Here is a 57,671-nt window from a genome sequence, read left to right as displayed (position 1 = left end):
ATTTCTCGGAGCGACAAGCTCTTTTTTCACTTCATTATCATCAAAATTGTGCAATAGAGATTTGTAATCCAATTGCTTAAGCATTTTTCGATTTAACTTCCCATTATCGGTAATTGGTAAATCAGAAAGTTGTATGAAGAAGCTTGGACGCGCTTGGACTGGGAGCTGATTGTTAACGCGAGATCTGAGTATCGATTTCGGGACATTGTCACCTGTATAATAAGCTATCAAAGTATCCCCTTGAAGCGTATCCTGAATCAGGACTACCGCACAGTTGTGAACAGTTGGCTCATCACAAATTAGAGATTCAATCTCACCCAGCTCGATTCTCACACCGTTGACTTTGACTTGATCATCCACTCGACCCAGATACTCAATTTGGCCTTGTACATTAACCTTCGCTAAATCACCTGTTTTATACATTTTCCCTCCACATGATGTGAATGGATCTGGCAGGAATAATGTCGAGGTAAGTTCGGGTTTATTCCAATAGCCCGAGGCTAGATTAGCACCGGAGATGTATAATTCCCCCATCACTCCCATTGGTACAGGTTTTAATTGCTCATCTAAAATGTAAATTTGTGTGTTATCAATTGGTATCCCTATCGGAACACTTTCGGCATGCTCAGAAAGTATATTGCAATCAAACATCGTGACATCGATGGCCGCTTCTGTAGGTCCGTATAAATTCTCTAGCTGAGTATTTGGGCAAAAAACTTTAAACTGATTGACTAAGCTGATTGGTAGCGACTCTCCACTACATACAACCCTTTTAACCCCATTTAAACCTTGCGGCTGGATCTGCAAAAACACGTTTAGCATTGAAGGGACAAAGTGCAACAATGTAACCGCTTGTTCTTTAATAGTCTGAACTAACTTTGCTGGTTCTTTGTGAAGTCCATGTGGTGTGATAATCATTGACGCTCCCGTCATTAACGGAAGAAATATTTCCCACACAGAGACATCGAAGCCGATCGGTGTTTTAAACAAGATTCGGTCTTTCTCAGACACATCATATTGCTCTTGCATCCAACGCAAACGGTTCAATAGAGCCCCATGGTTATTCACAACGCCCTTGGGACGGCCCGTAGATCCGGAGGTGTAGATAATATAAGCCGAGTCATGATGTTCTAGACAGAGGTTCACAGGCCTGTGAGGCTGTTTATCAAGTAATGTGCGAAGATGCTGATTAGATACAAATGTCGAGTCAAACTCTTTGAGTATACTCATATCATCACACACGACCAGTTTAAGCTGGGCATCTGAAACGGTATACGATAAACGTTCTTGTGGATAGTCAGGTTCAAGTGGAACATAAATTGCTCCAGCCTTCAATATGCCCAAAATATAAACTATCATCTCAATACTTCTATTTTGGAAGATACCGACTCTATCGCCTTTATCAATACCGCTTTCGATTAGCCAATGTGCAAACTGATTACTGCGCTTTTCTAGCTCACCCCGAGTGATAATTGCCCCCTCAAAATATAAAGCGGGTTTATGAGGTTCTTCGAGAAGTTTTTCGCAGATCAACGTAACAATGTTGCTCTCTACAGGGAGGTCCTTCTTTGGCCCCCTCAGAATACTGCCCAGAGCATCTGCACTTTCATCTTTAATGAGTAAGGCTTCAGAAACTGGAGATTCGGGCTCTTTTGACAAGCTCGACATCAAGCTTAAGAAATTATTCGCTAACGCACTGATTGTAGATTCATTATATAGAGACGTATTAAATTCTATTTGACCGCTCAGCACATTATCTTTTTCTTCGATAAACATCGTTAAATCAAACTTAGACGCACCATTAGACAATGTTTGCATTTGATATTCTAGACCGTCACCATGACGATTTGGCGTAGGATAATTCTGCAGAACCAACATAGTCTGAAAGAATGGTAAGGCACTGTTACTACCGAGTTTCTCAACTATTATATCAAATGGAAGATCTTGATGAGCATAGGCTTGGGAAGCACAGTGTCGAACGCTCGACAGTAAAGACAAAAAGCCATTTGAAGGGGAAATTTGCGTTCTTAGTGGTAATGTATTCACATACAGACCCACTGAATTATCAAGCTCGTTACTATGATGACGGTTCGAAATTGGACAACCAACGATCACATCGAGCTGCCCACTATACCGTGACAGCAACAGTTTAAACCCTGCAAGCAACACCATATATAAGGTAGCGTCTGATCGTTGCGCCAATGATTTGAGTGATGAAGTGAGTTTTTCATCGATCTCAAAGCGAATAAAGTCACCGTTAAACACGCCTTTATTTTGACGCTTAAAATCTGATGGTATGGTTGAAGTTGAAGGGCTGTCGGCTAGATTTTCTAACCAATACGGAAGTTGAGATGTAGCCCATTGGTTTTCAACTTGTGCTTGCTGCCAAATTGTAAAATCAGCATATTGTACAATCTGATGCCTAGGCTCTATTGAAACAGATTTACAATCGGCCAGCAGCTGTGAATACACTTCCAGCAGTTCACTTTGTACTATTTTCGCTGACCAAGCATCAAATATCATATGATGAAAGACCAGTATTCCATGGCACAGTTCAGAAGATAGACGAACTAAATGAAACCTAAGCAAAGGCGCTAAATCTAAAGAGAAACGTTTAGTCGCCAACAGTGACTCTATCTCCGAAAGTTTCTTTTTGGCTTCAAATTCAGATAGATGACTAAGATCACTCACCGGCACATCGATATCCAGAGACGATAAAATTATCTGTTCTGGCATACCATTGCGCGTCACAAATTGCGTCCTCAAGATTTCATGACGCTGGACTACTATATTTAACGCAGCCGTTAATTTATCTGTATCTAAATGGCCAGAAAATTGTATTGAGACAGGCATATTAAACAATGCATTGTCTGCGACTTGTTCCTGAATCCACATCCTGTTTTGAGAATATGACAGGGGTAGGGTGGTGGGGCGATGGCATAAAAATTCAGACTCTGGTCTACCCAAGTCTTTAGAAGCAACAAGCTCAGATGCAAGTTCATTCAATTTGGTGAGTGCAAAAACCTTAGAAATAGGTACAGTAATACCGTATTCACTTTTAAGCTGCGAAATAACTTGCGAGGCTAGCACAGAGTCCCCGCCTAGTGTGAAGAAATCATCGAAACGGCTAATTTGCGTAACACCTAACAGATTACGCCATACATCCGCTAAGATCTTTTCATGCTGACTATCTGGCGCATCGAACTCTTTAACTGCGTCTCTCTTGAATCGAGGTTTGTGCATTGGAGCCTGAGTCACATTATGCTGAGATTTGGCTAATTGGACTCTTGCATGCCATGGCCTAGTTGAAACTACAATTTGGTTTAAGTGCCTGTTTTCAAGCACCCTGCTCAACACATCAACCCCTTCTTCATCAGTAATACCAAGCGAAAGTTCATGTGCTTTTTGGGCCTGAAACTTAGGGTCAATATTCGTATTTGCAGCCATACCTGACTGTTGCCAAGTATCCCAATTAATGGTCACCACATTTTCAAAATGTGCACGCATTTGCTCTGCATAAGACTCCATAAACCTATTTGCCGCGGAATAATCAGCTTGGCCGACTCGACCAACAAATGATGCAATGGAAGAGTAAAGAAAAACGAATTCCATTTTTTCAGGGTTGAGTAATTTAAATAAATTCACCGTACCTTGGATTTTCGATTCCACAACGTCGCGGATATCTTGTTCTGACTTTGCGATCAGGCGTGTCATACTTGCCATGCCTGCTGCATGAATCACACCATTAACCTCCTGATGTTCAAAAATAATCTGAGCAAAAGCTTGCTGTAAACTATTAAAATCAGAAACGTCAGCACTGAGCACTGTTAGATTGTTAACGCGCTGCTCTAGTTCCAACAAACACGCTATTTTATTTCGCAATTCGGGGGAGGTTTCTGGTTGGTCCATTATCGATTTCCAAGTACTCCTGCTTGGCGCACCAGAGCGACTTATGAGAACTAGGTTAATATCTTGACTACTGGCCAGCCACTTAGCCGTTACAAGCCCTATACCGCCCAGACCACCGATAACGACATAGGTCCCGCCTGCTGTTAAATTGGGGATCGACTCAGATACTGGCAATAAATTGATTTGATGGAGGTCTCTTTTCCATACAGCCTCTTTTTCGTACTTAAGTTGGCCGGTCTGGTATTGCTTAAATAGGCAATGCAATACCTTTTTAGCATCTTCTTCTATCTTATCAATTGGCGCTATCGATACAGCACAGCTTTGCAAATTACCGATCTCATTTTCAATACTCGCAAGCAATGGCGCCACCAGTGCATTTTCAGGCGATAATTGTGACTGAGCATGGTGCTCTGTATGATTACTAATTACTGTCAACTTGAAGGGCAAGTGCTGTGCTGTATCTTGTAGCGCTTGGGCAAGGTAAATGAGGCCAAACAGGTTTCGATATAACGTCGTTGCGTCATATGCTTTTTCCAGCGGTGCATTTAGGTCCCACGCAACTACAATATGACACTGACGGTATTGGCTTAGCAATTGCTCTAGAGAAGAAAAGAGCATTGTATACTGACTCTTTTCATCAAATCGCATTTCGTAGCCGTTATTTACCTTAGCAAAGTGCTCGCCCTGACCAATAAAAATCACTTCATCAGATGATGGCACCAAACCAAAAAGCATATCACTGAGTAGTTCTTTTTCTCCAAACACGAGTTTTAATTCAGACGGTATAGGTTGATTCGCAGCAAAAGCGGACTCAGGCACAAGGTGCCAGCTCGGCAAATAAAACCATTCATCCAACCTCGATTTTTGTAATCTTTGCGTTTTATTTGCCGGAGGGGATATCCAATGATATTGTTTTTCAAATGGATATGTTGGCATGTGAACTTTTCTAGGTGCTATCTCACTATTTAACTGAGACCAATCCAATGCAACACCGTAACACCAAACTTGACCAGCCATTTGCGTGAAAAACTCAAGTGCACCTTGTTCTTGAGAGGGGTGTGGCAACGAGCTGCAAATTGCAGGCTCGTCATCAATAATTTTCCGCGTGATTTGTGCCAGCGCATTTCCAGGGCCAACCTCAAGAAAGACTTGTTGATTGCCTAACTCTCGGAGCGTGTTGACGCCACGCTCAAATTGAACGGGCTCCCTTAACTGACGGACCCAATAGTCTACTGATGTGGCTTCGTGGGCTTTAATTAATTTCCCTGTAACACTCGAGACATACGGCCTATCAGGTGCAGCTAAGTTAACATCTTGAAACTCAACTCGAAACTCATCTAGAACTTCATCCATCATTGGACTGTGAAATGCGTGCGACGTTTTTAGCAGCTGGCTTTTTACATACTCACTCGATAGCTTTGATTGTAATTCAGAAATCTCTTCACTTGGTCCAGCAACAACACATAGATGGGGGGCATTGTACGCAGCGATCACACTATTTTCACCAAGCTTGTTAACCAGCTCACTTGCTGCCAGCTTAACTGATAACATGCTCCCTGGCGTCGCCTTATGCATAATCCGGCCACGTGCAGACACTATTTTTATTGTATCTTCCAAGCTCATTACATTAGTCAAACATGCTAATGTGTATTCACCTATACTGTGCCCTAGCCCTTGCGCCATATCGACACCAAGGGACTGCCATAATTTCGCTAAGCTATACTCTATCGCAAATATAGCAGGCTGACTTAACCATGTTTGATTAAGCACCTCTAAGCCCTTGTCATCCAAGGCAGAGACGTAAAGCACACTTTTTAGATCACAGCCAATAAGTGGCGTAAATTCATCACTTATTTTGTCCAACCAATAACTAAACGTTTCATTCTTTTCGTAGAGTTCTTTTGCCATTTCAAAATACTGACTACCTTGACCTGAGAATAACATCGTAACTTTAGGGTTTTTGTATGCTTTTATCGACAATGTGTCTTTTGAAAGTAAGTTTGCGGCTTCAGATTTGTTCTGCACACCTATGGCATAGCGATACTCAAAGTGTTCTCTGCCTGTTTGTAAGGTATAACAACAATCTGCGAGCCGGTGTTGCGTTGATTCAATGAATGTAGCAAATAAAGATCTCTGACTGTCTAACGCAGTTGGCGTTTTTGCAGATAGCACCATCAAAGAAGATGCATTTGATTCAGGTAATGCGTTTCTGTTCGGCGCTTCTTCTAACACAATGTGTGCATTACTTCCCCCGATACCAAAAGAACTAACAGAAGCTCTCCGTGGGTTTTTACCTTCTTTCCAATCGCACAAACTCGTGTTAGTGAAAAAGGGGCTATTTTCAAAATCAATGCTTGGATTATGATGTTCACAATGAAGAGTAGGGGGGAGTTGTTTGCTTTCTAGCGCTTTTACTACTTTTATAAACCCAGCGACACCCGCCGCAGAAACTAAATGGCCGATATTTGATTTAACACTGCCTAGCGCACAAAACTGTTTTTCATTTGTCGAAAAGGCATCCTTTAATGCCGCGATCTCAATAGGGTCACCTGTTTCAGTGCCTGTACCATGCGCCTCGATATACCCAATAGTCTCAGCGTCAATATCCGCCATCGCGATGGCTTCCGAAATAACCTTGCTTTGTCCATTTAAACTTGGAGCGGTAAAGCCAACCTTATCAGAGCCATCATTATTAGTTGCAAACCCTCTAATAACAGCCATTATGGTATCACCGTCTTCTAAGGCTTCATCCAAACGCTTTAATAAAACGACGCCAGCCCCATTGCCAAAAACAGTTCCATCAGCATTTTCACCAAATGCATGGCATTGGCCTTGCTTAGAGAATATGCCGCCTTCTTTATACAGATACCCCTGTTCTTGCGGCGTATCTATACGAACCCCACCAGCAAGCGCGACATCACATTCGTATGTGAGTAGGCTCTTACACGCTTCAACTATAGCAACTAAAGAAGAGGAGCACGCTGTATTCACAGAAATACTAGGACCAGTGAGATTCAGCTTATATGAAACTGATGTTGCCAGGTAGTCCTTATCATTGCCGTAAGCTACCGCAGCTTCACCAATAGAAGAGAAGACCTCATCATTTTTCCATAGATTATTCAATAAGTAGCTACTAATGGCTGTGCTACCAAATACGCCTACAGACTTAGTTGAATCTAAGCCCCTGTATCCACCGAGCTCTAACGCTTCATAACAACATTCTAAAAATATCCGCTGCTGTGGGTCTGTGACATCAGCTTCTCTGGGGGTAAACTGGAAAAAATCAGCATCAAAAAATTCTACATCCTTAACAAAACTTCCTACTTGAATGTAGTCATCTTGTTTTAAGATAGCATCAGGTATGGATGATTTAGCTTCGGCGCTTAATTCGTTAATTGATTCCACACCGCTGGCAATATTTTCCCAATATTTAGACGCCGTAATGGCATCTGGAAAACGGCAGGTAGTCGCTATAACAGCAATTCCGTTTTCTGGTAAGTCCTTATTATCAATCGACATCTGAATATATTTCTTTGTTATTCTTAGTTTATTTTGGAGAGTTTTGCTCCAACGGAGTGTAACATTTCTAAATCATATAACAACAAGTTTATAATATTAATAACAACACATATCAGAAAGGTAATAGTGATGTTTATAAATTGATAAGCTCAGGAATATTAAAGAATTACTAACGGGGCTGCGAAAGTAGTTTCTCACATAGAAGAGTGACTAGGCATTTATAAAAAGAATATAACACTACCCAATTTACATGGTGTATATTACATAAAACACTATATCTATTGGGGTCTAAGTCTATATACGGTAGGAGCATACGTTCTCACTCACCTAAAATTCCTTTCCTGGCAAGAAGATATTTTATCTGTCTGGCGCTCGACAGTTTATTTTATCAAATCTTTCATTTCCTCTTCATTTACTGATTTAAGCTCAATGGCCTTTGCTTGTTTGTTTAAGCCGATAACTTCCTCAGTAAAGCGTTGACTAGGATAGATGGTGTATTTGTAGTCAACAATAACATCATGCTCATCCTTTCTATTTTCAACATCATAGTCATGGATAATATCAGCCTCGATAAAATCTCTCATCGTCTGCGTCATATCACGCCTAATTGCGACTAAACGGCCACTCTCAATATTATTGCTTTCAATGGCACCAAATCTAACCATTTGGTCAACCAGCATGAAATGATAACTTTTCCCAGTCGCCGCATAACGGAACATAGTATAAAGCCTTACAGCCAGCCACCGGGATAGTGAACGGCTAAAACTTTGTGTACGTTCAAATAAATACCCTCTGTACTCTACATTTTCAATTTTTGAAGCAACAATACTGTTAAGCACTGCAATGCATTTAACACTTGTTCTACCTCGTTCGCCACTAAAATGAACTGCATCTAAGTAGTTTGTAGTTGTATCATAATGCTCCACATCACCAGTCGCAGGATCAACCACATCTAAAACCAAGCGTAAACTCGCTAACTTTAATATCTGTAAAGATTCTTTTAGATCAGGTAAATTCAAGGTCTGATTTACAGATTTCATTTCGTTTTGTAGCTCTTTCAATGAAAACGCAACAGCATAGCGCTCGCCCATTTTTCCATTAATCGCTATGATATTTCCTTTGGATGCTAAACGTATCAGAGCGCGCTCAACTTTTTCCTCTCGATCGGATGGGTAGGCAATGTAATCAATATCTTTTTTGCTGATTATTGCGGGGGTTATCTCTATTCGGCCCTGATATTCTTTTCCTTGTATTTTGTCTGATACTTTCCTTTTTGTGACCGCTTTATCTGCCTCAGAGAGTAGGGAGGGACGCCTTTTTTCTCTCACAAAGCGAGACCAAAGATCATAGTTCTGAAATGTATTAGAAACGACGAGCCCTGATTTTTCACCCATCACCCCAGTATCAACAAAGCGCGATAATTGAAAAACCTCGTCCGCATTTTGAATATCTCTCACCTGCTCGCGAAAGCTTTCTGGTAAGTTACCAACTTTTACTGTTTTATGGTTCATGACAATATTTACCTCCAGCTCTGAGAACAGGGCCGCTTATCTATTCAGTTAGATTTGAGAAGACATTATGAAATATCAACTCAACTCTCTTTTTAGTAAGTCTGCAACTTTTGTAATGGTATCCTCAGGGATACTCTCTGAGAAAGTAATGTTCAAACGCCCTTTAGCATCTAGCTTTGTTGAAATTTGTTTAAAATCGAACTTAGCTTCCCATGGATTTTTTGGCTTAACTTGCTTTGGCCTTAGTTTTGCCAATAACATTTGCTCTATTTTTTTTGATAATACAGCGTAATCTCTTTCATTATCTTGTTGTTTATAGGCATCAATATCACTCTCAAACTTGAATTTGACGTATTGCACCGCTGACTCTAATTTTTCTTCTGATATATTTAATCCGGTTAGCTCTTTTACAAATCTAAATGTAATATGTTGATATGCAGGAAAAAGCTCCCAAAGAGATTTAGGTAGCTTTGAGATTCTTTGTGCCATATTTGCAGTATCTTTGCTCACTTTGAAGATATCTCCAAGTACACGTGAACTAAGCTTTGAAAACTCCTCATTTATAGAAATTGTCAGCCCTATATCGACAAAAGAAGGAGCTACATAGACATCTGAAAACTGAGCAAGATACCTTTCATCTACCTCTTCGAGATGTGCAGCTCTATACCCAATTAACACAGCATTTTCAGTTTGCTTTACCGCAAAAACCCGACGTAAACCAACAACTACTTTATAATTATCTTTCGAACCAACGGTATAAATATGATATGTATTACGTTTGGCGTCTTGAATTGAGGGTAGTATGTCCTGTATTGCTGGTAGCTTCAGATCATTGTACCGACGCGGATTAAACTTAGATTGTTTTATATTGTCAGGAATATCACTCGAGTTTATTTCAAACGGATAGAAACGAACTCGATTACCTGATGGAAATAATTTTTCAATAGAACCATCGGCAAGCTTAGACTCAGGTAATACATTTTCCATTCTGGCTTTTATCTTTAGTGCCATTATTTCACCTTCTCCAAATCTCTTTCTACTTGATAGAAAAGGGCTGATGCAAGTTTTTTAACTGCGTCAGCAGCCAACTTTAAACTTACTTTTGAACCGTCATAATCTTTGCCTTGAATTGTCAAAACAGTTTCATAAGATTGTCCAACTTTGTTAAAAGCCTCTGAACTTGGCAGATTCTCAGGGAGCATATCATCAAGGGTTTTAACATAATGCCTTTGTGATGTTCTATGCTCTTCTTTTGAAGGAATGAACTTTGTTAAAAAACCATAAAAACCGATAATATTTGTTTGTGAACCATTGGTTTCAATTTCTTTTATCATCGAAGGTAAGCGTTCAAGAAACTTCAATGTTGAATGCATATCTACATGTGCAGGAGGGGCGGGCATGATTAAGAAATGACTTGCTACAAATGAATTCATCAATAAAGGATCTAAGTGAGGACCTGTATCCAAAAATATAAAATCAAAGTCGTGTTTGATTTTATCAATTAGATTTGTTTTCAGCAAATCATAGACCGGTGTGTTGTAGCCTTCTGACTTTAATTCTTCATGGATGCCCATCCACGAACTGGCTACAAACCCGTCTTCAATTGACGCAGGCATTAGCTTAACACCCGGTACATTTGAGTTGACAAAACCTTTCTCTAAAATTTCTTCTCTACTTAAATGAGGATTAACACAAATTTGAGCTGCAGTATAATCAAAATTATTTACAGTGTAATGGTGATTTAAAAACATGGTCGCTGAGCCTTGTGGGTCCATATCTATCACCGCTATTCTAAGATCTTCTTTCACTAAATCAGGTGTCAATCTAAAGCCTTGAGCTATAGAAACGGTAGAAACCGTTTTTGTTACACCCCCTTTCAAAGAATTAACGAAAATGACGGTAGCTTCGTCGTGTCTATCACGCCATTTCTTTTCCCCTTTTTTTTCGTATATTTTGATGATGTCTTCAATTGATAGGTTATATACTTCTATTGAGCCGTGTATTTTTTTTTGCAGCGTTGTACCTTCAGCTTCTAATTCAGCAATATATTTATCAACACTTGTTCTAGAAAGCTTTTGGAATTGTTTGTAAACAGCTGCTTTTGTGTAAGTAGGTAAGCCTTTAAAATCAATTTCAGCCTTTAAAGTATCAATATCTTCGCTTAATTCCCTTAAAGAGGTTCTTGCTCTGAGGGCCATCGCATCGAAGTCAACCGCCATTATCGTTTTTTCCTGTTAGATTTTATAAAAACAATATTATTTAAAAAAAGCATGTTTTTCAATTAAAATGTCAGAAAATGTTGCTTTTACAAAAAAACATAGCACAAGCCATACAATGTTTGCATTAGCATAGATTACATTGAGCTATCTAGGTTATGTATGTATTACCTTAGGTAATATGATTAATATATTGGTTAATATATATAGGTAATAAGGTTAGATGTACTAATATGTTCTTTAATTTATTGATTTATAATGACAATGTTGATTTTTCTAGATCGTAATTACACTATATTTAGATCAATAACACACCCTTTCTCAGATCGATTTTACACTATATTTTCTGGTTACAAGGGTTTTTACACACAGCTTTTGCACATTTTTATGCACAGAATTTTGGCACAGATCGTAATTACACTATTAAAATGAGTTAACCTATCCCCAAAAAATACATAATTGACACTTCTAAAATGGTGTAGATCTGATCTCCACTATATAAAGATCCGATCTACACCATTCTGAACCGAGTTTATTCACAACGACGCAAGCTGAATCAGATCAATATTACACCATCTAACCCTTTTTTCCGTTATATGGTGTGATATTGATCTTTGAGTAGTAAATGTTGATGCTCATTTATTAAGCTTATAATTTTTATGGTGTTTTTTATTTGTTCAGCTAATCTTCAGTTTTTCAGTAGCGTAAGTTGGGGTATTGAGAGTGGGTTTCAGGATGGTTTTTTCCCCTTTTTTACACAATAAATCAGCTTGGATCGAAATTACACTATTTTATTAGCGTATCCCTTGGGGGCGTGGTTGGTTATTAAGTGCTCTTTAGAACAAAGTTACACCATTTAAAGTACGTCTTTTTATCTGCTAGTTCCTTTACTTTGTAGCTCAGAACATAATTACACTATTTAAATATGAACAACTCTCTATCTTACAGGCATCCACTTCCCTTAACATGAGACATGTTTAATTAGAGTTTTCTGTAATATCGCCAACAGTAAAAAGTCACGTTTTGCAGAATCTCTAGATCAGCACGGTACTTAAAGAAATCGATGTCGGCTTGAAGGTTGAAGAGGTGTGTCGAAAGCACGGATTAAGCGGCGCTACTCACTACCGCCAAGAACAAGACTGGCGAAAGGCTGACACTGCCTGCCATTGATACGATACTATCAATGCAGAATTAAAAAAGTCCCTCTATAGCTGGGTTCTCGAAACGCAATGGGCGACTTCGCTTTAAAGGCTATCTGTTTAGCCATAAGCGTGTATATCGGGTGTATTGCCAAATGGGTTTAAACCTAAAACGCTAGGTGAAACGTGTGTTACCTAAGCGAATAGCGCAGCCGTTAGAAGTTGTTGCTCAAGCAAATCATCAATGGAGCCTAGACTTTATGCATGACACTTTATATTGCGGAAAACGATTTAGAACGCTCAATATTGTGGATGAAGGCACACGGAATGTTTGGCCATTGAGGTGGATCCTTCTTTACCTGCTGGACGGGTTGTTAGGGCGCTTGAACAATTAAAAGCGGAACGTAATTTACCGAAACAAATTCGAGTATGCAACTGGCCTGAATTAATATCAGCAAGTCTAACTGACTGCTGCGAAATACATAATATCGAATTAGTTTATTTACTGTCTAGAAAATCACAACAAAATGGGATTGTTGAACGCTTCAATGCTTCATTTAGTCGAGAGTTTTTAGATGCTTACTTGTTTGAATCACTTAATCAAGTGAAAGGAATTGTGTGGTTCTGGCGTTTGGATTACGGCGAAGAGCGCACACATGAAAGCCTTGAAAATCTGTCACTTGCTGCTTATCGAACCAAATTTGAAAACTCTAATTCGCAGGTGTTTTATAAACGAGGGAGTGGAAAAATAAGGCAAAACAATAGTGTTTCATATATGTTAATTTTACGGTTTTTTTATTATCATTTTTGCAATTGATTTGGGCGTAATTAAGCCGTTTTTTGCTCTTGACAAAGTAACTTAACCTACAAATGAATTTGTCGTCATTTCGTTTAAACTTCATTTTTTTTCAATTTCTTCCTTTTTATTTAGGTGTTTACGTAGAAATGCAATTGTTTTGTGTGATAACTTTATATAGATAAAATGTAATCACTAGTTTTTTTAGTGTTTATTTTTGTTCTCCGTATGTTGTTTTTTGGTTTCACCCTAATAGAAGGGGGGATTCCATTTAATTTGTGGTTTGTTGTAAAGGGAATGTATGAAGTATGGTTGGTGAGATAAAGCGGATTGATTTCAGTACTCCAGGTATAGAAAAAATCGTCAGGGAAAATCTAAATAATAGCGTTCCTTTTATTATTACAAACGCTTTGAATGAAACCCCCACTTGGGATGTTGACTACCTTGAGTCCAAATTAGGGGATTTCCCATGCAATGTGAGATATTACGGAAAGAAAAAATTTAGCGGCAGTAAAAGTGATTGGCAGCTCTATATTAAATCAATGCAAGCGACGACTTTTTCTGAATATGCTGACCAATTGCGTTCAGGTACCGCATTTCAAAATCGAATTTATTATGCTCAGCAAGAAATAGACGATACTGCGCTTGAAATTGAGCAGATGCAAAATATTGTAAGTCGCTTTGGATTGAAGAAAAAGAGTGGTTTCAATATTTGGTGTGGCCCAGATGGGCATCGTGAACCGTTGCATTATGACCACGCCGATGGATTCTTATTTCAGCTACACGGCAATAAAAGAGTGAGGCTTTTCCCCTACTCACAAACTAAAAATCTCTACCCATTTCCAGCGAACGTCACCGTAGGTTGGTGGTTTAGTCAGGTCGACCTAGATAATCCCGACTTTAATCGCTTTCCTAATGTGTATAAAGCGTATGAACACATGCTTGAGTTTATTCTAGAGGAAAAAGAAATTCTTGTGATTCCGTGGGGATGGTGGCATGAGAACGAGAGTCGTGGCGACAAGATGACTTGCTCTGTCAATCAGTTTTTTTATAGTCGCCCTTGGTGGCGTTCTACCGCTTTATCCCCAAGACCTTTAGTGATCACAGCCGAAGAAAAATGGCGAGATATAAAAACTAGACTTGGTGTGCGCACTAACGCATATTCTAGAAGCTTTACTATTAATAAAAATGCGCAGCTAGTGCAAGAAGCTTTGCTAAACAAGCAGGCAATTACTTCGTGGTACAACAAAGATATCTCTTGGCCAAGAGACGATAAATTTGTCATGCAAGTCAATCGTAATCAAATCGATGTCAATATTCGTCAAGAGAGTGCCAATAAAATTTGTTGGGAGTTAGGTGGACACCCGTCTGGTTTTGCATCTGGTCGAATTGTTTACGAAATCACACCAACATTATTACCTGAATATATAAATATTAAAGCAACGCAGTTTGATGTGACACCTGCGGCAACAAAGCATTTAAAAGGCATGCTTAATCACTCACTAATTAGTTTGAAAGACTACGTCGAAGTAAACGAAGGTGACCCCTTCTTAGCTTGTTAGACGGTGGTAATAAGTCCTTTTTTGGAAGATAACAAAAAAAATAACTGGTATGAATTGCCAGAAAGGATTGTACATGAGTTCAGACATGAACCTCGCTCGGGAGCAGTATCAAATGCGAGGGTTTTGGGTTGCTCCTAAATTATTGTGTGATGCACAGTTAGATATTTTACATGAAGCCATGGATGATGTAATGGATGGCTTCTACGACACTGGTATTGAGCCAATTGATACGGCTGCTCAATCATACGACCCAAGAGACACAATACGAGACATTAATCAGGTCCACGTAGCCAATCAGGCCATATATGATTTGGTTACAAATACGGACTTGGCACATATGCTAGCTAAAGTTTTAGATGCAAAAGCTATACAGATATGGGGCACACAGCTGTTTCATAAACCCGCTGCATTATCGAGAAAGTGTAATATCGGCTGGCATCAAGATTATTTCTTTCATAAAAAGTATTTTGAGCCAGACAGTGAAATTTTCACCGTCTGGATAGCAATTTCTGATGTTCAGGAGAATTCAGGTCCTGTTCAAATGGTTCCTGGGTCTCATAAATGGGGGTTTTATGACATTCAATCCTCACCAAAGGAGTACATACTAGGGCAGTTAAATGAAGCGCAAAAATCGTCGTGGCAAGAGGTCCCTGTGCTTTTGCCAGCTGGTTGCTTTAGTGTACACCATAGCCTGACTTTTCATGGTAGTTATTCTAATTTGTCTAATGTCCCTCGTCGGTCTATCGCAATACGGTTGCGAACTGAAAAATCAAGGCCGGCTTCTGATTCTAAGGTCGATCTAAGAGATTTCCAATCATACCCAATAATAATGGGCACTCCTGAAGACTTTGAGTTCTAAGCTGCAACAATAATTTATTTACGGAAAAAGTATGGATAGTTCAAACCACCTTTCTCGCATTGCCATTGTAGGTATGTCAGGCGCATTTCCTGGTGCTCGAGATATATCTGAGTTCTGGAATAATATTACTAATCAAGTTGAGTCAGTTACCATCCTAGATGAAGAGCAGGCATTACAGGTTGGAATTGATCAGGGCACCTTAAATAGCCCTAATTTTGTACCTGTTGCAAACAGGTTACAGGACATTGAATACTTTGATGCTGAGTTTTTTGGCTACTCACCAAAAGAAGCTAGCATTATGGACCCACAGCAGCGCTTATTATTAGAACATGCTCATTTGGCTTTAGAAGATGCAGGTTATTGTCCTGAAAAAACGGACTCTAAAATTGGTATCTACGCTGGTATTGGGTTTAGTACTTATCTACTCAATCATGTATTTAAAAACCAAGAAGCCAGCAAGGCTGTTAACCCCATGCAAATTATGATCGCAAACGATAAGGATTATGCAGCAACCCGCATTGCATACAAGCTTGGTCTGACAGGGCCAGGTGTCAACCTTGGTACTGCATGTTCAACTTCTTTAGTGGCGATTCACTTAGCAAGCAGAAGCTTATTGAGTTATGAAGCGGATATGGTATTGGCTGGCGGTGTAAAAGTAGATTTGTTGTATCAATATGGTCAACATCACACAGCAGGCGGCATTTTTTCATCAGATGGACACACTCGAGCGTTCGACGCCAAAGCCGATGGTACGACATTTGGTGATGGTGCTGGTATGGTGGTGCTAAAGCGGTTAGAAGATGCGATCGATGATGGGGACCATATTTATGCGGTAATACGAGGTTCCGCTATTAACAATGATGGTCACGATAAAATTGGCTACACTGCGCCCAGTATCAATAGTCAAGCTGAAGTCATTTCTATGGCGCAAGCTATTGCTGATGTCCCACCTGATGACATCGGATATGTTGAAGCACACGGTACTGGCACACCTTTGGGTGATCCTATTGAGGTTGCAGCATTAACTCGGGCTTTTCGAGAAGGTACGGATGATAAACAATTTTGCGCTATCGGATCAGTAAAAACCAATGTCGGTCATTTGGATGTTGCATCGGGTGTTGCCGGTTTTATCAAAGCGGTTAAGTCAGTTGAAGAAGCTAAGTTGCCTGCATCATTGCATTTTGAGTCACCAAATCCAGAAATCCATTTTGATTCAAGCCCATTTTATGTCAATACGCAGCTAACCCCGTGGCCGTCAAGCTTTGCAAAAAGAATTGCAGGTGTGAGCTCTTTCGGTGTTGGTGGTACCAACGCTCATGTGGTTATTGAGCAAGCGCCCACTCGTAAAGAGAGTCTCGTGTTGCGTCCATATTCTGCTTTGCAATTATCAGCAAAAAATGCGGATAGTTTAGCAAGTTCAGCACTTAAGCTAGCTAACCACTTAGAGTGTAATCCTGATCTGAATTTGGCCGATGTTGCTTACACACTCAGAGTTGGGAGGCAAGATCATGAATTACGTCAATCGGTTACAGGTTCAAATCCTCAGCAGATAATTGAACAACTTCGAGCACTTGCAAGCAGCAAAAAATACACAACAGTCGATGCGGATAAAAAATATTCTGTGTGTCTTATGTTCTCAGGACAAGGTACTCAATATTTTGAGATGGCTAAAGAGCTGTTTAGTCAAGAGCGGGTGTTTAGAGAAGAATTTGAAGCGTGCTCGGCACACTTTAAAACGCACTTATCAGCGAATTTAGTAGAGGTTATTTTTAATAACTCACCGTTAAGTCAGGAGCTAGATCAGACATGGTTGGCACAGCCGGCGATCTTCTGTGTTGAGTATGCACTGGCAAAGTTAATAATGTCGTATGGTATTACGCCAAAAGCGATGATCGGACATAGCTTGGGGGAATACGTCGCGGCGTGCTTGGCTGGTGTGTTTTCATTGCAAGACGCGACATATTTAGTCGCCACTCGAGGCCGAGTGATGCAAAAGCAAACACCAGGCTCTATGTTAGCGGTCGCGCTAAGCGAACAAGAACTGATATCATCACTTGATGAATGTATTGATATTGCTGCAATAAATGGCGCACAGCAATGTGTGGTTTCAGGACCTAGCGGCGCGATAGCGGCGTTTGCCCAGAAAATGTCAGAGCAAAACGTGCGCACCAGTTCTTTGGTTACCTCTCATGCGTTTCACAGTGCCATGATGATCCCTGCGATGGAAGAATTTGCTGACACGTTGAATAACGTCACTTTTAATGCACCGAGTATTCGTATTGTTTCTAACCTTACGGGCAACTGGGTCAATGCACAAAAAGTACAAACGCCCCAGTATTGGCTAGATCATATTCGCGAACCTGTTCGATTCTTTGATGGCTTGCAACAGTTGGCCAAAATTTCAAATTGTATTTTGCTTGAAGTCGGTCCTGGCGCAGTGTTAACTAAGCTCGCACGCAGAGGCTTGGCAAATAAAGTGCCTGTTATTGATACTTTGCCATCTCAAGGGGATGTAAAAAGCGCCTCGCATAAAGTGACTGAAGCGCTTGCGAAGCTGTGGGAAAATGGCTTACATATTGATTGGTATGCTTATTATAGGGATGAGAAGTTACAACGCGTTAGTTTGCCAGGGTATGCGTTCTCGAAACAAAAATTCTGGGTAGAGGCTACAGATAGCAGTAATTTTGCGAGTAAAATGAATCAAAGTGCGTTGCACAAATGCACTGATCCGGCTGATTGGTTTTATGTGCCAGTGTGGCAGCAAAGTATTGTTAGTAATACCACGAGCTCATGGGCTGAGCTTGGCCCTATATTGGTTCTTGCTGATGATCATGGGCAAGCTATGCGCCTGTATCAACATTCCGAACACGCGATTGTAGTAACATCAGACAATGAATTTAAAAAGCTTGGACACTTGCAGTATTCTGTAAACCCCGCAGATCGCGATAGTTTCAGTCGCTTGGCAGAAGAATTAAACGATTTACAAATAGTGCCTAAAGCCATGGTGAATTTCTGGCCATTAAACGTAATTGAAAGTAATACTCAGTCATTTACTGATGATAGAAAATATGCCTACGACGGTTTAGTGAATGCGTGTCAAGCGCTCGGCACTTTTCCACTTTCAGGTAAATTACCGGTATTGAGTGTTACGCAAGGTGCATTCAATGTGTTTGGTGATGATAGTGTATCACCTCTTGCGACAATGGTGCCTGCATTGACAACTGTTCTCAATCAGGAATTACCTCATTTAGATTGTAAGGTCGTTGATTTTGATAGCGTTCGTGATTTGGAGGAAACAGCCTTCAATCGAACATTATGCACAGAGCTGTCCCTGAACCTTGAAAATAAGGTGTCAACTTACCGACAAAACCAGCGTTGGTGTAAGTCTTATCAACGCTACTCAAGGTCTATCAGTGAAACACCGAATACGCTAGAGAACAACAGTGTTATCGTGATCACTGGAGGGTTAGGTAATGTAGGCTTTGTGTTAGCTCAATCTCTGGCGAAACAAGCCCGTATTACGATTCACTTTATTGGTCGCTCAGAGTTAGCGCCACCTCAGCAATGGAATGAGTTGAGAGAGTCATCAGAATGCGATGCCCAATTACAGAAAAAACTGGATAAGATTCATACACTGGAGCAGCTTGGTGCACGAGTGCATTACCATGCTGCTGATGTGTCAGACCTGACACAGTTAACACGTGCTTTTGATCAAGCTGTCGAGGTATCTGGCAAGATTACAGGGATTATTCATGGTGCGGGTCATTATGCCTTTGCCACTCTCGATGCACTGAGTGTTCAAGATGTTAATGCCTCGTTCTCACCTAAAGCTCAAGGGGTGCACAACCTCGCTAAAGTCTATGAAAAACTACAGCCCGAATTTTGTCTGTTGCTCTCATCTATCTCTTCTGTATTAGGTGGGCTTGGTTATGCGCCATATGCTGCGAGTAATGCTTACTTGGACGGCTTTTGTGAAGCAATGCGCCGCAAGGGCCATAAAGGATGGACAACTTTAAACTGGGATGCTTGGAAGTTGGACCAGCAAGCTCAAGAAGATAAATCTGGTTTGATGAAAATGGCGATCGAAGCTGAAGAAGGAGAGCATGCTTTTGAACTGGCGCTCGCCTATAAACAGCAAAAACAGCTGATTATTTCAACAGCAGACTTGAATGCACGAGTGATGCAATGGACTTATTCAGGCACTGATACTGCAGGTGACAGCAACACGGATGCCGCGTCTTTACAGACCATATCTGATGACCCAGTTATGCAGAAACTTTACGGTATTTGGGTTAAGTTGTTTGGTACGGATGCTATTTCGCTTGATGATGACTTTTTTGAGTTAGGTGGAGATTCATTGCTTGGTATGAACTTTGTTAGCGAGTTCCAGCGCGAGTTCGGTGTGAATATTTATGTAAGAGCCATCTTTGAAGCTCCAACGATTAGTGCGCAAGCAGCGTATGTCCATCAACAATACCCTGAGCTTACCGCTAAGATACTGGGGCAAAGTACGTCCTTGTCAACACACAAGAAGCCTTTATCTTGGCAAGACTATATGGGATATGTTGAACGCTTTAATGCGGCCAACCAAGACCTACCAGTGTTACAAAACCTACAAAGAAAACAGGTCTTTATTCTTAGTCCACCGCGTGCAGGTTCAACCTTGCTGCGGGTTATGATGGCTGCAAACAGCCACTTATGTGCGCCACCAGAACTGGAGCTGTTGTGTTTTAAAGATTTAGCAGCAAGACAAACTGCATTTAGCGGTAATGATCAGTATAGGAACAATGGTTTACTTAGTTTAATCAAGCATGTATATGATTGTGACGACCAATTTGCAGAGGATGTCATGGCGCAGTATTTATCAGACAATCGCATCGAATCTGTCTATGCGGATATTTCCAATAGACTTGGTGAGCGAGTTTTGGTCGATAAGTCACCTGTTTATTCACACAGTATTGATGTGCTTCGCCGTGCTGAGTTGATGTTTGAGGATGCAATCTTTATTAATCTACAAAGACACCCTTGTGGCATGATCCAGTCACATAAAAAGGCGCGATTGGACCTACTTTCCGAAGGTGTTGGCGTTCCTGCGGAGGACTTAGCAGAGGTTCAGTGGAATCTTGCCACTCGGACTATTGAGTCATTTTTGGAAGAGATCCCAAAAAACCGTCAATGGAATATTAAATTTGAGGACCTCATCGCGAAGCCAAACGAAGAGTTAAGGGCGTTATGTGAGTTCCTAAATGTCCCTTATGAGGAAGCCATGCTTGAACCCTATTCGGGTTCATCTAACTTAATGACCTCTCCAGAGATTTTAGTCGGTGATCCGAATTTCCATCGTCATTCTGGTATTTCCACGGATGTTGCGCAGAAGTGGCGTGATGATATGTCCGTTAATGATTTAGCAGACTTTACACGTGAATTTGCCGCATCGATAGGTTATGAAATGCAGGAAAGTGTGCCACAACAGCCAGTATCCGACACCGCAATCGATGACTTGGAAGGCCTTAGTGATCAAGAACTTGACGCTTTATTAAATCAATTAAGTTAATAGGCCGAGCAAATTAAATATGAAAGACTATTCGCAGTTAAGTCGGGCTGAAAAAATAAGGCTCGCCAAACAATTGTTACAGCAAAAAAATCATGCAGCCGTGGCTCAGAAATTTCCGATGTCTCCACACCAGCAGCGTTTATGGTTTTTATCTCAATTCGAGCAGGCTAGCATTGCTTATAATCAACGTATGGTACTGAATATAGAGGGTAACGTGAATACAGACTCAATTAAGAAAAGTATTCACTTACTACATCATCGTCATGCCGCGTTTCGAACAAAACTAGTGAGCGATGGGGGCGTTGCGTGTCAAATTATTTTGCCCAAGGTTGATGTCGATTTTGCTATTTTAGAAGCAGCTGATTCTGGTGAAGGTAAACGTGAAGCTATCATTCAGGACATCGTATCTAAACCTTTTGAACTGGCACAGGCCCCTTTATCTCGTTTTAGATTAGTTCGATGGGACGAACATCGCTCTACGTTAGTGATTGTTATACATCATATAGTGACTGATTCATTCTCGATGGATGTCATTCGTAATGAACTGATAGGTGCCTATAAAGCGTACAGCCAAGGTGTGGAACCGTTGCTTCCAGCACAGACATATCATTATGGGGACTATGCTGAATATTTGGATACTTTGATACGTAGTGGGGAGCTAGAAAAGCAATGGCAATACTTCGAATGTAAATTGGATGCTTTACCACCTGTGATGGAACTCAATTATGATTTCCCTCGACCTTCGAGCAAACGTTATGTGGGCAAAAGGGCACATATTGAGTTAGACAAAGGGTTGACATTGCGCGTAACGCAAGCCGCCAAGCAAGCTGGAGTTACGAAGTTTATGTACTTGTTGGCTTGCTTTAAAATCACCCTAGCGGCGATAGGTGGGCAGCAAGATATCGTAGTGGGTACAACCATTGCGAATCGTGAGAAAGCAGAGTTTCAGAACTTAGTCGGGTTGCTTGTTAACAGTTTAGTACTGCGCACGCCATTGGACTGGAAGGATTCATTTGCTGCATTTCTACAGCAAGTAAAGGCGACCTGCGTCGAAGCATATGCTAACGCTGATTTACCATTTAATGAACTAGTTGACCGCCTTAACCCGGTTCGTACTCAAAGTTACTCGCCTCTATTCCAAGTTATGTTCACTTTTCATGGTAATAAGTCGAATGCAAATGTGCCTGAGGAAGGCTTGTCCATCGTACCGACCGACAGTCAATTTCAAAGTAGCATCTTTGATATGACTTTAGACCTGGTTGAAAGAGAGCGGGGTATGATTGGCCATATTGAGTACGACACTGATTTATTCAAACACCAGAGCATCAATACCGTGATAGAGGTGTTTAAGCTGGTGGTAGAGCAAAGTGTCATTTACGAGCAGTTGTTACTCAATCAGTTTAACTTAGTTGATGAAGTTAAATACAATCAAGATCTTAAATTGCTGAATAATACACATACGCCTTGCTCACAGCATTCAGTGTTACATCAGATCGAACAGCAATCACAGTTGACCCCAACCGCAATTGCGACTGAAGACGCTGATGGAAATAGGATGAGTTATGCTCAGTTGTGGGAAAACTCAGAGCGCGTTGCATTGCATTTGGCTGCTATGAAGATTGGTGTAGGTGATGTTGTTGCAGTTAAAATGACTCGTGGTTGTCACTTAATTGTGACGTTGCTGGGCATTTTGCGTGCTGGCGCTGCATATTTGCCTTTGGAGTTGTCTCTACCTGAGGGGAGACATGCCCACATGCTTGACAACTCACAGGCGTGTTTAGTGATTACGGACTCAAATGATTTTGCTAGTACCTTGCCTGTAGATATTGCAAAGCAGCCTTATTGCAAACTTTTAGAAGCTCCAGTGGGTGGTGAGCTGATCCAATTAGATAGAATCAATACGGCAAGGGCATATGTGATTTACACTTCTGGCTCCACTGGGAAGCCAAAAGGGGTGGAAGTGACGCACGATGCGCTACAGAATCGATTAAATTGGATGCAAAACTATTCACCAATTGATGCGCACGATCGCGTTTTACAAAAAACGCCATTTGGATTTGATGTGTCTGTTTGGGAACTATTTTGGCCTCTGATGTATGGCGCGCGTTTAGTCTTTGCAAAGCACGATGGTCACTTAGACTTCTATCACCTACAACAGTACATTCATGAACGACAGATTACTACTCTGCACTTTGTTCCTGCTATGCTTAACGCTGCAATCAGTATGATCGACCGCCAACTGTGGACATCTGTAAAGCGTGTTTTTTGTAGTGGTGAAGCACTTGAAAAAGCAACCGTTGCGGCATTTTATGAAACAGAAATTGATGCACAGCTGCACAACCTCTATGGACCTACAGAGGCTTGTATCGATGTCAGTTATTTCGCTTGTACCGACTACCAAAAGTTTCCGAGTGTGCCAATTGGTAAACCAATTGACAATGTTTTCTTTTTGGTTTTGTCCACTGAAGGTCAGGCGTTGCCGCAGGGGGTGCCTGGAGAGCTTTACATCGGCGGAGCAGGGTTAGCAACAGGGTACATTAATAATCAGACACTGACCGACGAGCGCTTTGTAACCTTGGATTATCTGGGGGTGCCAACGCGTTTCTATAAAACAGGGGATCTCGTTAAGTGGTCACATGAAGGTGAATTGCTATATATCGGACGACTTGATAACCAGATCAAGCTAAATGGTTTCAGAATCGAGTGTGGTGAGATTGAGCTGCAACTAGTACATCCTGAAGTCATTGCTGCACAGGTGTTAATCCGTGACATTGAAGGTGTTAAACGCTTGTGTGCTTTTGTTGTTCATCAAAGCAATGATAAGGATGCACAAAGACAGTGTGAACAAGTATTGAAAGACCAATTGTCGCAGGTACTACCCAAATATATGCTGCCGGAATTATATGTTTGGCTGGACGACATGCCCATCACAACAAATGGTAAGCTAGACCGTAAATCACTTATATCTCTGCCAATATCTAACATCGAAAGTACACCTCAGCGCCTTCCGATAACTGAAGTGGAAGTAAAAACTGTAGATATGATCGCAAAATTATTGGCGATAGAACCCGATAGGGTTGATCTTCATGCAAGCTTTTTCCAGTACGGAAACTCTTTAAAAGCAATGATGTTAATTGCCCATCTCAATGAACATTTTGAGCTAAGCCTCACCATACAAGCCGTGTTAGAACAAGATTCACTCTTAGCACTAACAGATCAAATCAGCACTTTAGTTGAGCAAACAAAAAGTGAAGAAGTAGAGTATGAAACGTTCGATTTTTAAACTAAATGGAAAAGTAGTGGACCTAGGGATGTGTAATGCAGAAGTTTAAGTACCGACACCCAATTCTCTTTCTGTTCTTATTGTGGATAGTTTTGCCAGTTGTGCTTGTTGTCGCCTGTATATTGTACTGGCTGCATAGTGGGTTACCGCAGCAACATCAGGTGGTTAATTATCAGGGACTGAGTCAACCTGTCACGGTTATAAGAGATGAACTAGGAGTGCCTACAATTTCAGCCAAAACGGATCTTGATGCATTCTCTGTCATGGGTTTTGTACATGCACAGGATAGGCTTTGGCAGATGGAGTATAAAAGGCGACTGGCGCAAGGTCGGTTGAGTGAGGTGTTTGGCAAGAGCACATTAGATACTGATAGGTACATGAGAACTTTGGGCTTGTATGACAGCGCCCGACAATCGATTGAACATTTACCTCAACCAGCGGTTGCGGTGTTGCGTGCATATAGTCTGGGAGTGAATCGGTGGATAGAAAAAAGCAGTGCACTGCCGATCGAATATATGATTTCTGGCTTCAGCCCTGAGCCTTGGTCTATCACTGATTCTTTGGTTCAAATCAAAATTATGGCACTTAATCTTGGTGCCAATTACCAGGATGAATTGACGAATCAGATTTTGATCGGTCAGTTAGGAGTCGATAAGTTCGCGACGCTTAATCAACAAGATACTACAACACCTGTGGTCAATTCTTTGAGTGGCGAGAATTGGATAAACGCGTTTGCTTCAGTATTACACACTAGCCAAAATGTTTTTGAACAAGAAAAGCTGGGAGGAGAAGCGGTAGGCAGCAATGCTTGGGTGGTATCCGGTGAGCACTCACAATCGGGTTCACCAATATTGGCCAATGACCCTCATTTACAACATTCGTTACCAACCAGCTTTTATATCGCTCATTTAAAAGGAGATGTGCTAGATGTTAAAGGTGCGACGATAGCTGGATTGCCTGTAGTGATTTTTGGCCAAAATAAGTCTATTTCCTGGGGGGGGACAAATTTAGCAGCAGATGTGCAAGATCTTTACATTGAGCAGTTAAATACGTCGAACAATAATCAATATGAAGTAGACGAGCAATGGCGAACAATGTCTTTTCAACACGAAAAGATATTGGTGGCCCGCGACTTTCCTTCAATGTTGCAGCCAGAGTTTAAGCCCGTTGATTGGGTCGTTAGGAAAACGGAACATGGTCCTTTAATTTCTGACGCAACCGCTAACTCGAGTGTTGCCTTATCGTTGCGTTGGACGGCATTGGATGTCGATGATACGACATTTAGTGGCTTTCTAGATATTAATTATGCACAGAACTGGCATGAATTTCGTAGAGCATTAAGCCAGCACGTTGCGCCAGCGCTTGGGTTTGTATACGCCGATACTAAAAATAATATTGGGTTTAGTGCAGCGGGAAGAATACCTGTCCGTAGTTCAGGAGACGGCACTTTACCGTTAAAAGGTAAGCACTCTGAATTGCAGTGGCAGTCGTACGTACCCTTTTCGGCGTTACCTAATCAATACAACCCCCGCAGTGGTATTTTGGTTACTGCAAACCATAGAATCCATAGTCCTGATTATCCTCATATTATTTCCAATAATTGGCGACCGGGATACCGTGCCCAGCGCATTCATCAACAGATAGCGCAATGGCGAGAAAGCGATGTTAAATTAACCTCGGATCATTTTATACAGTTACAACATGACGCCCTAGATCTCCAAGCATTGGAACTATTGCCTTTTTTGATGTCTTTGCAATCGCGAACACCCGAACAACAAGCAATGTTAGCGCAGCTGTCGTTATGGGATGGTGAGATGAGTGGTGAACGTCCTGCTGCTGTTATTTTTAGGGTTTGGCTAAGATATTTTTATGCCAAAGTTGTACATGATGAATTGCATCAAGACGTAACAACAGCAAACAGAACGCATGTGCTAAGCCGAGAAGAGAATCACATTAGGCCTATATTCTTGAGAGCTGTACTAACGGGGAATGCTGAAAGTTGGTGCGACGATGTTTCAACCGAAAGTACTGAAACATGCAAAGAAATAGCAATAATGGCATTAGATGATGTGTATAAAGAAATATACAAACTGCAAGGGGGTGATATCGATGATTGGAACTGGCCTTCTTTGTTGAACGCTCAATTTACACACCAACCATTTGGTAATAAAGCCTTGATGGGCACGATTTTTGACCGCTCTCAGTCAACCTTTGGTAGCCAATATACGGTAAATGTTGCCGGGAATTATTACGAAAAAGGAGAGGGGTATATCAAGCACTTAGGTGCAACTTATAGGCAGGTGATTGATATGTCTAAGTTAAGTCACAGCTATATGACGATAGACCTTGGTCAGTCAGGGAATATATTGAGTGAATACTATGATAACTTTTTATCAAAGCAGGGTGAAGGGCAATGAGCTATTTGATGTTGGCCAATACGTTAAAAAAACGTCAGTGTAGGGATGATTAAGCTGTGAAAGACATTCAAGAGTCGCAACTAAAAGGGTTGTTTTACTTTCTTGCTATCCGCTCGCCAAAGAAAGTTTTTCTCTCAATTATAATAGGGGTCATTGGTGGGGCTGCTTATTCCTTGATGATACCTTTTGTCCTTTTATCCATTACTCAAGATACAGATTATTTTTTGGAAACTATAGAGCAGGATGAGTTCATGCTGTTCGGATATGAGATAGTGCAGTTTGAATTTGCGGTAAGCTTTTTGATGCTTTGTGCGTTTATCCTGGTAACTCGAAGCATGGCGCAATGGCTGTTTCAAAATGTAGTGATTGAATCCATTAATGAGCTTAGAGTTTATTTTTGTCAGCGCGTTAATCAGTTGCCAATTATTAATTTAGAAAAAATAGGAGAAGCCGAACTTACTGCATCATTGACCAATGATGTGCCTGGCGTTGTGAGTGGTGCGGCCGTATTTCCGATTTTGCTGACGAATGTCGCCACACTACTGGGCATTCTGGGCTTTTTAATCGTGTTAAATGCAGAAGTCTTTGTTTTCGTTTTATGCATTATCCTTATTGGAGTTGTCACATACCGACTGCCTATACATTTTTCACAAAAATACTTTGCGCAAGCTAGGCGAGTGTTTTCTCATATTATTGAAGATTTCAACGCGATTATTGGCGGAGCGAAGGAGCTCAAATTACATAGTAAAAGGCGAAATGTATTCATGGAGGAAGCCCTACTGGTTCATGTAAAGGAGAATACGAGATTACAGAAAAAAGGGCGAGTAATTGATATTTTCGCGACCAATTACGGGAATATGATCAGTTTCATTACGATAGGCATCGTTGCGTTTGTGATTGCTAATGCTCATGACCTTTCAAATGAAGCATTGATAGGCATCATTATGGCCTTGTTGTATACCGTTGGGCCCGTTGCTGCTATTTTGAACTCGATTTCATCCTATGTCCAAGGTAGCATTTCGTTACAGCGATTACGTTACCTTTTAAGTGTTATGCCGGTTGAGGCGTTGGAAAGCCAAGCTCCGGTAGCAGACTTTAAGCAAATCACCTTGAAAGACGTTGTTCACAGTTATGATGGTGATGATTCGTTTACGGTTGGGCCTATTAACCTCACTTTTAAGGCGGGACAAATTAGCTTTTTGATTGGTGGCAATGGTTCTGGGAAATCTACGCTTTCAAAAGTAGTTACGTGCCACTACCAACCTAACCGTGGCGAGGTGTGGTTTGGTGAACAACTGATTGGGGCGTCAAATTTAGAGTCCGCTCGCCAATATATTAGTGCAATTTACACTGATTTTTACCTATTCACTCAGCTTTTTGGTATGTCAGAGAAACAGCTTGATCAGGTTGATTTGTACCTAAAGGAGTTGAGATTAGATCAGGTTGTTTCTATCAATAACGGTAAATTCTCGTCTACCCGTTTATCCGATGGTCAAAGAAAGCGTTTGGCTCTGTTAGTGGCCTTTCTAGACGACCGGAAAGTGTATTTGTTTGATGAGTGGGCTGCTGACCAAGATCCTATTTTTAAAGAGTTTTTTTATCGACAATTGCTTCCTAAATTGAAAGAGCAAGGTAAGATAGTGCTCGTCATTAGTCATGACGATAAGTATTTTGATTGCGCAGATCAATTGATCCGCTTGGGAGAAGGAAATGTCCAAAGTGTTCAGCGTAATAATCATGTAAGTAAGCCGGCAGGTGTGCTTTCGTAGCTGCGCGCACACCTGGAAAGTATGTACGGAAAATAAAAAATAAAAATGCGGGGTTGGCATTACTTGTGCCGATTCGCTGAGGAAAATAAATATGTTATCAATCATTGTAAGCTGGAGAGATCGTGAACAGTTGTCGGATGCTTTGCCCTCTCTTGTAGAGGCCGTGGAGCTTCTTGACGGAGAGGTTGTAATTGTTAACTTTTCTGGATCTGATGAATTACTAAAAACGCAACTAAAAAACGCGAATGACCGAGTTTCTGTTGTAAAAGTATCAGAGCAGGCCTATTTCAATAAGGCTGCTGCACAAAATACAGGAGCCAGTGTTGCTAAGAACCCTATACTGTTTTTTTGTGATTGTGACATTATTTTAAACCCCACGGATATTGTTGATTTGGTTAATCAACTAAACTCTCAAGAACAAGTATTTGCAACTTTAGCTGGAGTCAAAGAAACGGAAGTTAACTCTCGAGGTGGCAATCATGTGGTTTCATTTGGGTATGAGTTGAATATAAGGACCGCTGATGGTCGCCACTTACAGATTATCGATAACGAAGAGGATGCTGAAAACGGCACGCGTCAGGCTCCAGGACTACTGCTGGTAAAAAAATCTGATTTCATTGCTATCAATGGCTACAACAATCAATTACATGGCTGGGGATGGGAAGACCAAGACATGATATCACGACTTACTCTTGGACAGGGGTTAACGCGTATTTGTTCAGGGACTGCACTACATATCTCTCATGACGATAAAGCTCGTATAGCTTTCTATCCCGAAGTGAATTCTCGTTGGGAAAGCCGAGATCGAATGTTTAGGACTGCATTGGCCAATTACGATCAGGCGAATTTTATGGGGAGTTATGACAAAGATATTGCGGCTTTGAATATAGCTAGGGTGAAGTATGACTGAGCTTAAGAGTGGCCCCACGCTAGCAGTATGTATGATCGTAAGGAATGAAGAGCGTGTGCTTGAACGCTGCTTAGACGGTTTGGATGGTATTTATGATGAGTTGTGTATTGTCGATACAGGCTCTACCGATAAAACGGTTGAAATTGCAAAACGTTATACAGATAAAGTTCAGGTATTTCATGAGTGCAACGACGAGCTGGGCAACATTATTGATTTTTCAGCCGCTCGCAATCGAGCACTTGAGATGACGCAGGCTGATTGGGTCTTACAAATCGACGCAGATGAAGTGATCCGTCAGGGAAAAGAGCTCATTCGTACGCATATCACACGTGAAGATACTGACCGAATCGCCATGATAATACGCAATGGTTGTGCAGATAACGATGTCTTATCGGGTCGCCTATTTCGCCGTAGTAACGCACAAGGTTACAAAAGTGCGATACACGAATATCTGGAATTTGATGGCAGAGCTGAATTAGATAACCGGTTAATGATAGAAAACCTACCTAACAAAGAGGGCAAAGAAACGGGCAGCGAACGAAATATCCGATTATGCCTCAATCAGTTAGAGGAAAAGCCTAAGGACTCTCGTACTTGGTATTACCTAGGAAGCGAGTATTTAATTAAGCATGACTTTGCACAAGCGGCGGAGTGTTTTAAAAACGCCAAGCTACACGATAATTATAAGCAAGGTAAATATCATGTTCGCTATTACCTCGCTGTGTCTCTTTTTCATTGCCACGATTGGCCTGGTGCTGTTGATGCTGCGAATGAAGCAGTAGATATAGATGATCGTTATGCGGAATCTTATTGTTTACTTGGAGATGTCTTTTTCACGCTAGAAATTCTCGATAAAGCGAAGCTCGCTTATGAGCAAGCTATGAATTGTTCACCACCAAGTGATGCTTTACTGGGTACTAAACCTTGGGCATATCAAGAGCACCCTGAAAATCAACTCAAAAAAATAGCTGATCTCTGTGATGCTTAAATAAGCCTATGTGGCAGTGAGATATCTGCCAGTTAACAGGGTACACATAATAATAATTAAAAGTTTAGGTACGGAAATTTGTCTAATCATAAACTCGCCCAATGGATGAAACAGTTAGCAGAAAGCAACATCCATTTTTACCTAGAAAATAGGGAATTGAAGTGTCGTGCTGAGAAGGGCTCTATGACACCGGAAATTGTTCAAGCCGTTAAGTTGAATAAGAACGCAATCATAGAATTACTGCTTGGAGAGGAGCGTGTGTCTGTGCCAGATAAGTGGCACCTTTCATACGCCCAAAAACCTATATGGCTATCTCAACGGTTTGCTGAAAATAGCTATGATTACGTAATTCCCGTTGCAATAAAAGCGACGGGCGAGTTAGATATTTCTGTGTTAAAGCAAGCTATTGACTCTGTTGTACGAGAGCATAGTAGTTTGCATTGCCACTTTGGTATGGAAGAAGGTGAAGTTTGGGCGTTCAGAGCGAGTGATGTAAATGTTGAAATTGAGTTTGTTGATGCTTCGCAGCAGGCTCAACCTGAGCAGCAAACGCAGGAGCATTGTTCACGTTTCAATCGTACGCCATTTCGTTTAACGCAGCAATTACCTATCAGGGTATTGATAGTAAAACGTGCAGATTTAGATCACACGATTCAATTTAACTTTCATCATATTGCTGTAGATGGTTGGTCAATTGGAATATTTTTCAATATGCTGACTCAATACTATCAATCGATACAAAAGCAGCAGCCAGCTTGCACGACACAGGTTGCTCAGTTCTATCAACATGTTGAGGATGAACAGGCGTTGATAGAACTCCAGGGGATTGAATTAGAGCGATATTGGACGAATCGCTTGGCGGGCATTCCACCCGTTCATAGTCTACCGCTAAAAATTAAACGTTCGCTACAAAAAGGACCAACTAAAAGAAAAAACATACGTCTTGATCGAGCGTTGTCAGGGCAGTTGAACCAGTTTGCCAAAGCACAGAATGTCAGCATGTTTATGTTGCTACAAACTAGCTTTAGCTGGTTATTGAGCCTGTGGTCAAATCAGCAAGATATCGTGATGGGCACGCCTGTTTCAGGTCGTATTGATCAGCAGTACCACAACACGATAGGGTGTTTTACCAATGCTCTAGCATTGAGAACCCAAATTGACCCACAAGAACGCTTTGTCGATTTTCTACAGCGCAACCGAATTGACTTAGCGAAAGACCTATCAAATCAGGCTTATCCATTTGATAACCTTAAAGCTGCACTGAACCTGCCAAATGAAAGTCTTTATAGCCCTGTTTTCCAAATATGGTTTGCGTTTCAAAATAATGATGAACTTAAGTTTCATGTTGAAGGGTTAGAGCTGGACGTTCAGGACAGTGATATAGATCTAATGCGTTTTGAACTGAACCTATACGCTCGTGAAGTAGATGGTAGCATTATATTCGACTGGTTGTATCTCGCTAAGTTATTTGACGATAAAACGATAGATTATGTCAGTACACAGTTTGTCTCATTGATACAACGGATTATTACTGAACCGGACATACACCTTGATGCGCTTGAAGTTTTCACTCGCGCAGAGCATTGTTTCGAGTCTGTCTTACCCCACAATGAAGGCCCATGTGAGCGTTTGTTAAAAGTTGTTCAATCGGCCCCAGATAACATAGCCATTATTGATGGGGAGCGACAACTAAGCTATCGAGATTTATGGCAGCGTACTGACGATCTTGCCACACAGTTGATGACAATGAACATCAGCGGCAATGTCGCGCTACTGTTCCCTAGCGGCCATGAAGTGGTTATTGCTATGTTGGCATGTATAAAAGCCGGCTTAACCTATGTACCTTTAGACCCCTATCATCCAAGGCAGAGGCTATTAGAGCTTTGTCATGAAGCCCAGTGTAGCACAGTGCTTGCCAGTGAATGTCAGATTGAGCAAGCACGTGGTTTAGCACATAGTAACGAACAGTTAGAGGTTCTGGTAGGTACACAAGGGATTGCTAGTGAGGAAACACAATTTAGTTTTCCAGCGGGAGATGCTATTGCGTATATTCTATTTACGTCAGGCTCTTCAGGTCGCCCCAAAGGGGTAATGCAATCATATCGAAACTTGGCTTTTCATGGACAGACTTACCGCGAACGCTTGGCGTTAACTGATCGTGATAACGTGTTGTTATTGGCTGGCGTAAGCTTTGATGCGTCTGTGATGGATATCTTTGCGACGCTATTTAGTGGTGCCAGTTTAGTGATTTGTGACATCAAAAATAGTTGTGCCGAAGCCATTGTTCGAAACATTGAAGCACATCATGTTTCTGTATATCACAGCACGCCGACCGTATTTAGGTATGTCTTTGATGAGTCCCCGCGTCTGTTCAGCCATATCCGAGCCGTGGTCTTTGGTGGTGAGCCTGTCACTGAACATGATTTTAAATTAGCAAAGACTCGATTTTCACCGCAGTGTTTATTGTTCAACGGCTATGGACCGACAGAGTGCACCATGGCAGCGCAATGGGTTACGCCTTTAAAAGCGCTAAACACCGAATCAATCGCGACAATTGGTACTCAATTGCCAGGTATAAAGCTGCAAATAGAATTGTGCCAGAACTCAAATACGCCACGTCCTTGCCGTTATTTTGAAATTGGCGAGCTGGTGATAGAAAGCCCATATGTTGCTAAGGGGTATTTCAATCACCCTCAGAAAACTGAGCAGGCATTCGAAGTGACCTCACATAATGTTAGGTACCACACAGGGGATTTAGGGTTTTTCCTACCGAATGGGCAGATCCGAGTGGTCGGTCGTAAAGACAATCAAGCAAAGCTGCGAGGAATCAGAGTTGAGCTTGGCGAAATTGAATCTTGTTTAGTCGCGCATTCGTGTGTTAAAGAAGCTGCTGTTGCCATAGAAGGGCAAAATGAATCACCGTTTTTAAGTGCATTCATTGTCACTCAAGAACATGAAGAAATCGTAGCGGATCAGCTTCGCAGTTATCTTCAACAGTGCCTACCGCAGTATATGGTACCGGTGGTTTATACTTTGCTGCCTGAGTTACCTAAAACACCTTCAGGAAAACTGGACAGAAAACGTTTGCCAACTGTGGAACTTCAACCATCACGCGTTGAATATGTTGCACCTGCTAATGAAAGTGAGTTGATAATGTGTCAATGGTGGGCTGAAGTATTAGCGTTAGAAGCCAAAGCCATCGGTCGTTTTGCGAACTTTTTTGCGCTTGGAGGGGATTCCCTTAAAGTTCTAAAGTTGCTGGCTATTTGTGAGGCGAAATGGTCGATTACTTTGCCAATACATGTCTTTTTTGAAAATCCAAGCTTGGCTGAACTAGTACTTGTAATCGATAAAGTACGCACTGTTTCGGAACTGAATACAGCGATAGAAGGAAACGAAGTTGTCACAGAAGAGGGGTGGTTATGATAACTATATTGGATATTATTAAACAGGCTAAATCTCAAGGTGTGCTGCTATACGTAGAAGACAGCAAACTAGGTTTTAAGCTGATTAGCAAGACCTTTCCTGCAGATCTAAAAGAACTTATTCAATCACATAAAGAAGAGATAATAGCAGTACTGTCCGGTGACTCTGATTTGAATAAGTCTATCAAGCGTACACAAACCATCCCCTGTCGATTACATAAAGACCAACCTGTGCCTGCAAGTGCTGCTCAGTGCCGTATTTGGACTGCGCATAACTTAGCGCAAAATAGCCATATATATAACATGTGCAAAGTGCTAACGCTCAAAGGCGCTCTTAAGTTAGATATACTAGAAAAAACACTAGCGCATATTTTTAATCGTCATAATACGCTAAGAAGTCTTTTTAAAGTCGTTTCTGGTGAGTTACAGCAATATATTTGTAATGACAATGGGCCGCAATTAGAGGTCATCGAAAAGCTTGATATAACATCATCGCAGATAAAAGAGTTGATTGTTGAACATGCGAACCACCGTTTTGATTTGGAACAAGGACCCTTATTTAAAGTTCACTTATACCAGACTTGCGCTCAGCAGTGGGTATTAATTTTTACTACACATCATATTCTATTTGATGCGTTATCATTTGATATTCTGACCAAAGAGTTGAATACATGTTACAACGCCTATTTACATGGTTGCAGCCCCGAACTTACACCACTGCAAATAGATTACTTGGATTACGCTTTGTGGCTAAAACAACAATGTAACGTCGAATCGCAGCAAGTATTTTGGCAAGAACAGCTTCTAGATGCGCCAAAAGTACATAAACTACCGCTCGATCGCCAGCGCCCCCAGTCACAAAGTGGTGATGCAAAGCGAATAAACAAGGTACTAGCGCTGACAACATCAGAGCAAATTAAAAAGTGGGTAAAAGGGAAAAACACGACAGCCTTTAGTTTTTTCCATACCGCGCTGTCTGTACTTGTAGGGCGATGGAGTAATACTCAGGACGTGGTGATTGGGACCCCTGTGTCTGGGCGTCAGCATCACCAAGTTGAAGGGGTGTTAGGGCTATTTATCAACATGCTAGCAATACGCTGTCAGTTTGATCCCGCACAGACTTTTACGGCGCTTTTAGCGCAACAAAAAAGTCGTATTGAAGCCATATTAGGTCAGCGAAGCTATCCGTTTGAGTCGGTTTTAGAAGCACTTCGGCTGAAACGTTCGTCACAGTTTTCCCCATTATTCCAAATTCTCTTTTCGATGCAAAACAAGGATGAAAGGCTTATTGATTTAGAGGGGGTTCAGACTGAAGCACATCCAGTGAACACGGCTCAGACACGTTTTGATCTTGAGCTTTCCGTCAGTGATTATCAAGGCCAGTATTACCTAAGCTGCAACTACGCCAAAGACATTTTTAATCGTGACACAATAGAGAGGTTGTTGGAAAGCTACGTTTCGCTACTTCAAGATGTTATCAGTGTTGATAGTTTGAAAGTTGCGAACCTATCTATCTTACCTAAATATGACCTAGAGTCGATCGCCAGATTAAACAACACCACGAAAGATTACGAGAAACACCTGTGTGTACACGAGCTGTTTGAACGCCAGGTTGTGAAAACGCCAAATGATATTGCTGCTACGTATGGTGGTAAGCTTCTCACCTATAGTGAATTAGATGGCAAAGCTAACAGGCTTGCTGACACTTTGCATTCCAATGGCATTGCTGCGGGTGAAATTGTTCCTATTGTCATGGAACGCGGCTTAGAAGTGCTTGTGAGCTATCTGGCGGTGATGAAAACCGGTGCGGCGTTTTCTCCTTTAGATCCGAATACGCCAGCTTCACGTTTAGAAGCAATGCTGGCCAATCTTGAAGCAAAGGTATTGCTGAGCCAAACAAGTTTGTCGCTAAGCCATATCAAACTATGTGCGCACAGAATTAACGTCGATATCGATGCATTGGATGAAAGGACTGCTTTGGGGATTCCTATGAGCAGTGAATCACCGATATATGTGATCCATACCTCAGGCACCACAGGGATCCCAAAAGGCGCTGTTAATAGCCACAAAGGTATTGTAAATCGCCTCAGTTATATGGAACAGACCTTCAAATCTGTAGAAAAAGAGCGAGTATTACAAACGACCCATCACTGTCTTGATTCTTCAATTTGGCAGTTTTTTTGGCCGCTGATGCACGGCGGTTGTTGTGTCTTGCCTGAGTTTAAAAATGGTTTGGATGTTAGCGAGATAATCAACTTACTGACAGAATACCATATATCGTGTACAGACTTTACGCCTAGCACCTTATCTTTGCTACTGGATTATCTAGCATTGAACCCTTCATTAAGCGCCCGACTGGAACACTTAAAGACATTGATCGTCGGAGGAGAAGCGTCTGGACTCATGCTCGTACAAAATTGTAGAAAACATCTGCCAAATATTCAGTACTACAATGCGTACGGTCAAACAGAAACTTCAATCGGGGTGATATTCAAGCGCCTACCAGAAACCATCAATGGTATTGTGCCTATTGGCAAACCGATGCAAAACGTACAAGCGTTTGTTCTTGATGACGCAAAACAATTGTTGCCAGTTGGTGTCGCTGGGCAGCTTTATATTGCAGGGGACTGTTTGGGGTTAGGTTATCTTAACAATGCTGAACAGACCGCGCAGGCATTTGTCGAGATATGTTATCAGGGCGCTATTATCCAAGCATATAAAACAGGTGATCTGGCCAGAATCAATGCGTTCGCAGAGATAGAATATTTAGGGCGTGTTGATAAGCAAATAAAAGTGAATGGCTTTAGGATTGAGCTGGAAGATATAGAACAGGTGCTAAACCGTTGCGAAAAAGTTTCAATCGCGGCTGTTAAGAGCTTTGAAAACGGTGATAGCCATAGCATTGTTGGTTTTATTCTCGCCAATGGCAATGAGCATGAGCCGTCACTCAAAGAGGATGTATTGCAACATTGTATTGAACATCTTCCCGCATATATGGTTCCGAACCGGATCGAGCAGCTTCACACGATGCCCGTATCTTCCAGTGGCAAAATAGATTATGGCGCATTGAAGTTATCTGTTTTAGAGACAAAGGTTGTAAAAGCGACCACTGATCTAGAGAAAGAATTAGTGCATATCTGGTCCACAGTATTATCGCTCGACGAGTCTACTTTGAGCATTTGTGCTGATTTCTTTGAGTCTGGCGGGAGTTCAGTACAAGCTTTAAAACTTGCTCACTATATAGAAGCTCAGTGTGGTGTCAGGCTGTCTTTAAAGCAGCTGTTTGAGGCAAGTACAATTCAACAACAGGCTTGTGAAATATCTAAGGCAAGTAAAGTGGATATAAATAGAATCATCGCTCGCCCTTTTGCAAAAAAAGTGATGTCATCGGCGCAAAGGCGCTTATGGTTTATTGATAAACTTGGTGGCAGTCCTCAGTACAATATAACGATGTTGCTTAGGCTAGAAGGTCAATTAGATAAAGCTGCACTAGAGTTTGCGCTCAAAGAGATTGTGAATCGACACGTAATATTGAGAACCAACTTTGTTGACGAACAAGAAAATGCGCAACTGATAACACAAAGTTGTGATGGTTTTGCACTGACACAAAGTACGCTTCATTATGGGCCTGATCAAGAGCTGCAAATGATGGCAATAGCCCGTCAAGAGGCCGCTTACCAATTTAATCTAGAAAGTGACTATTTGCTGCGTGCTCACCTGATAGTGATGAATGAGAAAGCTTCTGTGTTGATCCTAAATATTCATCATATTGCATTTGATGGGTGGTCACAGGGTATTATTACGTCAGAGTTTAGGGCCCTTTACAACGGCTTTCTGGAAGGACATAAAACGCCACTTAGCGACTTAGAGATTAGTTATTTTGACTATGCGTATTGGCAGCAACAAATTATCAGTGATGAGCGGGGTGAAGCTCTTAAAAATTATTGGTTGCAGCGTTTAAGTGGCGCTCCTCAGGTACTGGATCTTCCAAAGGATAGGCCTCGTACAAAGCAAACTGGTAATGCGGCGGCAAGCTGTGTGAAAGAAATAACACCTGAGTTGTATACACGACTACAAGCATTTTGTTACGAACATAAAATGACGATGTTTAACCTGACTCAGGGCGCGTTTAGCTTACTACTTTCTCGTTTAAGTGGTCAGGATGATGTGGTTATTGGCTCTCCTATTGCGGGCAGACCAATCAGGCAGTTAGAAGGGCTTATTGGATTATTTACCAATACACTTGCTCTGCGTACTCAGTTCAACCCGCAAGAATCGTGCTTAGCATTTTTACAAAGAAACAAAAAAGCCGTATTGGAAGATATCTCGAATGAATTAATGCCATTCGACTCACTTGTTGAATTGCTTAATCCTGCTCGAAATCTACTTCATAGTCCAATATTTCAAGTGATGTTTGCCATTAACAACTTTGAGAAAAGAGAGTTATCACTCAAAGGCTTGACAGTAAATCGGCTACAACTAAATAGTCAGTTTAGTAAGTTTGACTTGAGTGTGACAGTGCGTGATTCAAGCAATATGATGTCTTTTGATTTTATGTATAACGAGGGACTATTTGAAGAAAAAACCATTCAGCGCATGATGACGCAGTTCGTTAACACCCTTGTTTCTATCATTGAAGAGCCACACCAAAGTATTGCACAGGTCGATTTGGACTCAGGCGAGCTGATCACACGTGTAAAGCAACTCAGTTTGGGGTCGCAAAACCAGCTCAAATATGGCTCTATTGTGGGGCACTTCGATAATCAGTTAAGACACAAACCTGACAGCATAGCTTTGGTTCACGGTGAAGAGAGCTATACGTATAAAGCACTAGCTGTAAAGGTGGACCAGTTAGCGGCTGGCTTGCAGGCGTCAGGAATTACCCAAAATATGGTTGTCGCATTGCACTTACGACGCTCACCACTTTGGCTTATTAGCATTTTGGCGGTATGGCGTGTTGGCGCGGCTTATGTACCGATTGATTCTAACCTACCAATGCAGCGCGTTGAGTTTATGTTTGGTGACGCTCAGCCAAACTTGGTCATTTCAGACAATAAGGCCTCTTTACCTAAAGACGCTCGTATTGCTATCTATTCATCTGAGGAGTTAATGCAACGAGGGGATTCAGTTGTATTGACTGAATATCATACGCAGTCTCATGACTTGGCGTATATCATCTATACATCTGGATCCACCGGTAACCCCAAAGGCGTTTGTGTAGAGCATAAAGCGCTTGCAAATTTGGGGCAGTCACTACGTGATCAGTTGCTACTCAGTTGCGCTGATTTAAGCCGTTGGGGCTGGAATGCAACGTATTGTTTTGACGCATCACTTCAGGCTATTAGCCAGATTGCGTTTGGGAGCGCACTTGTCCTTGTGCCAGAACATTTGCGTCAAGAACCACTGTTACTGATCAAGTACCTCAATACACACCAAGTGAGTATTGTTGACAGTACACCGACTCAACTCAAACAGTGGTTTGATAGTGGCATAAGTGAACAATTGCCCTCCTTGGTGATCGGTGGTGAGGCAATCACCAACGATGTGTGGAAACAGATACAAAGTTGGAGTGAGAGAACCCACAAGGCTGCTGTAAACGTTTATGGCCCAACAGAGGCGTGTGTAGATGCCACCTTGGTACAGATCACCGAGGATATCGATATGCCCGTGATTGGAAAGTACTTACCCAATGTGCAAGGCTTTGTGCTCAATGGTGAGCGTTTAGCGCCCATGGGGGCGGTTGGTGAACTCTGTATCGCTGGAACGGGATTAGCACGAGGTTATTTAAATCGCCCCGAGCTGACCGAGAAACAGTTTGTTGATGTATCTTTGTTTGAGGAAACGAAGCGTATCTATCGTACAGGGGATTTAGTGCGTTACGATAATGATGGCCAGTTGTGTTACTTAGGAAGAATGGATGACCAAGTGAAATTGCGAGGCTATCGTATTGAACTCGGTGAAATCCAAACGCAAATCACATCGGTCGAAACAGTAAAGGATGCTGCGGTGACCTTATTTGAGCACCCTCAGCAAGGCCCTATGCTCATCGCCTACGTGGTGTCTAATACATCAGAATTGCATGTGGATGAGCATCAAAAGGTCATTAACGAGTTGATTGCGAAAAGTCTCCCTGAGTATATGTTGCCCACACACTATGAATGGCTTGAAAAATTGCCAACCAATGCAAGCGGTAAAACCAATATAAAAGCATTACCTGAGCCCAACTTCTCTATATGCACCAACATAAAACCAGCGCAGACTCCACAGCAGCAGGATATGTGTGATATTTGGAAAAGGCTGTTAGGCGTCATGACACTCGGAGTTGACAATAACTTTTTTGATCTTGGTGGCCATTCACTTTTAGTGACGAGATTGGTCAATCGTATTCGAGAGCATTATAAGACGGAGCTGACAGTAAGGGACGTATTTGAGAACCCAACAATAGAATCTCTATGCGCCCGTATAGAAATGCTCGCATCATACATAAGTGCTTATGATGATGAGTTAGAGTTTGAAGACGAAGAGTTTTAGAACACCATTCAATGTTTAAGATTTAGCATATTGAGAGCGAAGATAGTGGAACAAGAATTATTAGAACAAGCCCTCGCCAAAGGGATCCATATATATGTAGAAAATGGAAAATTACGTTTTAAAGCACCCAAAGGTGCGATGACGCCAGAGCTTAAGGAAAATATCAAAGCGAATATGGATGCTATGATCAAGTTGGTTGAAGGTGCGCCGCAGCAGCCGACTAAGAAGCGTTCACTCCAGTCATATAGTCAACAACGACTGTGGTTCTTGAATATGATCCAAAGTGAGGACATAGGCCAATATAACATTCCATTTGCGTATAAAACCAACGGGCGACTTAACAGTGAATTGTTATTTGATGCCGTTGATAAAATTATTGAGCGCCATGAGGTGTTACGTACAAGCTTCTCTCAAAGTAGTGACACGCTATACCAAGAGATTGAACCTGAGTATAAGGTTAAAAGAAAAGTCATCAATCTTAGTTCAGCCGGAGAGAGGCAAGATAGCCTGCTGAAAGAGCTCATTCGTGCTGAAGTTGGGCATCGATTTAACTTGGAGAAAGGTCCGCTTTTTCGCTTTTCTTTGGTTGAATTAGATTCAGGTAGTCAGGTTATCATTTGCGTTTTTCACCATATCATTATGGATGCTTGGTCTGCTGAAATCTTTGCCAAAGAGATGATGGCGTTTTACCATGCAGCATTGCAAAACGATTCTGCAAAATTGCCAGACATCGACTACCAATACAGTGATTTTTCAAATTGGCAGCGCAACCGCATCACTCAAGGCGCGATAGATTCGCAAATTAACTATTGGTTAGAACAGCTCGAAGATGCGCCACCAGTGCATAAAGTACCTTTGGACTACCCAAGAAAGTCACAGCAAACGTTTAACGGAAAGACATTGTCTGCGACGCTAAACACAGAGCAGCTTGAACAAATAAAAACGTTATGTCGACCGCAAGGCATCACGACCAATGCGTTTTTCTACTCTATCCTAACGCTCTATCTGGCACGTTTGAGTGGTGATAAAGACATCGTACTTGGAACAGTGGTGTCAGGGCGCCAAGATGTACGATTTGAAAACTTACTTGGCTTTTTTGTAAACACCTTAGTGCTACGTCATCAGGTTGACAGCAATGCATCGTTCAGCGAACACCTTGCACAATGTCAAAGTACTTTGCTAGATGCCTACGCCAATGAGTTTGTACCCTTTGACCTCATCGTTGAGAAATTACAACCGGATAGAACATTAGCAACTTCTCCACTATTTCAATTGTGTTATAACTATTCCAAAAGTGTCGGTGCTGCCTCGCAAAGCAAGGCTGGTGCGGACGCATTTGAGTTGATGAGTTTGGGTAATAGTACCAGTAAGTTTGAAATAACTTTCAATGTCATTGAACAGGATGACCAAGTCACGATATCGCTAAATTATAATGATTCGCTGTTTAGTGAGCTGCGTATTCATACTTATTTGAATGGGATACTAATTTTAATTCGTCAGGCTGTTAACAGCATTGAGCAGAATGCTTATATGCTAGATCTGCTATCTGATAACGAGCGTAAATTACTCGATGAATGGCAACAAGGAAGTGAAAATCCGACTCCTTCGCTGTTTCCTCATACCTTCTATCGCCATGTTAACGAACATAAAAATCAAATTGCTGTTGGGGATAAGCAGACTCAACTAACCTATGCGCAATTAGATTTAGCATCATCAATACTGGCAGAGGGGCTCAGGCTGCGGGGTGTAAAACAAGGAGAGATTGTCGCTATCTCATTGGAGCGAACAAGTCATTGGTTGGTAGCTATATTAGCGGTGTGGAAGGTTGGGGCTGCTTATACGCCCTTAGACTATGAGCTAAACGAAGAGCGTTGTCGCTTTATTGTGGAAGATACGCAGTCTCCACTTGTGATAACTGATGAAGTGACAAACCCTAAAATCGCCTCTTTGTGCCGGCAAACTTACCAGCTAGGAAAAGAGCCCGCGAGCATGTCAGAGCCATTTGTGCCGCATGACACACAGGGCGATGATTTAGCATATACGATTTATACATCAGGTTCTACAGGTAAACCAAAAGGTGTCATGATCGAACACCAGTCCTTAGCGAGCTTTTTGGCTGGTATGCGCAATATGCTGGATGTAGGAGATTGTCCAAAAGGCTCTTGGTGGGGCAATGTTGGGTTTGACGTATCAGTGCTTGAGAGCCTACTGCCCCTGTACTGCGCTGGACAAGTATTTGTGGTTGATAAGCAAACAAGGTTGCTACCTGAGCAGTTTGTACAGTGCCTAGATGAACATCAAATAACATTATCATTCATTCACTCTTCCATGATAGAACCGCTTACTAACGCGATGTCATCAAGCAGTGTATGCTGTGCAAGTTTACAGCATGTTGTAGTGGGTGCAGAACCAATTGTGTATAGCAAATTACAAGCAATGAAAAAGACCAGGCCGACTTTGACCATTTATAATGGTTATGGGCCCACTGAAACGACCGTTGCAGCAACCGGCTTACTCATTGAGGAAAATCAAGATTTCTCTGACCCGATGGCGCCGATAGGTGCGCCAATGCCTGGCTATCGCACTTATATCTTGAACGAGAAATTGTGCCCTGTGACGGTCGGTGCGATAGGTGAACTGTATATCGCTGGAGATACTTTGGCTAGGGGATATCTTGGCTTAGCTGATACAACCAAACAGAGCTTTATAGAATCGATATACGGTCGTATCTATAAGACGGGCGATCTTGTTCGCTATTTGCCAGATGGGAATTTGGCGTTTATCGGTCGGGTGGATGATCAAGTCAAAGTTCGAGGTTATAGAATCGAACTGGGAGAAGTAGAATCACAACTGGTTACGCTAGAGGCGGTTGACTCTGTCGTGGTTATCGCGAAGGATGTTGCAGGTACCAAGCAATTGGTTGGCTATATTAAGCCTAATTTGAACTTAGCTGATGAAGCCAAACTGGCGTTTGTCGCACAGATTAAATTTGACGTACAGATCAAATTACCTGATTACATGATCCCAACCATTTTGAAAGTGGTAACGGATTGGCCTCTGACGAATAATGGTAAAATTGACAAAAAAGCGCTATCTAATATGGAGTTAGGCGACCTAATAAGTGCTGAAGAGCACTATGTTGCACCTGAGTCAAAATTGGAACAAGCACTTCAAGATATTTGGTCGAGCATTCTCAACATTGAAACAAATAAAGTCAGCACAACAGCTAACTTCTTTGCATTGGGTGGCCACTCTCTTTTATCAATCAAGTTGATAGAAAAGATTAAAGCGCAGTTTCAAGTTACGTTGCAAGTTATTGATATTTTTGGCCATATATCAATTAAGGAGCAAGCTTTGTTGATAGAGCAAAAGCTGTGTGATGCAAGCTCAGAAGATCAACAAGTTGAAAGTATCTACAATAAAAATAACACGGTGCATGATGAGGTTGAAATATGATTGCCTGTGTAGAATGTATGGTGCCTTACCTATGAGTAACGTGTGTGATTTATTCAATAAAAGTGCTGAACAAGCGCCTGAACAAGCATGCCTAGTGTATCAGGGAGGACACTATCAATATTCAGAGGTCGCAGCTTGGTCGAGTGATATCGCTTCGTTCATTCGTGCTGCAAATATAGATAAAGGCCAGGTTATCGCCGTAATCATGGACCGTTCCCCCGAAATGGTCAGTTGTATTTGGGGGATTTTAAAGGCCGGCTGTGTATATTTACCGATTGAGCCTTCGCTACCTATAGATAGACAACAGTACATGATACAAAATGCAGGTTGTAACTATATTTTAGTTCAGCACGCGTACAGCTCTTCTTATCAAACAGGGTTTGTTGCCGCGCAAATAGATGCTCAAAAGATTGTGCTATTACAAAGAATAGAAAAGCTGGCACAGGTACATAATCCTGATAGCGATCTTGCTTATATTATGTATACCTCAGGGACAACGGGTAAGCCAAAGGGCGTTATGATTGATAATTCCGCCTTGTATAACTATGTCATCGGCATGCAAGATGTTCACCCAATAACATTTGGGCACAGAGTATTACTCAAAACACCATACAACTTTGATGTTTCTATTCGAGAGCTAATTTGGACATTGTGTTATGGTGCGAGCCTCATTATTGCAGAGCCTGATGGTCATAAAGATCCAACCTACATCAGTCACGTTTTGGCCAAATACCAAATCAATATCGTCCATTTTGTTCCTTCTATGTTGCAGGTGTATTTGCAGCAAGAAGACACTGGCTTTTCGAAGAGTGTGGAGTGTGTAATTTGTAGTGGTGAAGCGCTACAGATTAATCATGTAGAGCGTTTCTATCAATCTGTGTCAGATGTGCGATTGTTAAATATGTATGGCCCCACAGAGGCAACTGTGGAAGTCACATCCTTTGATTGTAAAAACTTGACCGATCATCGCAGTGTCCCCATTGGTAAGCCGATTGGTAATGTTGCAATTCATATTCTTGATGACAGCCTAAAGGCCTGTGAAGTGGAACAAGTCGGTGATTTATATATTAGTGGTAAAAGTTTGTCGGTAGGATACTTAGGTAATCAAGAGCAGACAGAAGAAAAGTTCTTTCCTTTGGTGTGTGACAACAGCGAGTCAACTATATTGTACAAAACGGGCGACATCGCCAGATATTTACAAGATGGTAATATCGATTATCTTGGTCGACAAGATGACCAAGTGAATATAAGGGGTTATCGCATAGAATTTATGGAGATACAGTCTGTTATTAACAGTCATAAGCACGTCGATGACTCTGTGATTACACTAAATGCTCAGCATGATTCGCATGAGCAAATTGCAGCCTATGTAAAGGTCAAATATGATGCAAAGGTGAGCGAGGATGAATTGCTTAGTTATATAAAGGCATATCTTCCAGATTATATGGTTCCATCATCAATGACATTTCTTGATGATTTCCCGCTTACGGCAAATGGTAAGGTAGATAAAAAAGCTTTGCCTAAACCTGTAATAAGGTTCAGTAAACATGTATTAAAAGCGCATAGTAAAACACAAAAAGTTTTAGAAGAGCTTTGGCAAAATAACCTAAAGATTTCTAGGGAGATCTCTTTAAGCGATAATTATATGAATTTAGGTGGGGATTCTATTTCTCTAATTTACCTTATAAAGGAAATAAATAAAGCATTTAACATAGACCTGTTATTTCAAGATGTCGTCAATGCAGAGTCTTTAGCGGCACACACTGAGCTTGTTGATCTAAAACTGTCCATTCCAATTGAGTCAGATGAACCATCAAATGATACTGGTATAGAGGTTGTGTATATATGAATTTATTTAAAATGCTAATAGACTTCAAGGAAAGAGGTTTTATTATTGATGCTAGTGGTGACAAACTTTCTATAAAGGTAACTAAAGGTCCTTTATTACCAGTTGATAAGGATGTGCTGAAAAGTGAAAAGTTAAATATAATCAATTTATATAAATCCTTAAATATAAATTCAAACGCTCAACTAGCACCTACTAGCTTTTCACAACAGAGATTGTGGTTTATCAATCAACTTGAAGGAGATAGTAGCACCTATAATATTATTGATGGCTTTTCAATTAGCTTTGCTGTTAATACAGAGGCATTTACATATGCTTTCAACAAACTGATTGAAAGACATGAGATTCTGAGAACATGCTATGAAGAGTCTGATGGTGATATTTACCAAGTAATTAAAGGTACATGCTCAGCTAAAATAACCATTCATGATTTTACACAGTATGAAAGAGCGGTCGCAAATAACAAAGTTGAAGCTGTAATTTCAAAAAACAATGACTATGCTTTTGATTTAAAAAATGGCCCGATATTAACAGTAGATTTGTGCCTAATCAGCAGCACGCAAAGTTATGTCGTCGCAAATATACACCATATTGCATCTGATGGCTGGTCTCAAAATATATTCAGAAAAGAGATTATAGCTTTGTACGAGGAGTATATTGGCAGAGATAGAAATACATTACCTACGCTGTCTTTACAGTTTTCTGACTATGCACATTGGGAAAGAAAGTTTTTATCTGGAGATAACCTTTCAAAGCACCTAGATTATTGGACGAACAAGCTAGATGGTGCACCACCATTACACAATTTACCCTTAGACAGACCAAGGACGAGCGTACAAAGTTTTGCTGGGTGTGTATATGATTTAACCATACCAAAGCAGCTTATATCGAGGCTATCGAAAATTTGTAGTGATAACAATGCCTCGACTTTTATGGCGCTATCTGGTGTATTTTCATATTTACTTGGCCGTTTGAGTCACGAAAGTGATATTGTTTTCGCAACGCCCATCGCTAACCGGGAGCAAACGGAAACCGCGTCGTTGATTGGTTTTTTTGTTAACACCTTAGTGTTGCGTTTTGACTTGTTAAATGTGAAAAACTTTGCTGATTTGCTCACGCTAGCCAAAGATGTGTGCATAGGGGCTTATAGCCATCAACAAATGCCATTGGATGAAATAATTCAGCATCTTAGTGTACCCAGATCGCTCAGTTATTCACCCGTATTTCAAATTATGTTTTCCACACATAATATTGATAACCCCAATGAAAAAATATCCAATAACGACACTCAGGGCCCTAAATTAAGTATAAATAAGTCAAAATTTGATTTATCCGTTTCATGTATCATTGATAAAGACAATTATCACTTTGCTTGGTGTTACAACTCCTCACTTTTTGACGAATCGACCATCTCTTTAATGGCTCATTGCTACGCTAATTTGTTAGAACAAATTACCAATGACCCACATAAAAACCTGTCTGAACTGTACCTAGTAGAAGATAAAATCTCCCAACAACCTGCTCAGACAGATGATGACATATCTTTGAGTGGGCACCCAAAAGTGCACGAATTACTGCGTCAACAGGCAATCATACAGCCAGAAAAAGTGGCAGTGATAACGCCTAGATGTGAAATTACTTATGAAGAATTAAACAAACAGGTTAATCAATTTGCTCATTACCTCGTATCTTTAGGCGTAAAGCAAGGAGATAGAATTGTTTTATGCTTGGCTGAGAATGATGAGTTGGTTATTGCTATCTTCGCGATATTAAAAATTGGTGCTTGTTATGTATCGCTCAATAAAACCATCACTCAGGCGCGCCTAGACTTAATCGTTGAGGACCTGCACCCACGACTATTAATCAGTGATATGTTTGCAGCAGAGCAATTATCAGAATCAAACTGTCAAGTAGTGGATGTTCGTGAGCATCGCTTACATGAACTTATGTCAAGTCAGCCAGAATGTGAATTAGATATGCCGGTAGATGGTGACAACCTTGCTTACATCTCGTACACATCAGGCTCTACAGGCAAGCCTAAAGGGGTGATGATTACACATGATAATCTACTCGCATACTTAACGGCAGCATCGAGCTTGTATGAAGTCAATGAGCATGACAGAGTTCTGCAATTTTCATCGGTGTCGTTTGATATTTTTGTCGAAGAACTATTCTGCTCATTATGTTTTGGTGGAACGCTTATTCTTGAAGACAAACAAGCACTCATGAATATAGAGCAGTTTTCGAAAGTCGTGCGTGAGAAGCAGGTTTCCATTTTAAGTTTGCCCACCGCGTTTTTTCACGTGATGTGTGATCATGTTTCAACGTTAGATAGTGATGACTTTAAGACATTAAGATTACTTATCGTTGGTGGTGAAAAACTATCGGCAAAATTGAGTAAAACTTGGCTAGCCTTCAATCAAGAGGCTAAGTTGCTCAATACCTATGGACCCACGGAAACAACGGTTATCGCAAGTGCATATTATTTAAGTAATAGCGCGACATTGTCAAATATACCAATAGGCAAGCCTATTAAAGGGGTACAGTGCCACATATTAGATCAATATGGTCACGTATGTCCCGATGGGATTAAAGGTGAGCTATACATCCTTGGTGATACCGTGGCAAAAGGCTATTGGAACAACCAGAAACTTACCGATGAAGCATTTGTAACCTTGCCGTTCTCAAATGGAAAAAAGGCTTATAAAACGGGGGATATCGTACGTCGTTTAAGATGCGGAAATTTGGAGTTCATTGGTAGAAACGACGCGCAGGTCAAGGTAAGAGGTTTTCGGATCGAGTTGGGGGAGATTGAAGCACAATTAACACAACTAGAATGGATTGACTCAGCACTGGTTATGACAAAAAATTTAGCAGGAGAGTCGCAGCTCATAGGCTATGTAAAGGCACATCATTCACTTGATGAGCAAGGAAAATTGGAGCTGTTGGACAAAGTTAAGGCTGAATTGACTGTTAAGTTGCCAGATTACATGATACCTAGGGTATTGGTCGCTGTAGAAGCGTGGCCGCTGACAGCTAATGGAAAGGTAGATAAAGGAGCCTTGCCAGATACCGGCGAAACTCTAATTGCACAGTTACACCTAGCCCCCGTTACTGAGCAGGAATTGCGCTTAGCCGCGATTTGGTCTGATTTACTTAAAGTGCCCGTTACAACAATAAGTACTGCAGCGAGCTTTTTTGAATTAGGTGGACATTCGTTGTTAGTGTTGGCATTGATTGTTCGGTTGAAAGCTGAATATGGGGTCAAGATCACCGTTGCAGATGTATTTCGTCACCAGAGGTTTGAACACATGGTGACATTTTTAAGTGAGGGCAACAATGAACATGCAGCGCATTATCAGGCGTTGATCCCATACAAAAATGATGAAGGAAATAGAGTGCTTGTTTTGATACACGGTGTGGATGGAGATGCGTTACCGCTTATGGATATCGCGGCTCACGCTACGTATTGGGATAAAGTGTTTATTATTCAAAGCCTAGGCATGGTTCATGATTCGATTCTTCAACAGAGCCAGTATTACGCAAGTGCGCTTTCAGAACATTTTGACGTTGCATCAGCCCAGCTATTGGTGTGCGGTTGGTCAATGGGAGGGTGTATCGCGTACCTACTAAAGGAGCAGCTAGAACACAGGTCAACACATCCCGTGTTATTGAGTATGCTAGACAGTTATCTACCTCAACAAGTCGGTGCTAAAGTTAGTTGGCAGGAGGTTGTATTACAATTTGCTCAAGCTATGGGGCTGGTGATAGAGCAAGCTCAATTGATAGGTGCTTCACAGTTATCTGAGGAACAGGCGCTTAGTGCTTTGCTTTCGTACGCAAAAATGGAGCAAGATGATTGGAGTATAGGTGAATCTGATTGGTTGATACGTTGGAAATCATTCAAGGGAAACAGCAAGAATTTTTCACAATGTCAATTGCAAGCGGGTGTTGAAAAAGCACTTCTCATTACGGCTAACGATCATGCCCATGTTTCTTCAGCGGACGGTTGGCAAAGTTACATCAATATGCTCAGTGTTAAGCAACTTGAGAACGCAGATCATTATACGATGGTAGGCGCAGAGCACGCCAAACGAATCACGGACTATTTACAAGCGTATATGTTGGAAAATTTTTAGCAACAACCCATGAGGGCACATGCGTATTGCGCGCCAATGTGCCCCCTATAACTGAGTGTGTTTTATAAACTCATAGAACACATCATACATTATAGTATAAAGCGTATCCTCTATCCTGTAATGGTGTTTACATGATTACCATAGGAGCGGTTAATTTGACGAATTTGTGGGATGCTTGCTGGTAAAAAATGAATAAATAATTGGTCAAAAAAATATCTATAGCATGCCTTTTTTCAACGATTTTTTAAGCGGCTATACCACACTCGAGATTCGCTAAGTATTTGATATTGAATTGTTATGAAAGAAATTGAATACGTATTATATGATATCAGGGGTGCACTGTTTTTGTCATAGCTTTGTGGTATGATTTAGTTAACTAGGTATCTAACTTGTGAAAAAAGTTGCATTTTAGTGTTTTTTTATCTTACCAGATTTGATAAGTTAATGAAAATTCAACTATTTACAATAGGTTAAGCTATATGGAATGATGCTTAAACTAAGCCAAAGAATTTGATGCAAAAGCTGTAATGTGGGTATCTATGTAACATAATTCCTGTGTTGTGTCCCCATATTTTTTGTAAGTGTTGATTCCGTTTGCGAATTTGACGCGTTCGACCTATCCAAAAGCTTGCAAAGTATTTCTAACGCGAAGCCCCATTATTCTAGTGTTTATTTATAGTCGCCTTTGTTTTTTATTATATAACCCGAAATTGACTGGATTTGAGCTGCATGGACAGAAAAATTTTAACGAAAAAACCAAAAAAGAAACTATTAATATCAGCGGCTGTGTTGTTAGTTGGTATGTGGGGCTATGTGAAAATAGCAAAGACTTCTGTTAGTTCTTTTAAAGTGGAATCATCAAGAATTAGTTATGCTCAAGCTTCTCAGGGGCAGTTTACAGAATCGTTACCAATTTATGGTTTAGTTGCGCCGGTTAAGTCTGTTTTTTTAGACACAGTACAAGGCGGCGTTATCGACGAAATTTTGATCGAGGAAGGCACCATGGTAGAAACCGGGCAGCCGATCTTAAAATTCAAGAATACATCTTTTGAACTGCAAGTGTTTTCTCAAGAAGCCCGAATAAGTGAGCAGCTTGATATTAATGCGAATACACGTTTATCTCTTGAACAAAACCGCCTGGACATTCATCGAAAGCTTAACAACATCGAATTGGATGTGAAGCTCAAGAAACGCGAAATAGAACGAACTAAGCCTCTGATGAAAAGAGGCTATGTTGCAGAAAATCATTACCTTAATTTGCTTGATGAGTATGACCAGCTGATTAAATCATTGGAGCTGAACCGTGAAGCCGAAACACAAGATGAGGAAATTCGTATTCGCAAATTTTCTCAGTTGGCAGAAAGCGAAAAACGCCTTAACAGTCATTTAGAAGTCATTCGTGAAAGTCTAGAGCAATTGGTTGTGAAGGCTCCTATCACAGGACAGATCACTTCATTACCAGTAGAAATAGGTGAACTCAAAAAGGTTGGAGATAGGCTCGGACAGATTGATGTGATGGATGGATACAAAGTGTCTGCTTTTGTAGATTCATTTTATTTATCTCGCGTAGAAAAGGGGCAAACGGCTTATTTTGTCGCAGATGGTGTGCAAAAGAAATTGACAGTTAAAAAGGTATATTCAGAGATCAATGATGGTCAGTTCCAAGTTGATCTGGATTTTGTTGATACCGCCCCTGAGCACTTTGTTCGTGGCCAAAATATCAATCTAGAGCTGATCTTAAGTGAACCACAACAAGCCGTCATGATAGATAACGGTGGCTTTTTTCAAGACACCGGTGGGGATTGGGTATTTGTTGTGGACCCCGATGGGAAGACTGCTACAAAAAGGCCAGTAAAACTGGGTAAACGTAACAACAAAAAGATAGTTGTCTTGGAAGGGATTGAATTAGGTGAAAGAGTAATTGTTTCATCATACTCAGATTTTGCTGGTGTTGATCAGTTAGTTATAAATTAATTTCAAGGCCTTGACTGACTTAATATATTCGTAAACGGGCTAAGGAATGAGATTGCCCGTTTAAAGATTTTTATTAGAGAATTTGTAGGAAAAATAATGATAAAAATAGAGAGCATGGTTAAAAGCTATCAAACAGAAGATATTGAAACTGTCGCGCTAGACAATATTGATTTGACTGTTGAACAAGGTGAGTTCTTGGCCATCATGGGCCCTTCAGGGTGTGGTAAATCTACCCTGTTGAATATATTAGGCCTGTTGGACAATCCTACCTCTGGTATTTATAACTTTCTAGGTCAAGACGTTGCCAATAAGAAGGAAAAAGAATTATCAGTTATCCGCAAGCATAATGTTGGTTTTATTTTCCAAGAATTTAATCTAATTGATGAGCTGACTGTGTTTGAAAACGTTGAGTTAGCGTTGCTTTATCACGATTTGTCTGCGAAAGAGCGGAAGGAACGTGTGCTAGAGATTCTAAAGAAAGTTTCCATGGAGCATAGGGTTAATCATTATCCTAAAAAACTCTCTGGCGGTCAGCAACAACGCGTTGCTATTGCGCGCGCTTTGGTGAGTGACCCTAAGCTAGTAGTAGCGGACGAGCCAACTGGTAACCTAGATAGTAAGCTAGGTCGAGAAGTTATGGAGCTATTACAAGACTTAAATCGTCGAGGCACGACATTAATAATGGTGACGCACTCTGAAGAGCACGCGGGTTATGCAAATAGAACCGTATCGTTGCTTGATGGCAAAATCGTAGAACATGCGAGCTGTGAAATGAACGCAAAAGAGGCTTGCTAATAATATGTTTTATAATTACTTGATAATCGCATTACGTCGCCTCAAGTCCGATAAACTTTTTACCTCGGTCAATTTGTTAGGACTGGGTGTGGGTCTACTTTGTTTCTTAATGACCCTACTCTACATTTTGGATGAAGTTAGCTACGACGCATTTTGGAAACAGGGTGAAAATATCTATCGTGTTGAAACGACTGTTAGACGCAACGGTGGGGCTGATAGTATTCAATATTCACGCAGTTTCGCCCCCTTGACGCCGTTAGCTGAAGTTAATATGCAAGGTAGTGTAGCTATCGCGCGTTTACAACCAATGCAGTTTCTTGCTGCTTACAATGTAACTCGATTCTATCAGGACGTTTCATTTGTAGATCCGAGTTTCTTTGACGTTTTTGATCTCAAATTTATTCAAGGTTCACGTGAAAATGCGCTAAACACACCATATAAAGTTGTGTTAACCGAATCAACAGCTAAGAAGTATTTTGGCCGAGAAAGCGCCCTGGATAAAGTAATAACGCTTGATGGAAAGCACAAACTCCAAGTAACGGGTGTTGTTCAAGATGCGCCGGATAATACTCACTTAAATTTGGGTATGTTGGCGAGTATTGACTCCCTACCGCGTATGTATAATGAACGGATATTGAGAAACTGGAATTTTCCAACCACTTTCACTTACGTGGCACTAGGGCAAGGGCAGAATCCCGAACCTTGGCATGTGCAATTAACCGAATTGGCAAATAAGAATGTTCCAGAACGCATTCAGGGAACAATTGAGCTAGGTCTGATGCCAGTTTCTGAGATTCACTTAAGAGATAATGAACTGGGCGGCTTTAATACTATCCATGTGCTTGGGGTTGTTAGTGCGCTTGTGTTGCTAATGGCCTGTATCAACACGATTAATCTTGCAACTGCTAAAGGAGCTGAGCGAGATCGAGAAACGGGTATACGTAAAGCGTTGGGAGGCACTAGAGTACAGTTGTTTAACCAATTTATGGTTGAATCATATTTACTGGTTATTGGCGCTACTATTTTAGCGCTGTTCTTTTCAGACCTTTTATTACCCTGGTTTAACCAGATCACAGGGAAGAGTTTGTCCTTCACGGTGTTTTTTGAGGCACAATTTTTAATCGGATTGTTATTGCTGGTATTGATCGCAGGGTTTATGGCTGGTGCATACCCTGCCGCTGTGATGTCTAGCTATAAGCCCGTTGATATTTTCAAAGGGAGTATGGGTTATGGACAAGGCTCTTTTAGCATGCGTATGCTTTTATTACTGTTCCAATTCATTGTTGCAATCTCTATCACCATAGGTACTTACTTTATATATCAACAGATGAACCACATCAAAAACATGGATTTAGGCTTCTCAGATGAAAACGTTGTGGTGCTGAAAAATATAGGTTGGACCGATATAAAACCTAACTATTCAGTGCTGCAAAAAGAGTTGGTAAAACACCCTAATATCGAGCATGTAGCAGGTTCGATTACGGTACCAGGTAGAGAGTTTGATCGAGTGGGGGCATTTCATGTTGAAGGTACGCCCTCTGAAAACGGGATCAGTTTGAATCGTATGGCAACGGATTTTGGATTTTTCCAGACGTATGATGTCAACTTAGTCACTGGGCGCATGTTCTCTAGAGAATATGGATCTGATGAAGTAGGGTCAAATCAATCAACGTCAGGTAAAGCAACTTATAGCGCTATTTTAAATGAGACTGCCGTTAGAAAGTTTGGTTGGAATGATGCTGAAGATGCGTTAGGCAAGAGACTGATTTCATCAGATAAGAAATGGGGCTTTGATATTCGTGTGGTTGGTGTTGTTGAGGACTTCCACATACTGACTGGGCACAGCGCCATTAACCCGTATGTGTTTATTATTAGTACAGGTGCGGTGAATTATGCTTCAGTGAAAATTAATGGTGGTGAATTGCCTGACGTGTTGAATTACATAGACAATACATGGAACCAAATCATTCCTCAGTACCCTATCGTTCGCTCTTTCTTAGACGACGATATTGACAGAGCATTTATACAGTGGGAAAGAAATGGCCAATTGATGGCGGCTCTGTCACTTATTGCAATCGGTATCGCTGCTGTAGGCTCATTTGGTATGGCTGCGTTTAGCACCAAAAATAGAAACAAAGAAATCAGTATGCGTAAGGTTGTTGGCGCCAGTTCTTTTGACTTGATCAGGCTGCTGGTGTGGGACTTAAGTAAACCGCTCATACTTGCCAATGTGTTGGCTTGGCCTCTTGTTTATATTGTAATACGCGACTGGCTCAATAATTTTGCTTATAGAATCGATATAAGCTTGCCAGTTTTCTTCCTCGTTGGTGTAGGTTCATTGCTATTTTGTTGGTTGACCGTTAGCTATCATACTTTGAAAGTTGCGAGAACCAGCCCAGCCATGACGTTCAAACACTTATAGATACCAATATAGCTAAGGCCAGACAGTTATGCTTAACCCTGATACAAAAAAAATTAAAGCAATAGAGCAAGGTGTTGTTATCGATCAAGCGATGCTTACTGCCACAAATAAAACGGTTAGAACTTGGTATTCCCTAAGAAGACAGTTTTTACCTTTCTATTTTTTGGCTCCACCTAAGTGGCGATTGAAGCTTCGAGCCGCATCTAAAAAGGAGAGAATGCAAGCCAACTTCTCTCTATTAGGTGCTGTGAGAAGTGGTACAACTTCACTATCTGAATATATTATTCAGCACCCCTGTGTTGCTCTACCACTGACAAAGGAAGTGAAAATTGGTGGGCTGTATAGCAAACGCCTCGTTGAGGCGCAACTCCCCACGGTTTCACAGCAACGCAAAATAGAAGACAAATATGGAAAGGCAATTACTGGTTATTGTACACCTTCAATGCCCCATATGTTGCTGCCCTACTTGCTAAAATCTTTGAATAAGAATATGAAAGTATTCGTAATGTTGCGTGACCCTGTGGATAGGGCATTTGCCCACTGGCGTTGGGATCAGGAAATATCCCAGCGGTTTTTCCGTGACCCTCTTTTCGAACATGTTCCGAACTTCTCCACTTTGATTGAATTGGAAATTCAGGGCATGCTAAATCACGCAAATACACAAACAGTACAGGTAAGTGGCGTTGGCGGAGGTTATTTACAGCATAGTAATTACCTCCCTTTTGTGGCCAAGCTTATCGAAACTTTTGGTCGTGAAAATATCATGTTTATTAACTCTTCTGATTTCTTCAAAGATCCCCTAAAAGTAGTTAATGACATATATCAAGTGTTGGAATTACCTGAATATATACCTCAGGCAGTACCAGTTAAAAACGCTGGAAGAAAAGCAAACCTGGACTCAGAAGTTGAGGAAAAATTAAGAAACTTCTTTCAACCTATCAATGAAAAACTTTTTGATTTAATAGGTGAGGAATACGATTGGTAAATAAGGTAAGGAGACGTTGAATATGTCGTTTTATGACGAGTCGTTGAAGCATCAGCTGGAAGAGTTAAAGCAGAACTCAAACTATAGACACTTTATTGAATTGAGCAAAGAGTCTGACCACTTTCCACACGCGATTACTGCTCAAGAACATATCCCAGAGAATGTCATGGTATGCTGTAGTTTAGATTATTTAGGCATGGGTCATCACCCTAAAGTTGTATCTGCTGCAATCGAAACTGTTAAAAAGTCAGGTGTAAGCTCTGGTGGGTCGAGAAATCTAAGTGGTACTTGCTATCAGCATGTTGAGTTAGAACAAGAGCTTGCCGACTTTCACCGACGCGACTCAGCACTTGTTTTGAATTCTGGTTATCTGGCAAATCAAGTAGCAGTGTCAGTATTAGGCAGTCGCTTTGAAGATTGTATTATTTTCTCAGATGAGCTAAATCACGCATCAATTATTGAAGGTGTTAGAGCATCTCGCTCTGATAAAGTGATTTATAAGCACAATGATATCTCTGATTTAGAGCTTAAATTAAGTGCCGTTGAACATGATCGACCTAAGATTGTTATTTTTGAATCGATCTATTCAATGGAAGGTGATATAGCCCCTGTACGAGAAATGCTCATTTGCGCAAAGAAGTATGGTGCTTTGACCATCTTAAATGAAGTCCATGCAATCGGAATTTTTGGTGAAGGTGGACGGGGTATAGCCAATGATATTGAATCACAATATCAACCTGATTTAATCATTGGTAGTTTATCAAAGGGAGTTGGCGCTTTTGGTGGTTATCTAGCGGGCTCTAAAACACTTGTTGATAGTATTCGAAGCTTCGGATACGGTTTGATTTTTACAAGTTCATTACCACCATCAGTGTGTGCTGCCGCATTAGCTAGCATTAGGCATATTAGAAGTAGTAATGAAGAGCGAGAACGATTGCTTAGTAATGCTGCGTTTCTTAAACAGCGGTTGGGCGAAGAGAACTTGCGTATCATGCCATCGGATACGCACATTGTCCCAGTGATTGTCGGGAATAGTAAATTATGTAACGCAATCAGCAAACGTTTGTTGAGAGAGTTTGGTATATATGCCGTGGCGGTTAACTTCCCTACCGTTCCTTGGGGAACCGAGCGACTAAGATTAGTGGCTACCGCGAGGCATACCAAAGAAATGATAGAGGAACTAGTCACCGCACTGAAAATTTGTTTCGCTGAAGCAAGTTTAAGCTATAGTGAAGCGCTACAGTGTGAAGATTTACAGTTAGAGGAAGCATAAATGTTTGATGTAGTGGTTAATTCTGAACAGCAATACTCTATATGGCCTGCACATAAAGAATTGCCAAAGGGTTGGGAAAAGTCTGGAGTCAATGGCACAGAAACGGAGTGTCTCGCATACATCAAAGAAAATTGGGTGGATATGCGACCACAGAGTCTACGCCAAGTGTTAAACAGCTAACACAGTTTTGGTACTTTTGGCTTTTTCGAATAGCCAAAAGTACACTCACCTTTTGGTATCTATTTTTCATTATACCTATCGCCTAGCTCTTTTCTCATTCGGTTGACGTGAGAGCGAGCGTTTTGATGAAATTTGTATTATCAATAACACAAAGGAGTAATGTGTTTTTCGTTACAAAACACCAAATTTAACATAACACAGTTACCACCATAA

At 41.1% G+C, this 57,671-nt stretch carries 23 protein-coding genes and 1 pseudogene (1 of these 24 running past the window's edge); 20 read left to right on the top strand and 4 right to left on the bottom strand.

Translation table 11 applies throughout. The annotated features are described in order from the left end of the window. From N480_RS08965 to N480_RS08950, 4 genes are all read right to left on the bottom strand, one after another. Window positions 1-7,428, bottom strand: the 5' portion of a protein-coding gene (locus N480_RS08965) for a hybrid non-ribosomal peptide synthetase/type I polyketide synthase (protein WP_063372175.1). It extends 243 nt beyond the left edge of the window; the window shows 7,428 of its 7,671 coding nt (coding positions 1-7,428); its start codon is at window positions 7,426-7,428; the stop codon falls past the left edge of the window. A 380-nt stretch (window positions 7,429-7,808) separates the two neighbouring features. Then, window positions 7,809-8,939: a hypothetical protein gene (locus N480_RS08960; RefSeq protein WP_063372174.1), complete on the bottom strand. Its 1,131-nt coding sequence runs from the start codon at window positions 8,937-8,939 to the stop codon at window positions 7,809-7,811. Window positions 8,940-9,014: 75 nt separating this feature from the next. Next, a complete protein-coding gene (locus tag N480_RS08955) occupies window positions 9,015-9,950 on the bottom strand; it encodes a hypothetical protein (protein ID WP_063372173.1) in 936 nt (311 codons plus the stop codon). Then, complete coding sequence (locus tag N480_RS08950) at window positions 9,950-11,158, bottom strand: AAA family ATPase (protein WP_063372172.1); 1,209 nt, start codon at window positions 11,156-11,158, stop codon at window positions 9,950-9,952. The genes N480_RS08955 and N480_RS08950 overlap by 1 nt, the downstream gene beginning before the upstream one ends. A 1,104-nt stretch (window positions 11,159-12,262) precedes the next feature. Between N480_RS08950 and N480_RS24980 the strand changes: the two are divergent. The 20 genes and pseudogenes from N480_RS24980 to N480_RS08850 all read left to right on the top strand — a co-directional run. After that, window positions 12,263-12,985, top strand: a pseudogene (locus N480_RS24980) (integrase core domain-containing protein); the annotation flags it as partial. Window positions 12,986-13,398: 413 nt separating this feature from the next. Then, window positions 13,399-14,652 carry a cupin-like domain-containing protein gene (locus N480_RS08940; protein WP_063372170.1) on the top strand — a complete coding sequence of 418 codons (1,254 nt, stop codon included), beginning with the start codon at window positions 13,399-13,401 and terminating at the stop codon, window positions 14,650-14,652. 73 nt (window positions 14,653-14,725) lie between these two features. Beyond that, the gene (locus N480_RS08935) at window positions 14,726-15,511 is read left to right on the top strand and encodes a phytanoyl-CoA dioxygenase family protein (protein WP_063372169.1); all 786 of its coding nucleotides are present in this window, start codon (window positions 14,726-14,728) and stop codon (window positions 15,509-15,511) included. Window positions 15,512-15,542: 31 nt separating this feature from the next. Then, window positions 15,543-21,065, top strand: a complete 5,523-nt coding sequence (locus tag N480_RS08930; RefSeq protein WP_063372168.1) for a type I polyketide synthase — start codon at window positions 15,543-15,545, stop codon at window positions 21,063-21,065. A gap of 19 nt (window positions 21,066-21,084) precedes the next feature. Further along, window positions 21,085-24,348 (top strand): non-ribosomal peptide synthetase, encoded by a 3,264-nt coding sequence (locus N480_RS08925; protein WP_063372167.1) that lies wholly within the window; start codon window positions 21,085-21,087, stop codon window positions 24,346-24,348. Window positions 24,349-24,383: 35 nt separating this feature from the next. After that, entirely contained in the window at window positions 24,384-26,765 is a 2,382-nt protein-coding gene (locus N480_RS08920; protein WP_063372166.1) for a penicillin acylase family protein, read from the top strand. 56 nt (window positions 26,766-26,821) lie between these two features. After that, window positions 26,822-28,534: a cyclic peptide export ABC transporter gene (locus tag N480_RS08915; RefSeq protein WP_081231807.1), complete on the top strand. Its 1,713-nt coding sequence runs from the start codon at window positions 26,822-26,824 to the stop codon at window positions 28,532-28,534. 91 nt (window positions 28,535-28,625) lie between these two features. Beyond that, window positions 28,626-29,444, top strand: coding sequence for a galactosyltransferase-related protein (locus N480_RS08910; RefSeq protein WP_063372165.1), 819 nt, complete (start codon window positions 28,626-28,628; stop codon window positions 29,442-29,444). Continuing rightward, window positions 29,437-30,432, top strand: a complete 996-nt coding sequence (locus N480_RS08905) for a glycosyltransferase family 2 protein (RefSeq protein ID WP_063372164.1) — start codon at window positions 29,437-29,439, stop codon at window positions 30,430-30,432. Before N480_RS08910 ends, N480_RS08905 begins: the two co-directional genes overlap by 8 nt. A gap of 78 nt (window positions 30,433-30,510) precedes the next feature. Next, a complete protein-coding gene (locus N480_RS08900; RefSeq protein WP_155732802.1) occupies window positions 30,511-33,858 on the top strand; it encodes a condensation domain-containing protein in 3,348 nt (1,115 codons plus the stop codon). Beyond that, entirely contained in the window at window positions 33,855-40,388 is a 6,534-nt protein-coding gene (locus N480_RS08895; RefSeq protein ID WP_063372162.1) for a non-ribosomal peptide synthetase, read from the top strand. The genes N480_RS08900 and N480_RS08895 overlap by 4 nt, the downstream gene beginning before the upstream one ends. Window positions 40,389-40,433: 45 nt before the next feature. Next, on the top strand, window positions 40,434-43,844 hold the full coding sequence (locus N480_RS08890) for a non-ribosomal peptide synthetase (RefSeq protein ID WP_063372161.1): 3,411 nt from the start codon (window positions 40,434-40,436) through the stop codon (window positions 43,842-43,844). A 31-nt stretch (window positions 43,845-43,875) separates the two neighbouring features. Further along, the gene (locus tag N480_RS08885) at window positions 43,876-45,693 is read left to right on the top strand and encodes a non-ribosomal peptide synthetase (RefSeq protein WP_063372160.1); all 1,818 of its coding nucleotides are present in this window, start codon (window positions 43,876-43,878) and stop codon (window positions 45,691-45,693) included. After that, window positions 45,690-49,829, top strand: coding sequence for a non-ribosomal peptide synthetase (locus tag N480_RS08880; protein ID WP_063372159.1), 4,140 nt, complete (start codon window positions 45,690-45,692; stop codon window positions 49,827-49,829). Before N480_RS08885 ends, N480_RS08880 begins: the two co-directional genes overlap by 4 nt. A gap of 729 nt (window positions 49,830-50,558) precedes the next feature. Next, window positions 50,559-51,803 (top strand): efflux RND transporter periplasmic adaptor subunit, encoded by a 1,245-nt coding sequence (locus tag N480_RS08875; RefSeq protein ID WP_063372158.1) that lies wholly within the window; start codon window positions 50,559-50,561, stop codon window positions 51,801-51,803. Window positions 51,804-51,899: 96 nt separating this feature from the next. Further along, the gene (locus N480_RS08870; RefSeq protein ID WP_063372157.1) at window positions 51,900-52,598 is read left to right on the top strand and encodes an ABC transporter ATP-binding protein; all 699 of its coding nucleotides are present in this window, start codon (window positions 51,900-51,902) and stop codon (window positions 52,596-52,598) included. Window positions 52,599-52,602: 4 nt separating this feature from the next. Further along, window positions 52,603-55,020: an ABC transporter permease gene (locus N480_RS08865; RefSeq protein ID WP_063372156.1), complete on the top strand. Its 2,418-nt coding sequence runs from the start codon at window positions 52,603-52,605 to the stop codon at window positions 55,018-55,020. A gap of 28 nt (window positions 55,021-55,048) precedes the next feature. After that, window positions 55,049-56,005, top strand: coding sequence for a sulfotransferase domain-containing protein (locus tag N480_RS08860; RefSeq protein ID WP_063372155.1), 957 nt, complete (start codon window positions 55,049-55,051; stop codon window positions 56,003-56,005). Between the two features lie 22 nt (window positions 56,006-56,027). Next, window positions 56,028-57,278 carry a 5-aminolevulinate synthase gene (gene hemA, locus N480_RS08855; protein ID WP_063372154.1) on the top strand — a complete coding sequence of 417 codons (1,251 nt, stop codon included), beginning with the start codon at window positions 56,028-56,030 and terminating at the stop codon, window positions 57,276-57,278. Then, window positions 57,279-57,458, top strand: coding sequence for an MbtH family protein (locus N480_RS08850; protein ID WP_063372153.1), 180 nt, complete (start codon window positions 57,279-57,281; stop codon window positions 57,456-57,458). It begins immediately after the preceding gene. Window positions 57,459-57,671 lie beyond the last annotated feature (213 nt).

Source organism: Pseudoalteromonas luteoviolacea S2607, from assembly GCF_001625575.1.
Lineage (GTDB): Bacteria > Pseudomonadota > Gammaproteobacteria > Enterobacterales > Alteromonadaceae > Pseudoalteromonas > Pseudoalteromonas luteoviolacea_E.
The sequence above is the reverse complement of the archived record's forward strand: the minus strand, read 5'-3'. Positions and strand labels throughout refer to the sequence as shown.

Coding starts and splice junctions, on each gene's coding strand:
- N480_RS08960 (WP_063372174.1), bottom strand. CDS start 8,939: ATGAACCATAAAACAGTAAAAGTTGGTAACTTACCAGAAAGCTTTCGC.
- N480_RS08955 (WP_063372173.1), bottom strand. CDS start 9,950: ATGGCACTAAAGATAAAAGCCAGAATGGAAAATGTATTACCTGAGTCT.
- N480_RS08950 (WP_063372172.1), bottom strand. CDS start 11,158: ATGGCGGTTGACTTCGATGCGATGGCCCTCAGAGCAAGAACCTCTTTA.
- N480_RS08940 (WP_063372170.1), top strand. CDS start 13,399: ATGGTTGGTGAGATAAAGCGGATTGATTTCAGTACTCCAGGTATAGAA.
- N480_RS08935 (WP_063372169.1), top strand. CDS start 14,726: ATGAGTTCAGACATGAACCTCGCTCGGGAGCAGTATCAAATGCGAGGG.
- N480_RS08930 (WP_063372168.1), top strand. CDS start 15,543: ATGGATAGTTCAAACCACCTTTCTCGCATTGCCATTGTAGGTATGTCA.
- N480_RS08925 (WP_063372167.1), top strand. CDS start 21,085: ATGAAAGACTATTCGCAGTTAAGTCGGGCTGAAAAAATAAGGCTCGCC.
- N480_RS08920 (WP_063372166.1), top strand. CDS start 24,384: ATGCAGAAGTTTAAGTACCGACACCCAATTCTCTTTCTGTTCTTATTG.
- N480_RS08910 (WP_063372165.1), top strand. CDS start 28,626: ATGTTATCAATCATTGTAAGCTGGAGAGATCGTGAACAGTTGTCGGAT.
- N480_RS08905 (WP_063372164.1), top strand. CDS start 29,437: ATGACTGAGCTTAAGAGTGGCCCCACGCTAGCAGTATGTATGATCGTA.
- N480_RS08895 (WP_063372162.1), top strand. CDS start 33,855: ATGATAACTATATTGGATATTATTAAACAGGCTAAATCTCAAGGTGTG.
- N480_RS08885 (WP_063372160.1), top strand. CDS start 43,876: ATGAGTAACGTGTGTGATTTATTCAATAAAAGTGCTGAACAAGCGCCT.
- N480_RS08880 (WP_063372159.1), top strand. CDS start 45,690: ATGAATTTATTTAAAATGCTAATAGACTTCAAGGAAAGAGGTTTTATT.
- N480_RS08875 (WP_063372158.1), top strand. CDS start 50,559: ATGGACAGAAAAATTTTAACGAAAAAACCAAAAAAGAAACTATTAATA.
- N480_RS08870 (WP_063372157.1), top strand. CDS start 51,900: ATGATAAAAATAGAGAGCATGGTTAAAAGCTATCAAACAGAAGATATT.
- N480_RS08865 (WP_063372156.1), top strand. CDS start 52,603: ATGTTTTATAATTACTTGATAATCGCATTACGTCGCCTCAAGTCCGAT.
- N480_RS08860 (WP_063372155.1), top strand. CDS start 55,049: ATGCTTAACCCTGATACAAAAAAAATTAAAGCAATAGAGCAAGGTGTT.
- hemA (WP_063372154.1), top strand. CDS start 56,028: ATGTCGTTTTATGACGAGTCGTTGAAGCATCAGCTGGAAGAGTTAAAG.
- N480_RS08850 (WP_063372153.1), top strand. CDS start 57,279: ATGTTTGATGTAGTGGTTAATTCTGAACAGCAATACTCTATATGGCCT.